At 36.1% G+C, this 57671-nt stretch carries 46 protein-coding genes (2 of these 46 running past the window's edge); 20 read left to right on the forward strand and 26 right to left on the reverse strand.

Features of this window, described 5'->3' with window-relative positions:
* The 3 genes from C1638_RS06445 to era all read right to left on the reverse strand — a co-directional run.
* Window positions 1–1982, reverse strand: partial view of a S9 family peptidase gene (locus C1638_RS06445; RefSeq protein ID WP_109619350.1) — the 5' portion only. The gene continues 421 nt to the left of window position 1, outside the view; the window shows 1982 of its 2403 coding nt (coding positions 1–1982); it begins with the start codon at window positions 1980–1982; the stop codon falls past the left edge of the window.
* 153 nt (window positions 1983–2135) lie between these two features.
* Window positions 2136–2564 (reverse strand): DoxX family protein, encoded by a 429-nt coding sequence (locus C1638_RS06450; protein WP_076355661.1) that lies wholly within the window; start codon window positions 2562–2564, stop codon window positions 2136–2138.
* A 67-nt stretch (window positions 2565–2631) separates the two neighbouring features.
* Window positions 2632–3507, reverse strand: coding sequence for a GTPase Era (gene era, locus C1638_RS06455; RefSeq protein ID WP_076355663.1), 876 nt, complete (start codon window positions 3505–3507; stop codon window positions 2632–2634).
* A gap of 247 nt (window positions 3508–3754) precedes the next feature.
* Here era and C1638_RS06460 point away from each other — a divergent pair, with 247 nt between their 5' ends.
* Both C1638_RS06460 and C1638_RS06465 read left to right on the forward strand, forming a co-directional pair.
* A complete protein-coding gene (locus C1638_RS06460) occupies window positions 3755–4318 on the forward strand; it encodes a Crp/Fnr family transcriptional regulator (protein WP_109619352.1) in 564 nt (187 codons plus the stop codon).
* 69 nt (window positions 4319–4387) lie between these two features.
* Window positions 4388–4717, forward strand: a complete 330-nt coding sequence (locus C1638_RS06465) for a DMT family transporter (RefSeq protein ID WP_109619354.1) — start codon at window positions 4388–4390, stop codon at window positions 4715–4717.
* A 93-nt stretch (window positions 4718–4810) separates the two neighbouring features.
* Here the strand turns inward: C1638_RS06465 and C1638_RS06470 are convergent, their stop codons facing one another.
* The 6 genes from C1638_RS06470 to C1638_RS06495 all read right to left on the reverse strand — a co-directional run bounded on the left by C1638_RS06470 (window position 4811) and on the right by C1638_RS06495 (window position 10837).
* Window positions 4811–5578 carry a class I SAM-dependent methyltransferase gene (locus C1638_RS06470; RefSeq protein WP_076355669.1) on the reverse strand — a complete coding sequence of 256 codons (768 nt, stop codon included), beginning with the start codon at window positions 5576–5578 and terminating at the stop codon, window positions 4811–4813.
* Window positions 5578–6387, reverse strand: coding sequence for a type I methionyl aminopeptidase (map, locus tag C1638_RS06475; RefSeq protein ID WP_076355671.1), 810 nt, complete (start codon window positions 6385–6387; stop codon window positions 5578–5580). Before map ends, C1638_RS06470 begins: the two co-directional genes overlap by 1 nt.
* Before the next feature lie 84 nt (window positions 6388–6471).
* The gene (locus C1638_RS06480; protein WP_076355673.1) at window positions 6472–6903 is read right to left on the reverse strand and encodes a BT0820 family HAD-type phosphatase; all 432 of its coding nucleotides are present in this window, start codon (window positions 6901–6903) and stop codon (window positions 6472–6474) included.
* 99 nt (window positions 6904–7002) lie between these two features.
* On the reverse strand, window positions 7003–7980 hold the full coding sequence (locus tag C1638_RS06485; protein WP_109619356.1) for an acyl-ACP desaturase: 978 nt from the start codon (window positions 7978–7980) through the stop codon (window positions 7003–7005).
* A 150-nt stretch (window positions 7981–8130) separates the two neighbouring features.
* Window positions 8131–9672: a 2,3-bisphosphoglycerate-independent phosphoglycerate mutase gene (gpmI, locus tag C1638_RS06490; RefSeq protein WP_109619358.1), complete on the reverse strand. Its 1542-nt coding sequence runs from the start codon at window positions 9670–9672 to the stop codon at window positions 8131–8133.
* Window positions 9673–9895: 223 nt separating this feature from the next.
* Window positions 9896–10837, reverse strand: a complete 942-nt coding sequence (locus C1638_RS06495; protein WP_109619360.1) for a DUF2268 domain-containing putative Zn-dependent protease — start codon at window positions 10835–10837, stop codon at window positions 9896–9898.
* A 152-nt stretch (window positions 10838–10989) separates the two neighbouring features.
* Between C1638_RS06495 and C1638_RS06500 the strand changes: the two genes are divergently transcribed.
* Complete coding sequence (locus C1638_RS06500) at window positions 10990–11313, forward strand: translation initiation factor (protein WP_109619361.1); 324 nt, start codon at window positions 10990–10992, stop codon at window positions 11311–11313.
* Between the two features lie 2 nt (window positions 11314–11315).
* Here the strand turns inward: C1638_RS06500 and C1638_RS06505 are convergent, their stop codons facing one another.
* The 3 genes from C1638_RS06505 to C1638_RS06515 all read right to left on the reverse strand — a co-directional run bounded on the left by C1638_RS06505 (window position 11316) and on the right by C1638_RS06515 (window position 16561).
* Entirely contained in the window at window positions 11316–12215 is a 900-nt protein-coding gene (locus C1638_RS06505) for a leucine-rich repeat domain-containing protein (RefSeq protein ID WP_109619363.1), read from the reverse strand.
* A gap of 57 nt (window positions 12216–12272) precedes the next feature.
* A complete protein-coding gene (locus C1638_RS06510) occupies window positions 12273–14426 on the reverse strand; it encodes an alkaline phosphatase PhoX (protein WP_109619365.1) in 2154 nt (717 codons plus the stop codon).
* A 299-nt stretch (window positions 14427–14725) separates the two neighbouring features.
* Complete coding sequence (locus C1638_RS06515; protein WP_109619367.1) at window positions 14726–16561, reverse strand: cytochrome-c peroxidase; 1836 nt, start codon at window positions 16559–16561, stop codon at window positions 14726–14728.
* Window positions 16562–16885: 324 nt separating this feature from the next.
* On the opposite strand from C1638_RS06515, the gene C1638_RS06520 reads away from it, so the two are divergent.
* The gene (locus C1638_RS06520) at window positions 16886–17740 is read left to right on the forward strand and encodes a nucleoside phosphorylase (RefSeq protein ID WP_047098389.1); all 855 of its coding nucleotides are present in this window, start codon (window positions 16886–16888) and stop codon (window positions 17738–17740) included.
* Window positions 17741–17902: 162 nt separating this feature from the next.
* Here C1638_RS06520 and C1638_RS06525 read toward each other — a convergent pair whose 3' ends face one another.
* Both C1638_RS06525 and C1638_RS06530 read right to left on the reverse strand, forming a co-directional pair.
* The gene (locus C1638_RS06525) at window positions 17903–18670 is read right to left on the reverse strand and encodes a Rossmann-fold NAD(P)-binding domain-containing protein (RefSeq protein ID WP_109619370.1); all 768 of its coding nucleotides are present in this window, start codon (window positions 18668–18670) and stop codon (window positions 17903–17905) included.
* A complete protein-coding gene (locus C1638_RS06530; protein WP_109619372.1) occupies window positions 18667–19095 on the reverse strand; it encodes a MarR family winged helix-turn-helix transcriptional regulator in 429 nt (142 codons plus the stop codon). Before C1638_RS06530 ends, C1638_RS06525 begins: the two co-directional genes overlap by 4 nt.
* 223 nt (window positions 19096–19318) lie before the next feature.
* Between C1638_RS06530 and C1638_RS06535 the strand changes: the two genes are divergently transcribed.
* Together C1638_RS06535 and C1638_RS06540 are read left to right on the forward strand one after the other, a co-directional pair.
* On the forward strand, window positions 19319–19567 hold the full coding sequence (locus C1638_RS06535; RefSeq protein ID WP_109619374.1) for a hypothetical protein: 249 nt from the start codon (window positions 19319–19321) through the stop codon (window positions 19565–19567).
* A 14-nt stretch (window positions 19568–19581) separates the two neighbouring features.
* On the forward strand, window positions 19582–20328 hold the full coding sequence (locus C1638_RS06540) for a DUF3667 domain-containing protein (protein ID WP_109619376.1): 747 nt from the start codon (window positions 19582–19584) through the stop codon (window positions 20326–20328).
* 120 nt (window positions 20329–20448) lie between these two features.
* On the opposite strand, the gene C1638_RS06545 is transcribed toward C1638_RS06540, so the two are convergent.
* Both C1638_RS06545 and C1638_RS06550 read right to left on the reverse strand, forming a co-directional pair.
* Window positions 20449–21729, reverse strand: a complete 1281-nt coding sequence (locus C1638_RS06545) for a phage tail-like protein (protein WP_109619377.1) — start codon at window positions 21727–21729, stop codon at window positions 20449–20451.
* A 253-nt stretch (window positions 21730–21982) separates the two neighbouring features.
* Entirely contained in the window at window positions 21983–22540 is a 558-nt protein-coding gene (locus C1638_RS06550; RefSeq protein WP_109619379.1) for a DNA-3-methyladenine glycosylase I, read from the reverse strand.
* 137 nt (window positions 22541–22677) lie between these two features.
* Here C1638_RS06550 and C1638_RS06555 point away from each other — a divergent pair, with 137 nt between their 5' ends.
* Window positions 22678–22977 carry a hypothetical protein gene (locus C1638_RS06555; RefSeq protein WP_109619381.1) on the forward strand — a complete coding sequence of 100 codons (300 nt, stop codon included), beginning with the start codon at window positions 22678–22680 and terminating at the stop codon, window positions 22975–22977.
* 120 nt (window positions 22978–23097) lie between these two features.
* A complete protein-coding gene (locus C1638_RS06560; protein ID WP_076355701.1) occupies window positions 23098–23907 on the forward strand; it encodes an enoyl-ACP reductase FabI in 810 nt (269 codons plus the stop codon).
* 84 nt (window positions 23908–23991) lie between these two features.
* On the opposite strand, the gene C1638_RS06565 is transcribed toward C1638_RS06560, so the two are convergent.
* Genes C1638_RS06565 through C1638_RS06580 form a run of 4 tightly spaced genes read right to left on the reverse strand, consistent with a single transcriptional unit; the run spans window position 23992 to window position 31155 of the window.
* On the reverse strand, window positions 23992–25431 hold the full coding sequence (locus C1638_RS06565; RefSeq protein ID WP_109619382.1) for a glycoside hydrolase family 30 protein: 1440 nt from the start codon (window positions 25429–25431) through the stop codon (window positions 23992–23994).
* Window positions 25432–25440: 9 nt separating this feature from the next.
* Window positions 25441–26865, reverse strand: coding sequence for a glycoside hydrolase family 30 protein (locus C1638_RS06570; protein ID WP_109619384.1), 1425 nt, complete (start codon window positions 26863–26865; stop codon window positions 25441–25443).
* Window positions 26866–26867: 2 nt separating this feature from the next.
* On the reverse strand, window positions 26868–28307 hold the full coding sequence (locus C1638_RS06575; protein ID WP_109619386.1) for a RagB/SusD family nutrient uptake outer membrane protein: 1440 nt from the start codon (window positions 28305–28307) through the stop codon (window positions 26868–26870).
* A gap of 10 nt (window positions 28308–28317) precedes the next feature.
* On the reverse strand, window positions 28318–31155 hold the full coding sequence (locus C1638_RS06580; protein ID WP_109619387.1) for a SusC/RagA family TonB-linked outer membrane protein: 2838 nt from the start codon (window positions 31153–31155) through the stop codon (window positions 28318–28320).
* 177 nt (window positions 31156–31332) lie between these two features.
* On the opposite strand from C1638_RS06580, the gene C1638_RS06585 reads away from it, so the two are divergent.
* The 8 genes from C1638_RS06585 (at window position 31333) to C1638_RS06620 (ending at window position 43807) form a co-directional block, all read left to right on the forward strand.
* The gene (locus C1638_RS06585) at window positions 31333–32526 is read left to right on the forward strand and encodes an MFS transporter (RefSeq protein WP_109619389.1); all 1194 of its coding nucleotides are present in this window, start codon (window positions 31333–31335) and stop codon (window positions 32524–32526) included.
* Between the two features lie 16 nt (window positions 32527–32542).
* Window positions 32543–33331, forward strand: a complete 789-nt coding sequence (locus C1638_RS06590; protein ID WP_109619391.1) for an NUDIX hydrolase — start codon at window positions 32543–32545, stop codon at window positions 33329–33331.
* 128 nt (window positions 33332–33459) lie between these two features.
* The gene (locus C1638_RS06595; RefSeq protein WP_109619393.1) at window positions 33460–34638 is read left to right on the forward strand and encodes an acyl-CoA dehydrogenase family protein; all 1179 of its coding nucleotides are present in this window, start codon (window positions 33460–33462) and stop codon (window positions 34636–34638) included.
* 163 nt (window positions 34639–34801) lie between these two features.
* Window positions 34802–36757 (forward strand): T9SS type A sorting domain-containing protein, encoded by a 1956-nt coding sequence (locus C1638_RS06600; RefSeq protein ID WP_109619395.1) that lies wholly within the window; start codon window positions 34802–34804, stop codon window positions 36755–36757.
* A gap of 353 nt (window positions 36758–37110) precedes the next feature.
* Window positions 37111–39903 (forward strand): TonB-dependent receptor plug domain-containing protein, encoded by a 2793-nt coding sequence (locus C1638_RS06605; protein ID WP_109619397.1) that lies wholly within the window; start codon window positions 37111–37113, stop codon window positions 39901–39903.
* Window positions 39904–39924: 21 nt separating this feature from the next.
* Entirely contained in the window at window positions 39925–41139 is a 1215-nt protein-coding gene (locus C1638_RS06610) for a DUF4876 domain-containing protein (protein ID WP_109619399.1), read from the forward strand.
* A 2-nt stretch (window positions 41140–41141) separates the two neighbouring features.
* Window positions 41142–42656: a DUF6850 family outer membrane beta-barrel protein gene (locus C1638_RS06615; protein ID WP_109619401.1), complete on the forward strand. Its 1515-nt coding sequence runs from the start codon at window positions 41142–41144 to the stop codon at window positions 42654–42656.
* Between the two features lie 14 nt (window positions 42657–42670).
* Window positions 42671–43807, forward strand: a complete 1137-nt coding sequence (locus tag C1638_RS06620; protein WP_109619403.1) for a cytochrome-c peroxidase — start codon at window positions 42671–42673, stop codon at window positions 43805–43807.
* Between the two features lie 62 nt (window positions 43808–43869).
* Here C1638_RS06620 and C1638_RS06625 read toward each other — a convergent pair whose 3' ends face one another.
* The 6 genes from C1638_RS06625 to C1638_RS06650 form a co-directional block, all read right to left on the reverse strand.
* Complete coding sequence (locus tag C1638_RS06625; protein WP_109619405.1) at window positions 43870–46233, reverse strand: patatin-like phospholipase family protein; 2364 nt, start codon at window positions 46231–46233, stop codon at window positions 43870–43872.
* A gap of 179 nt (window positions 46234–46412) precedes the next feature.
* Window positions 46413–49100, reverse strand: coding sequence for a PD-(D/E)XK nuclease family protein (locus C1638_RS06630; protein ID WP_109619407.1), 2688 nt, complete (start codon window positions 49098–49100; stop codon window positions 46413–46415).
* Window positions 49097–49633 carry a DUF922 domain-containing protein gene (locus C1638_RS06635; RefSeq protein WP_109619409.1) on the reverse strand — a complete coding sequence of 179 codons (537 nt, stop codon included), beginning with the start codon at window positions 49631–49633 and terminating at the stop codon, window positions 49097–49099. Before C1638_RS06635 ends, C1638_RS06630 begins: the two co-directional genes overlap by 4 nt.
* Entirely contained in the window at window positions 49633–50037 is a 405-nt protein-coding gene (locus tag C1638_RS06640; RefSeq protein ID WP_109619411.1) for a hypothetical protein, read from the reverse strand. Before C1638_RS06640 ends, C1638_RS06635 begins: the two co-directional genes overlap by 1 nt.
* Before the next feature lie 62 nt (window positions 50038–50099).
* Window positions 50100–50735 (reverse strand): 16S rRNA (guanine(527)-N(7))-methyltransferase RsmG, encoded by a 636-nt coding sequence (gene rsmG, locus C1638_RS06645; RefSeq protein WP_109619413.1) that lies wholly within the window; start codon window positions 50733–50735, stop codon window positions 50100–50102.
* A 96-nt stretch (window positions 50736–50831) separates the two neighbouring features.
* Window positions 50832–52169, reverse strand: a complete 1338-nt coding sequence (locus C1638_RS06650) for a M20/M25/M40 family metallo-hydrolase (protein WP_109619415.1) — start codon at window positions 52167–52169, stop codon at window positions 50832–50834.
* 273 nt (window positions 52170–52442) lie between these two features.
* Between C1638_RS06650 and C1638_RS06655 the strand changes: the two genes are divergently transcribed.
* The 4 genes from C1638_RS06655 to C1638_RS06670 form a co-directional block, all read left to right on the forward strand.
* Window positions 52443–53636: a pyridoxal phosphate-dependent aminotransferase gene (locus C1638_RS06655; RefSeq protein ID WP_109619417.1), complete on the forward strand. Its 1194-nt coding sequence runs from the start codon at window positions 52443–52445 to the stop codon at window positions 53634–53636.
* A 35-nt stretch (window positions 53637–53671) separates the two neighbouring features.
* Window positions 53672–56611 (forward strand): M16 family metallopeptidase, encoded by a 2940-nt coding sequence (locus tag C1638_RS06660; protein WP_109619419.1) that lies wholly within the window; start codon window positions 53672–53674, stop codon window positions 56609–56611.
* A 147-nt stretch (window positions 56612–56758) separates the two neighbouring features.
* Window positions 56759–57391, forward strand: coding sequence for a peroxiredoxin (locus tag C1638_RS06665; RefSeq protein ID WP_076355735.1), 633 nt, complete (start codon window positions 56759–56761; stop codon window positions 57389–57391).
* A gap of 94 nt (window positions 57392–57485) precedes the next feature.
* Window positions 57486–57671, forward strand: the 5' portion of a protein-coding gene (locus tag C1638_RS06670) for a thioredoxin family protein (RefSeq protein ID WP_076355737.1). 123 nt of this gene lie beyond the right edge of the window; the window shows 186 of its 309 coding nt (coding positions 1–186); it begins with the start codon at window positions 57486–57488; the stop codon falls past the right edge of the window.

Here is a 57671-nt window from a genome sequence, read left to right on the forward strand (position 1 = left end):
TTCTTTTTATCAATATATCCCAATTGATCTACCGCATTGATGGCAGCATCTGCATTGGCAACCAACTGAGTAATAAAGGTATCATTGGGTTCTGTTTTTCCTTCTCCAATGATTGGGAAAGCAGCATGATCTAGCACAGCATACCCTTTAGTAGTCCAGTATACAAAAGATCCGTAAGTCGGAAATGTAAAATCATTATCATTTTGGGTACTTTGGCCTGCTGTATTTTTATCTTTATACTCTCTCGGATAAGCCCAGATTAAAAGGGGAAGCTTTTCTTTTTTAGCCTTTCTGTCGTAATTTGCTGGCAGATAAAGAATTCCACTCAGGGTAACACCATCATTCCTTTTGTAAGTAATCACTTCTTTGTAAATATCCTTGATGCTTTCAAAAGGATTTGCAAAATAAGTTACAGCTTCTGTTTTATTGGATTTAATATTCTTTTTAAAATAGTTTGGATACTGGTTTGAAGCCTCCTGAGTTGTCAAAATCTCTCCTTTTGACGGATTCAGAATATCAACAATATTTTCCTTTGCATTCTTGATGTTCGACGTATACAGTCTTTTCTTTTTCAGTGATTTAACATCCATTTCATCAATGAAAGGATGTTGTCCGTCTTTTGTAAATCCGTCACCTATCAGATAGGTCTTCCCACCTTTCATATCAATAACCGATTTTCCGTATTGATTTTTTACCTTGTTAAATTTACCCGGATCACTATAAACATCCTGAACATTTCTGTCATCAATTACCTTTGATTCTCTGTTATTAAGGTCAATCAGGAATGATTTTGTGTTTCTGGTGTCATACCATTCTTCAGAAACTACAGCGTAATGATCATTGGTCCAATTAATATCTTCATATCTCTGTTTCATTTTGAAGAAAGATTTTGGAGCCGCTGCAAACGGAGCTTCCCACGTAAAGATTTCATCTCGGTATTCGGCAGCCTTATGTTGATTTCCTCCATCAAGTGCTTCAGTATACACTAGAGTTGCCGGAGCATCGCTTCTCCAATTCATATCTCTTTTTCCTGTTCTTACTGATGAAAAGCCCTTTGGCATAATCTCATTAAGCGGAACTTCGTTTACCACTTTCACAACATTTCCTTTCGTATCATATACAGTTGATGTTGAGGGAAATCTGTTCAGTGGAACAATATAGGAGAATGGTTTTTTGATTGTAGTTGTCAATAAGTAGTTACCATCCGGAGAAAAGCTTAACCCTGAATACATATCTTTATCCATAAGCTTCTTCAGGTTTCCGTTCAGATCTACGTTATAAACTTCAGAAGATACAAGAACCTCAAAGTTCTTCTCATCCTGTGGATTTTTTAAAAGATCCTGATATGTTCTATTTTGTGAAACTTTTCCATCTGCTGTAGAAACAATAGGTCCTGTTGGAAGATCTTTACTTGAATCAATCAAGGCAGGCCTGTTCTGAGGAAGGGTTCTTATCAATAAACTTTGTGAATCATTATACCAGATGTACGGATATCCTAAGTTCGCGTTCAGAACATCTTGTGTAATCTTTTTTGCAGTGGCAGTTTGCATGTCTATCATCCACAACTCTACTCCTTTATCGGTCGTATTGGTAAAGGCCAGTTTTTTTTCGTCCGGTGAAAATAAAAGATGTGCAATTTTAGCTTCTGATGGTAGATTTCTTACCTGAGTCTCATTTTTATCTCCGATCTTTCTTATTTTAAGATTATTAAAATAAGTAACCGTACTGGCAATATTAGTAACCGGATTGATCCTTAGTCCTCCCAGTTTCATTTCCTGTTGGTTAAGATCATTCAGAGTTTTATAAGCCGGTCTGTAGGTAAATACAACCCAGTCTTTCTTACTGTTCATCAGAACGGCAGGTGGTCTTTCATAATCTGCAAGTTTCAGAATTTCTGCAGAAGGCTTTTGGTAGGTAATATTCTCCTGTGCATCATAAAAATTGAGAAATGCCAGAAGGCAAATTGTCAGCTTTATCTTCATATAGATTCATTTTCCACGAATGTAGTGATTTTTGAATAATTACCAACATATCAAATCACGTATAACATCTGAAAACAAAGACAATTTCAAATATAACTCCAATAAAAAAAGAGCATCAATTGATGCTCTTTTATATTATATTCAGTAAGTTTATTACCAGTCTGAAGCTCTTTTTCTTCTTTCAATCATATGATCTACAGAAACCTTTCCGGCTCCAATAATCATCAGGAGAAGATAAACAGAAAGATAAATAAGACTCATTTCTCTTTTTTCAAAAGGGTCTGCCCCATGAACTACAAATCCTGCAATGACCATCGTAAAGATCAAAAAACCTAAGGAAATCCTTGTAAAAAGTCCTAATATCAGTAAAATTGAACAAGCAAATTCAGCAATTACTGTAAGAATCAACGAAATCTGTGGACCCAATCCCATAAAATCGAAAAATTCAATTTTACCGCCCGCCAATAACATTTGGAGCTTTGGATATCCATGAGAAAGCATTGCAAAACCTACAAACACTCTCACTGCCAATAAAATAATATCTTTAGGTATTGAGCTTGAATTTGAATTATTATAGTTCATTTACTAAAAAATTTAGACTAAGTTAATAAAAATCTTTTAATACAACGGAATCTACAGTGTTTTTAGTCTATCTGTACCCGAAATTTTTCAAGTCTCGGTCATTCTTTCTCCAATCTTTTTTCACCTTTACGAATAAATTCAGGTGAATTTTTTTGGAAAAGAATTTTTCAAGATCTAACCTCGCATCTGTCCCTACTTTCTTGATAGCCTCACCCTTATGTCCAATAATAATTCCTTTCTGAGTATCTCTTTCTACATAGATAATAGAATCTATAAAGATAATGCCCTCTTTTTCCTTAAACTGCTCGGTAACTACTTCTACAGAATATGGAATTTCCTTGTCATAATTTAAAAGAATTTTCTCACGGATAGCCTCATTTACGAAGAACCTTTCCGGTTTGTCAGTATACTGATCCTTATCATAGTAAGGAGGGTTTTCAGGTAATAAAGACTTTAATTTAGGTAGGATAATTTCTGTATTAAAGGCATTCAGGGCAGAAATTGGAAGAATTTCAGCTTTAGGAATCCTGTTGTGCCAGTCTTCTACCAATTTTTCAAGACCAGCCTGATCTGTTTGGTCTACTTTGTTTAATAAAAGAAGTACAGGAACAGGAATTTTATTTAATTTATCAATTAAGAACTCTGATGGTTCAGCTTTATCAGTTACATCTACAATAAACAGGAATACATCAGCATCCTGTAGGGAATCCTTTACAAAATCCATCATTTTTTCCTGCAATCCGTATTTAGGATCCAATACTCCGGGAGTATCAGAAAATACGATTTGAAGATCCTCTTCATTATAAATACCAAAAATTCTGTGACGGGTTGTCTGGGCTTTCTGCGTTACAATCGCCAACTTCTCTCCCATCAATTGGTTAAGTAGTGTAGATTTTCCGGCATTCGGCTTTCCAACTATATTTACAAATCCAGCTTTGTGCATAAAAATAATATTACGAACTGCAAAGTTACTAAAACAAAATTGGTCTTTACGGTTAATCTCAATATTTAAAAGAAAAAAGAGAGTTATATAATTTTATAGTACGCCTGAATTCTCTTTCTTTGGAGTGGTAAATTGAAAACCCGGCGAGATAGCTCACCCTATTACTTAATATAACCATAAAAAATATCAGATTATTTTGTATCACATTACTTAAAACTGATACTTTTGAATATTAGAATTCATATTTATGAATATAGACCAGATTCTTGATCAAATTTATATACTTCCTGAGGCTTCCAAAAATAGCTTAAAAGAATATATCACAGAAGTTTCTCATCCAAAAGGATATTGCCTGATGGAGGCAGATAAGGTGATACCACACCTTTATTTTATCCGTAAAGGAATTGCGCGTGCTTATTCTTCAACGTCCGACAATGATATTACATTCTGGTTCGGAAGCGAAGGCCAATGTGTACTTTCTATGAAAAGTTATGTGGAAGACAAACCTGGCTATGAAAGCATTGAGCTGCTGGAAGATTGTGATTTATACAGACTGGAAACAGAGAACCTCAGAACATTGTTCAACGAGGATATTCATATTGCCAACTGGGGCAGAAAACTTGCGGAAGCTGAAATGATAAAGTCAGAAGAACTCATTATCTCAAGGCAATTTAAAACATCATTGGAACGATATAAGGATATTATCCTGTATCAACCAGATTTATTAAAGAGGGTTCAGCTTGGTCACATTGCCTCTTACCTTGGGATTACGCAGGTGAGCTTAAGCAGAATTCGGGCAGAGATAAAATAGTATTTTTTAACAATTGTAAAATTTTTTCTGCTCATAAATTCTGAAATTTGCAGTAGAAAAATTTACAAAATGAATTGGATCATATTAGTTATCGCAGGATTATTTGAAGTTGCCTTCGCTTCATGTTTAGGAAAGGCAAAGGAGACATCAGGAACAGAGATGTATCTTTGGTACACAGGTTTTCTGATAACGATGACTATAAGCATGCTTTTGCTTATCAAAGCTACTCATACATTACCTATCGGTACGGCTTATGCTGTATGGACAGGAATTGGAGCGGTAGGAACCGTCTTAATGGGAATCTTCTTCTTTAAGGATCCTGTAAGTTTCTGGAGAGTATTTTTTATCGTAACCTTAATTGGTTCAGTAATCGGATTAAAAGCAGTTTCTTCTCACTAAAAGACAGAAACTCTAAAAATAATTTCTATCTAGTTTAAATATAAAACCGCCTTCGTGATGAAGACGGTTTTATTTTTTCAGCGTATTGCTTTATTATTTCTTGAAAACTACAGGAAGAATCTCATTGCTTCTCAACCCATATTTTTTTATTTCTTCTTCTGAAAATTTCTGCGAGTAGAAATTAGGTTCTGTTTCAAAACCGGCTTTTCTTAAACGGTCGAAATAATCCATTCCGTACCAACGAACATGATCGTATTGGCCGAAATGTTTCTGACGCTCCTTTGGGTCTTTTATGGTAAAATCTTCGTAGGTTTTCTCCAATGAATTTCTCATCGGAACCTGAAGAATCCCCCATCCGCCGGGTTTCATTACTCTGTATAGTTCACTGATTGCCTTTGCATCATCTTCAATATGTTCCAGAACGTGGTTACAGAAAACAATATCAAAGCTTTCATTTTCGAAAGGAAGATCCAAAATATCAGCTTTCACATCTACAATTGGAGAATATAAATCAGCAGAAATATAGTTCAGGTTGCTCATTCTCTTGAATTTCCTAAGAAATTCCTGTTCGGGAGCAATATGCAGAACTTTATAGCTTTTAATAAAGAAATCAGTTTCATTTTGAAGATATAGCCACATCTGGCGGTGTCTTTCCAGACTTAAGGTTCCGGGAGAAAGGGCATTTTCCCTTTGCTTTCCATATCCATAAGGCAGAAATTTCCTGTATGATCTTCCATCAATAGGATCATAAAATGTATCTCCTTTAAAAAACTGATAAATAAGCGGTCTTGCCCAGATGCTCATTTTAATCAGCATCGGACGTGGAATTTTATTCAGTAAAAGCTTAGTTATCTTCTTCATTAAAAATCCAGTTGGAAAGGCTTTTCTTCGTCACTTACAATTCCTAAGGCTTCGTATACATAGTCAAATGTTGAAAGCAATACCGGTTTACCGTTGATTACTGCTACATCATGCTCAAAGTGAGCAGAAGGCAGATCATCCAAAGTAGTTACTGTCCAGCCATCACTATGGAATTTCACTTTTTCAGTACCAAGGTTAATCATAGGCTCGATCGCAATTGCTAAACCGTCCTTGATAACTTTTCCGCTTCCTTGTTTACCATAATTAGGTACTTGTGGATCTTCATGCATTTTTCTTCCTAAACCATGTCCTACAAGCTCTCTTACTACTCCGTATCCTTCTTTTTCACAATGTGCCTGGATAGCATGGGAAATATCTCCTATTCTTTTTCCTCTGATACATTGCTCAATCCCTTTGTAAAGAGATTCTTTGGCAACCTGTAATAATTTTTTCACCTCCGGTTTTACTTCACCAATCTCGAAAGTATAAGCGTGGTCACCTACAAATCCGTTAAGAATAACGCCACAGTCTACAGAAAGAACGTCTCCTTCTTTTACGACCTCGTTGTTTGGGAAACCATGAACTACCTGCTCATTTGGAGAAATACACAGAGAGTTTGGAAAACCTCCATATCCTAAGAAAGCAGGCTCAGCACCATGATCTTTTATAAAATCATGAGCAAGTTTATCCAAATATAATGTGGTAATTCCCGGTTTTATTTCTTTTGCCAACATTCCCAATGTTTTAGAAACCAATCGGGCACTCTCCTTCATCAGACGCAATTCGTCTATTGTTTTTAATTGAATCATTGTATTAATTTACCAATGTATTAATATATCAGTGTAACAATATTGATTGATGAATTGGTACACTGCTAGATTGTTATATTTTTATTACCAGAAAAGACCTTTTTTCTTTTCTTTTTTAAGTTTTGAATAGGCAAGAACTTCTTTTCCTTCTACACGGAATTCTATTCTTTCCTGAATAATATTGTAGATTTCTCCCCATCCTGGAAATCCACCAATGTTTCTGTCATCGATGAACCAGTCTGCATCCAATTTTCTGGATTGATTGGCAGGATCAAAAACTTCTCCCTCAAAACTTGAGTTTACCGCATAAAATTCTATCCCATTCTTTTTGCAGAATTCTACTGCTTCATCTAACGTTTTACCGTGTCTGTATGTCCAAAGAATAAGTCTGAAGCCTTCTGCCTGAAGCCTTTTTAATGTTTCAAAGGCGAAAATTTTCGGTTTACCAATTGCCGGATAAGCATCATCCACAACAGTTCCGTCAAAGTCAACAGCAATCTTTTTATTATTTAACATTTTGTTCTTTTTTTAGCTTTGCAAAGATAAGAAATAAAAAAGAGTGCCAAAAAGAAAGGCACTCAATACTTTTATAATTTAAATAATAATATGGTTCTACTAGCTCTTTACCCAGTTAAACTGGAACTGAAGATCAGGTGTTGAAACTCTGTCTGTGATCTTCTGTAGTCTTGAAGGAAGCTTCATCAGGTATTCCTGAGCTTTTTCCGCTTTTTCTGAAAGGCCTTTTACGTGTTCAATCTTCCATTCATCCAGAAGATCTTTCATAATATTAATATAATCCTGACCGGTGTATACCATACATCTTTGTGCAGCATCTGAGAAATGCCCCCAAAGTTCTCCAGCTTTCTGTCCTGATTGTCTCATCAGGTGAGCCGGCATTACGATCTTCTTACGCATCATATCTTCAAACGCAAGGATCATTTCTGATGGGTCTATTTCAAGGATTTTAGCTACGAAATGTTTGTAAGCTTTTGCGTGTCTTGCTTCATCTGCTGCAATTACTCCGCACATTTTTGCTAATTTTCCGTTTCCACATTGTTTTGCCAATGTTCCTACTCTTCTGTGAGAGATATTGGTTGCAGTTTCCTGGAAACTTGTATAAATGAAGTTTCTGTATGGGTCCATGCTTGTACCAAGGTCGAAGCCATCATTGATCAGATACTGAGTTGTGATTTCAACTTCTCTCATGTTTACTCTTCCACACAGATATAGATACTTGTTTAATAAATCTCCATGTCTGTTTTCTTCAGCTGTCCAGGCTCTCACCCAGTTTGCCCAGCCTACTTTTTGTTCCTGATTTACTCCGTCCACTCCCATTAGCCAAGACTCATAAGATGGTAGAGCTTCTTCAGTAATACAGTCACCGATTAATGTTACAAACAAATCATACGGCATCTCACGGGCAAAAGTCTGAATCTCTTCTAAATCATGTTTAAAATCATCGCTTGAAGGATCTGGCAGGTAATCAGAAGGCTGCCATATCTTTTCAATTGGCGTTAAAAATTTATCAAGAAAAGAACCTACTTCCTTTTCCAATATTCCCATTACTTCTTTCCTAACAAGCTTTTGATACATTTTACTATTCAGTTTTTAATTAACAAAGATATGATTTATTTATTATTTAACGCATAATAAAGTATGCAAGTCATACCTTATCTGACATAAATCATGAAAAAATGCCGATATATGATTATAACGGCATTTTTTTGACATTATTATTGAATTTTAGCTAACTAAAATATCTCCAGTCATGGCATTTGGTATTTCTACTCCCATTACCTTTAGGATTGTAGGCGCTACATCACCCAGTTTTCCTGGCTTTAAGCTCCATGTTTTATCTTTATCCATTACAATAAAAGGAACCAGATTGGTTGAATGCTGTGTATTAGGAGTACCGTCCGGATTTAGCATGACATCAGAGTTTCCGTGGTCAGCCAAAATAAATACTGCATATCCGTTTTCATAGGCGGCAGTTGCTACTTTTTCGATGCATTGATCTACAGTTTCTGCTGCTTTTACCGCTGCTTCAAAAACACCTGTATGGCCTACCATATCTGTATTGGCAAAGTTCAGGCAGACAAAATCAGCTGTCCCTTGCTCCAATTCTGGTACAATGGCGTTTGTGATATCATATGCTGACATTTCCGGTTTTAAATCATAGGTAGGAACATCCTTAGGACTTGGACATAAAAGTCTTTTTTCTCCTTTGAATTCTTCCTCTCTTCCTCCTGAAAAGAAGAAAGTAACGTGTGGATATTTTTCTGTTTCAGCAATTCTGATCTGAGTTCTGTTATTTTTTTCAAGAACTTCACCCATAGTTTCCTCTAAAACATTTTCGTCGAAAACAACCTGAACATTCTGGTAGGTCTTATCATAGTTAGTCAACGTAACATAATAAAGGTTTAACTTCTTCATAGAATATTCCGGAAAATCCTTTTGAGAAAGAACTTCTGTGATCTCTCTACCTCTGTCTGTACGGAAGTTGAAGCTGATCACTACATCATTATCTATGATTTTTGCTACTGGAACAATATTTCCGGTTTCAGTGGTGTTAACCAAAATAATTGGTTTAAGGAACTCGTCTGTTACATTATTTTCGTAAGAATCTTTAATGGCAGCTAACGCGTCTGTTGTTTCAAATCCTACTCCCTCTACAAGGGCATCGTAGGCTAATTTCACACGCTCCCATCTTTTATCTCTGTCCATTGCGAAGTATCTTCCTACCACAGTTGCCAGTTTTCCTGTGGTGGCTTCCATATGGTTTTGAAGTTCTTCAATAAACCCTAATCCTGAATGGGGATCGCAATCTCTTCCGTCTGTAAATGCATGTACAAAGACATTATCATTTAAGCCAAACTCCTTTGCAGCAGTTAATAATCCTTTTAGGTGATTGATATGTGAGTGTACTCCTCCATTGGATACCAATCCGATGAAATGTACTTTTTTATTTTCTTTTTTAGCGTATTCAAAAGCATCCTGAATGACTTTCTCCTGACCAAGGGTTCCGTTTTCAACGGCCATGTTCAGTTTTACCAGATTTTGGTAAACTACTCTTCCGGCTCCAAGGTTCATGTGTCCTACTTCAGAATTCCCCATCTGCCCTAAAGGAAGTCCAACAGCCAAACCACTTGCTTCAAGTGTGGTGTGTGGAAATTTTTTGTAACAGCTGTCTATGAATGGTGTGTTTGCTTTGTCTATGGCAGAAACGTCTGGGTTTGTTCCCAATCCCCATCCGTCAAGAATTGCTAATATTGCTTTTTTTGACATTTTGTAAAACTTTAGTATACAAATTTACCTAATTTCCGATGAATAGAAGAATTCGGAGTCTTTAATTTCACATATTACTCATAATCAATTTTATAGATCTTTACAAAATAAAATACTTGATTGTATGATCTTGTATTTTGAGTGGTTCTGATGATAATCTATAGAATAACTTTAATTTATTTTCTCGCTGATTAAACAGATTGAGCAGATCTTATATAATCACTTATAATTGATCTTTAAAAAAGTCATCAAATTTCATATTATTCTTCGCTGCATACTCTTTGACGTACTGATCTAAAAAGCCACTTTCCTTTAAGAACATTAAAGGGTCCGTGATATTTAGAATATTATGGATCGCTTTATGCTTATCGGTCTGTTTATTAAAATAAGCTTCTGTTATTTTATATCCCATCCAATATCCAAGGTCATTAGGACGGTCATCTTTTTTACTTGTTCCGTAAAGCCAGTCTGTAGAATCAGCCGTTTTTAGTGCGGTCACAAATTCTTTATATAATTTATCTGAATGAGCCTCACCGTACTGATAATAAGGTGTACTGGTATTAATCGTCTCTCCAGAAATCAGCTCACTGATAAAATCTGCGCTGCCCTCCTTTATAGCATATTTTAGTAAAATATCCTTTCCTTTATTATCCTGTTGATAATGAATTAATTCATGGGCAATAAGTGATACAATACCATCCAGATTATTCAATTTCTCTGTTCCGATGATAATTCCGTCTTTAGAAATTGTTCCGCCCGAATTGAATCTTCCATATACAAAATATACCGGTGGAAATTTAGCTTCAGGGTGCCAATACTTTAATGCTGTATAAATAGCTCTGATTCTTTTTTCCTTTTGATTGATGCCAGCCAGAACATTACGACTCTTAAGATAGTCTTCCTTTTTCTTTTTCACCATTGTATATAATGAATCGGCATTGATAATTCTGTTGTTCGTAAAGCCTTTTACTCCGGCAGAACCATTTTGCATATACTCTACAAATGGATTTTGCTTTGAGGTTTCCATTTTATCAAATGCTTTCCAGAAATTATGGGTATCTTTTGTTTCAAAGACAGCATTTAAAGGATCTCCGGAAAACCCGGTTTGGGCATTTGTTATTCCAAAAGTGAGAAGCAAAACAGCAAGAGCATGATTGATTTTCATATGAGTTTTTAAGGTTATAATAAGGCCCAAAAATATAAAAAACTTCAATATCTTTTCCTAAAAAGAACCTACAAACCTCATCTTTGAAAAACCATCCAAATTTCACAAAGATTTCCCTCTATAAATTCATAAAATCTTTTTAATTTTGCCTCATGGATTTACGTGACCAACTGAAGAATCTTTTTCCTGCACATGAAGAGCAGGATTTCGAAATGCCTGAAGATGAATTCAAGCAAAAGGATGCCTTGGTATGCAAGTTTGAGAAAAAAGGCAGAAATGGAAAGCCTGTAACCATTATTGAAGGATGGGAAGGCAGTGAGGATGAGCTTAAAAAGATCTCTAAGAAAATAAAAACCACCTTAGGAATAGGCGGTTCTGAGAAGGATGGAACGATTATCATTCAAGGGGACAACCGTGATAAAATAATGACTATCCTTAAAGATATGGGCTATAAAACCAAACGTGTTGGCGGATAGGTTTAGAAATAAACCTGGGTTTCCGGCAGTAAGGTTTTAAGTTTTTCAATTTTAGATTTTTCTATAGGATTTCCTGTAAGAATCAAGGTTTTAAGCTTTTTAAGCTGACTGATTTCTACAGGAATTTCTTTTAGATTATTGTTGGCTAAATTCATGCTTACCATCTTCTTCAGTCCCTTTATTCGGGATGAAATTTCTGTGATATTATTACCACTTACATTCAAAAATTCAAGTTCCTGAGCTTTAAAAAGATTTTCAGGAAGTTTAACTATTGCATTTTGCTGCAGTTCAAGATACTTTATATTTTTAGGAAAAGAAAGATTTCCCATATCATTAATTTGATTATCAGCAAGGTTTAGGAATTTCAGATTTTTGATCTGATCAAGTCTATCGGCAATGAAGCTGATCTGGTTCCCCTGAAGGTTGATTTCTTCCAAAGCTGGAATTTCCATAAGAGCTTCGGGAAAAACATTCAGGTTATTGGCATCAAAATGAACAACTTTTAGCTTCTGAAGCTTTGCAACATTGGGGTTAATGCTTGTCAAGCTGTTAAGATTCATTGAGAATGTGGTGAGTTTCCCAAGTTTACTTATTTCATCGGGAATGTACTTAATGCTGTTTTCATTCACATTTAAAATCTCAAGCTCTTTTAATGCAAATAGCTCCTGATCCATTTTCTCCAGTTTATTGGCCATGATATTTAAAAAGAAAATAGAGTCCAATTTTACAAGCTGAGGCGGAAGATTGAACAATCCTTTTTCTCTAAAGCTCATGCTGTAAACCGTTTTTTTACTTTTCAGAGCATCATCAATATTGGTGAATGTAGGATATTTAACAGGATCAATCTGAGCATGAACCTGAGAAAGTGACAAGATGGAAATAAGTAGGACTAGCTTTTTCATAAACAGAAAATGTCTGCCGACAACAAAAGTTAGCGGCAGACAGGAATTATTAATAATTTACTTCTTTAAAAGTTTTACCGTTTTTTGGAAACCTCCCTCTGCTTCAATATTTAAAATTAAAACACGAGAACCCTCCAACTGCTGTGTAAAATCAAGGTCTAATCCCTTATTTGTTCCGTTGAATTTCTTCGTGTAAACAATTTTACCATCCATACTGTAAGCGGTTACTGAAATATCTTTCAGACCTTTTGGTGAATTGATTTTCACAATACCTGAAGTAGGATTTGGTGCTACGGTTACTGTATTTTCAGTGTTTTTGGTTTCGATGGTGCCTAAACCTCCTTCGATTCCTAAGTTTTCTTTAAGTGCAATAACAATGGTTGCAGACTTTCCTCTATAATCAATTGCATTTCCTGTTGCATCAACGTCTGTAGAGATTGTAGAATCCGGATGCTGGATTGAGAAGAATCCGAATTTATGATCTGGTGTAAAAGTTAATCCTGTAGGCTCAGATCCTGCCGGCATAGAAGCAAATAATCTTACTTTTGGATTGGCCTGTGTATGATCCGGAGCAATTACCCAGATGTAGTTTTTACCACCATCCTGAAGTACCCAAAGGTTTCCAAGTTCATCGAATGTAAGGTTGTCATTTCCGTCTCCCCAAGCTTCAGACTTTGTTCCCTGAGGGGTATCGAATGAATATACTGTAGATCCGCCGCCTACAAAAGTTTCTACCTGTGAAGCTGTAGTTCCATTATCCTGTAAACGATATACTCTGTCTAATCCTTTTGCTGTAAAATAGATTCTTCCATCTAACGGGCTGATATCTACGTCTTCTACTCCATTAAATTTAGTTCCTCCCAAAGAAAAGGCAAGGTTTGCTGTATTGTTTTGGTCTGCCTGCTCTTTATTAGGAACCTGAACCCATGTTGCTGTGGTACCTATCGGATCACCTGCTGCAGTTAATCCCTGATCTAATTTCAGTACATAAAGGTTTCCTGAAGAAAGGTTATTCGGAGTATCCATTACATATTTGTACACCATATGAGTTCCACCATCTTCACCGTAGTATGCTGTAGTTCCGGCATTGTTAATCACTACGTTTTCATGGTTCATGATTCCCATCTGCCAAAGTTTTCCTTTGGAACCGTTTGCATTTTTAGAGACTACCTGTGCTGTTGCAGGGTCAATTTCTACAAGCCATCCATAATCCTTATAACCGTCTCCGTTTATGTCATTGGATGTAACAGATTCTTCTGCCGTAATTACAGTTCCCCAAGGAGTAACTCCTCCTGAACAGTTTCTGATTGTCTGTACCAAGCTAGGATCTGAAAAACTTACCGCTCTTGATTTTGTTAGCTGCCAAAGTTTTGTAGCTGCATTATAGTTAACCTCAGCCATCGTAACACCACCCGGATTTGTTTCATGGTTTACAGAAAGGAATCCATTTGTACTGCTTCCTGATCTGGCCACATAAGCTGTAAAGTCATTTTGTCCTCCTACTAATCCACCACCTTCAGTATAGCTATCCCCTTCTTTTAAAATTAGCTGATACTTATGCCCTGAAGGAATGATAAGTTTATTGGTTTGTGCGGTTGGAACAATAGATGTAAAACAGCTGATATGTGTTCCGTTACATACTACAGGAGTTGTTGTATTGGTTGTTGTTTTTAGATAAGCATCAATTCTAAGGTCAGAACTTGTAACACTTCTGTTATGCAATTCAACAGAAATTCTGTTGACACCGTTTACAAACTTTGATTTTGGAATAGAGAAAATGTTATATACACTCTCAGCAGCACCATCAATGATTGTACTGGAGAAAGTATTGAACGTAATAGTTCCGGCAGGCATATTATCTCTTACCACTTCTTCTCCGTTAAGGTAAACTACAATACCGTCATCCCTCATTACCCCAAGCTCTACATTGTCTGAAAGCGTTGCCAGATCTACCGTAATATCTTTAGCAAAATAAGCTGTAGTAAGGCCTGAAGCAATGGTAGTAGTTACAGGATCTCCATATCCCAAAGGTCCGTTTCCAACCGCCCAGGTTGAAATATCATACGTTTTAGACTTCCAGTCGTTGGGCTGTGCCTGGTTGTTGTCTTTATAGCTCCAAGATGCATTCTTATTAAAGATAAAAGTCTGCGCCTGAATGGTAGTACCAGCAAGTAAAGCCAACATCCCAATTGTTAGTAGTTTTTTCTTCATTTTAATTTTGATTTATTAGACGTTGCAAAACTATTTTTAAAAGGCTTTCTTTCTGTTAATAGGACTTTAAATATAATTGGGAGAATATTAATTAATTCGAAACCTAATGTTAAGGAGATTAATTTTTTGTTAATTCTAAATCGAGTGATTATTGTCAATGAAAAAGAGGTTTGAATATTTATGGATTATAAGAATACTTTCTTTTGATACCATAAAATTTCAAACCTCCAGCTTATATAAAAAGTCTACAAATTCTATTGAAGTCTTTGGAATACCAACATTGCATTCCAGATTGTTCCCTATTTTGCTTTTGCTCTGCTCACATCTGTAAGGGCATTCAAAAAGGCAATGATCTGATTAATTTCTGTTTGGGTAAGATTCAATTTATCCGGAGCAAGCGTCTGGTTTTTCATCTTTAATCCCAATCCTTCTCCTCCACCTTCATTATAGAAGTCAAGAACCTCCTCCAGGGTATTGAAAGCTCCGTTATGAAAGTAAGGTTTTGTAAGGGCAATATTTCTAACCGTAACCGTTTTGAATGAATAATCGTAGATCCAAGACTTTTCCTTTTTCACAGGGCTATTCCCTCTCCCAAGATCCTGATCAAGCTCAACAGGAAGCTGCTTGATTGGTTTTGTAGTCACCCCCAGAACTTCAGATTCATTTTCATTAAAGAACGGCGGAACCAATCCTGAGAAATGAGGTGCAAAGTGACAGGTTGCACAACTTGCTTTTCCCATAAACAAATTGAATCCTTTTTTCACATCATCTGAAACATCCTTTTCATTCCTCATAAAACGGTCGAAATCACTATCAAAAGAATACAAAGAAGCCACATAAGAACTTAGGGCTTTTGAAAAATTCTCTTTATTGATCTTTCCATCCTTAAAGGCAGCACGAAATGCTTTCTTATATTCAGGTTTAGTTTTTAGCTTTTGAATGATACTTTCATAACTTGTATTGAATTCGTCTTCATTATAAATTACATGTTCTGCCTGTTGTTCAAGGTAAAAAGCACGAAGATCATAGAAGAATCTCTTGGCAAAAACAGCATTATATAACGATGGTGAATTTCTCAGCACTGTTTTCCCCTCTACATTGCTCTGTGACCTGGCTTTAAGATCTGTAAAAGCATTTTCCGGAAGATGGCAGGTAGCACAACTCATTTTTCCGTTACCACTTAAATTCCCGTCATAGAAAATTGACTTCCCAAGATTACGAAGATCCGGATTATCTTCTGATGATTTCAATAAGGTATAAAAATAGGGATCTAAAAAATCACTGCTGAAAAGGTTTTTATTATTGACATTCCAACCAGAGAATTCTTTAAGGTCATCAGGTCTTCCATCCCATTTTCCCAATTCTTCGTACAAAGGTTGAATATATTTTTTATAAAATTCAATTCGGTCAAAGGTTTCAAAATCCTTATTTCTTGAAAGATAGTTTAGTGCTTCCGTTAGCATCTGATTGGCCTTTTCAGTATTATAATTTTTAAAATAGGGATCGTCATTGATATATTTTTGAATTCCCAAAAGCGCATGGCTTGCTTCTTCTGAAATATTCAGGGAACCCGGTGTATCAAAACCTGTTACACCTAAACTATAAATTCTGATAAGTTCTATACGCAAGGGTAATGTTTTATTATTCCCTTTGCTCAATCCATTTTTTATGGTACTCAGATAAAAGCTGGAATAGCTGTTGTATAAAAAGTCTGTAATTGTTTTAATTTTTTCCTTTTCATCTCCGGCTTCCTCCGAAAATATCAATTCATCCAAAACCTGTAATCCTTCCGGGGGAAGTGTGTATGCAGATGTGCCTGCAGCTTCAATATGGAATAAGGGTGCAGCATTCACATGTGTCTTTGTAAACTCAGGATAATGGTAGGCAATATAGAATTCTATTTCCTTAAATGAGTTTCTTGTACTGCTGAGGGATTTTTGTAGTTCTTCAAGAGAAATACGGTCTTCTGAGAATTGATGAACATCGGATTTCAATTGTTCAAGTTTACCCTTAAAATCGGATAAACCTTTATTTACAAATGTATTCTCACTTTTTTCTCCTTTATAAATCGGGTTAAAGGACATTACTGCAAATCCTATAAAAAAGATAACTACAAGCAGTGGATAAGATCTCATTAATTTTTAGCGGCAAAGCTATTCATTACATGTTATCTCAGTTTTAATAGCAGATTAAATAATGTTTATATTTCTGGTACAATATTTTTTACTAATTTTAAACCCCGAAATCAAATTCATTATTCTTAAAGAGGTCGGTTTATTCTAAAGTACCGTCAAAATAATGGGAAGAGGTTATTGGGAGAGGATATTTTAATTAAATTCAAAACATCAAAACGAATATAAATATAGGAGTATGAAAACAAAACTATTGTTTGCTATTACATATAGCTGCTCCTAATAAAGAAGCAATTTTCATTAATTAAAAACAAAAAAATATAAATTATGCTAAACAAACTTGCTGCTTCAGAACTTGTTCTGAATGAAGACGGAAGTGTATACCACTTGAATCTTTTACCTGAAGATATTGCTGATAAAATCATCCTTGTGGGTGATCCGGACAGAGTGGCAAAGGTTTCAAAATATTTTGATACTGTAGAGATCAAAAAAAACAAAAGAGAATTCTATACGCACACAGGAACACTTCGTGGCGAAAGAATTACGGTAATGTCTACAGGTATCGGAACTGAAAACATCGATATCGTAATGAACGAGCTTGATGCCCTTGTAAACATCGATCTTCAAAACAAAGAGTTTAAAACTGAGCACAAAGCCCTTGAATTATTCCGTATGGGAACATGTGGCAGTGTGAATCCTGATGTACAGGTTGACAATATGCTTGTTACCCAAAACGTAGTAGGTTTAGACGGATTGATGCACTTCTACCAGGATTACAACTTCGAGAATGAGTTTTCTAAGAACTTTTTAGAGAAATTCCCTTACGAAAAAATCAAGCCAATGCTTTATTTTTCAGACTGGGCAGAAGAAATGGGTGAATATTACAAGGATGCCAAATACCACGGAAATACGGCTACTTTCCCAGGGTTCTATGCTCCACAGGGAAGACAGCTTCGTCTAAAGGCTGTGGATGATAAATTCCTTGAAACGTTAAATGATCTTGGAATTACCAACTTTGAAATGGAAACTTCTGCTATTTATGCCCTTTCAAAATTATTAGGTCACAAAGCGATTACCGTAAACAACGTAATTGCCAACAGAAGACGTGGAGAATTCTCTGCAGATCACCACGCATCTGAAAAGAACCTGATCACTTGGGTACTTGACAGAATTATTAAATAGATATTGGATTAATTTCCCTATTAAAATACAAGCCTTCGAATTAATTTTCGGAGGCTTTTTTTGTAGGTTTGGGCTAAAGCCAATGGATTTTTGATTTTATTAAATGAACGGGTTAAAGCCCATTTCTATTGAATATTTTTCTCTCGTGGATTATTCAGGTTTTTATTTATGAAATTCACGAGGATCAGAATATTGAAAAACATAATCCAGTTCTGAAATTAATTTAGAAGACAGGATTATTTTTCCTTTCAATTCTGGGGTTTTCTCCGCTGTATCCTGAATATTTTTCTGTGCATGAATCACTTCTGATTTTGTAGGGTGAATAGGAGCTGCTACGTTATACAATCTGGCTTCTGCACCTATTTCCATCATTTTTAGGAGGATTCCGATAATATCAGCATAATGAATGTGATTCACGGCAAAATCCGGATTGCTCACCTTATAATTTTTCAAAAGCCTGTTATCTCCCATCAATCCACTTAATCTTAAAATATTGGTCTGTGGATACTTATTTCTAACCATCCTTTCTCCAGAAACCTTTTCCCAAGGCAGATCTTCTTCTGTAAACGCCTGTGACAGGTCTGGATAAACGCCAGTGGAACTCATTAAAAAGACTTGACCTTTGTAATCTCCAATAAAAGAAGACAAATTCTGAATTCTATTATATAAAGAGCTTACACAACAGCTTTTTTCTGAAATAGGAATCGTAATGATTATGGCATCCATCTTTTTTATCTCATCCCATTGTGGAATTGGATCTTTCAATTGATAATCTGCAAAACTTGCCACTACGGCATTAAATCCTTGTGCATTTAATTCATCAGCCTTATCCTGTGTGGTTACAGTAGAATAAATTGTATACTTATCAGACATGGAAGCAGCAATTCTCGCTCCCAGCCATCCGTACCCTATGATTCCTATTTTCTTCATATTTTAGAGGTAGATTGTGTTGATAATATTTCGTCCAGGGCAGACTTTAATTGTTTCTTCTTTTCTTCTTCAAGGTGAAAGCACTTTTGAACCGCCTCCGGAATATGCTGGGCTTTATCTTTAAGAAGTTTTCCATTATCTGTAAGGTTAATAAGCACTACCCTTTCATCATCCCTACTTCGTGTTCTACGTAGAAGTCCATTCTTTTCCATACGCTTCAGCAAAGGAGTAAGTGTTCCGTTGTCCAGATGAAGATGCTCACCTATCTTTCCTATATTCATTTCTCCGTTTTCCCATAATACCAGCATAACCAGATATTGAGGGTACGTTAATAATATTTCATCCAGATAGGGTTTATACAAGCCGGTCATATACCTTGAAACAGCATAGGTTTTAAAACATAAATGCTCCGAAAGCGTAATCATAAGTTCTTTTTTAATTCAACAAAAATACTTAATTTATTTTGTGCACAATATTTTTGTTTAAAATATTAAATTCAAACTATGAAATTGATCAAAACAGGAATTGTATTATAGAAAACTTGACTACACTTTAGGGTATATTTCATAATATTCTTACGTTTTTATACTGGAGTATGTTTTATGGTTTACCTTTTTTATTAATTTAGCAAAAAACTAACTATTAAACATGAAAAGCACAAAGCTCTCTGACTTATCCATTGATGAGTTGACTCAAGAAGAAAAAAAACGTTCTGCAATTCACATTTCTTTTTCTATTCTTATAGGAATAATGGTGGGTGCAGCCATTTATGTAACTACCAAGAAAGGTTTCAGTGCTATAAGTACCCTTCCACTAGCTTTTATCCCAATATATCTGATGATAAGAAATAGCTGGCAAAGCGTGCGTAAAGAAATTCTGGCAAGAAATTCCAACTAAGAAATCTTTACAATATGTACGATAAATGTTTAAACTGCAGCCAGCCGGTCTCTACAAAATTTTGTAGCAGTTGTGGCCAAAAATCCAGTACGCATAGGTATTCTTTAAAGCATTTTATAGAGCATGATTTCATACATGGCGTATGGCATGTGGATAAAGGTATTTTGTTTACTGTAAAAGAATTATTCACAAGGCCCGGAAACAGTGTAAGAGAGTATATTCTGGGGAAAAGGGCTAATTATTTTAACTTCATTACCCTCTTGCTCTTAACAGCTACTGTATCAGCGGTACTTTCGCATTATTCTACCATAGAATACAGTTCTTTGGTTTCTGAAGAGGGGAAAGCCTCTGTGGATTCTTTTGAAAATCTGGTAACATCCTATCTTAAGTTTTTTCTTTTACTTTCTATACCTTTCAATTCTTTTTTCAGTTATATATGGTTTAGAAAGGCTGAATTTAACTATTCCGAACACCTTGTACTCAACTCCTATAAATCGGCGGCTGAAATGATTGCATCCATAGTACTTACTGTCATTGCATTATTTTTTAATAGCACCCCTACTGTTGTCAGTATTTATTTTACAGTATTCTGCATATTTAGTCTTGGATATGGAATATGGTTTTATTCTCAGTTTTTCTCTCAATCTGGATATTCCAAAGGATCTTTAATTTTCAGAAGTTTCATGATCCCTGTTTCATTTATGCTCTTCCAGTGTATTGTGGGTCTTATTTGGGGATTTGTTGTATTAATGCTAAAATAATACTAAGCTTAAAAAAAAAAGACCGTTTTTTTATTTACTACCTTAAATTTCATATAAAAAAGGCTTCCGTTTTGGAAGCCTTAACACCATATCAACTATAATAAAACTTATTATTATCACTTAAAATTCATTAATCATTACATAAAAATGACCAGAGTATAAACTGCTTGCACTTCCTGAAATATTGGTAAGATTAACAGTAATACCGGAAGTTGAAGTCATTCTTGGATTAGATATTGAAAAGGTTGAGTTCCCTGCAAAATCGCCAGCTGGAGAGACAACAACAACCGCTCTTGTAGAACCCGGTTGAGATCCTGCAGGAATAGCAATTTCCAATGTTGTAGATTTTCCGGGAGGCAAGTTATTAATCGATACACCCGGCCATACTTCAAAAGTAATCTGGCTTTTCTGTAGACTCCCTTTCTCCCCAAGTTTATACTGCCCGTTTACATCCAGTTTTGCAGAAGTATTCGGAGTTCCTGTTCCAATCCCTACGTTTGCAGTAGTATTCCCTAAAACAATGGCATTAGCCTGCGAGGTAGTTGCTCCATATCCGATTGCAGTAGAATATTGTCCCAAGGCATTAGCTCCAGAGCCTACGGCAGTAGAGTTTTCGTTATTGGTAACAGCATTATAACCTAAAGCCGTTTCACTATTTGTATTTGTCTTTGCATTATACCCCAGTGCTATAGATTGAAATCCTCCTGCTGAAGCATTATTTCCAATCGCAGTCGATTCATTTTTACTAGTCTGGGCATTGTATCCAATTGCTATGGACTTAAAAGCACCTGCTGTTGATTTATTTCCTATTGCGAGGGCCTCATTAGCAGAAACTACCGCAGCACTACCGATAGAAATTCCCTGAAATGCAGAACTTGAACTTCCAATGGCAATTCCGTTCTGACCGGCATTAGCGCCTAACCCAAAGCTTACTGAGTTATCTACCCCCAATCTACCTGCTGTTGTAGAATTTACCTTAAAAATAAGGTCATCCATGGTATTTGTTCCCAGAGAAAGACTTGTATTTGTTCCGTTATAATTACCACTGTTGGTACCCATTGTATTCCAACCCGTTCCATTATCATTGGTATTAATATTTTTACCAGTATTGTCAGAAAGTTTATTCCATTTAGATTCAAACCAATAGTAAAAACCTGCATCCTGTAAGCTTCCGCTCCCATTATTCCAAATAATAAGCCCATCTGCAGGAGATGGCACTGTAACATTATCTGTCGTTGAGTTTAAAGCAATGCTTGGAAGAAGTACCCCTTTATCTTTTGAGCTTACATGAAGCATTGCTGAACGATCAGGACTAGGTAAACCAATCCCAATCTGAGCATGAACAAAAATAGTAAACAGTAAAAAGAGAAGATTGAATATTAATTTATATTTCCTTGGCATCACCTATGTTTTTCGGAGTGCAAAGATACGAATTTTCAATAAATCAGCAATTATTTTATCAAATTCATAATTAAAAACACACTACTGTGATTAAAACACTAATTACTCACCATACATTGAAAATTATTTAACTTCAATAAGTTACATAATCCTTTATTCATTAGCTTTTAAAGAAATATTCCATTTAACCGCAGAAATACACAATTATATAATTAATAAAAAACATCACCATAAATTGAATAAAAAGCATCAATTATTCTCTTGTAAAACAAGTTTCAATATGATCATTGATCATACCAGTGGCTTGCATATGTGCGTAAACAACCGTGGAACCAACAAACTTAAATCCTCTTTTCTTCAAATCCTTGGAAATAGCATCGGAAACTTCTGTAGTTGCCGGTACTTCTGATAATGCCTTAGGTCTGTTATCAATAGGTTTTCCCCCTATAAAACCCCAGATATATTGAGAAAAGCTACCGAATTCCGCCTGCACCTCCATAAATTTCTGTGCATTGGTGATTGCAGCCAGTATTTTAAGTTTGTTTCTTATAATACCTGCATTGTTCATCAACTCTTCTATCTTTATATCAGAATAAACAGCCATTTTTCTATAATCAAAATGATCGAAAGCTTTTCTAAAGTTTTCTCTTTTGGAAAGAATGGTATACCAGCTCAATCCGGCCTGAAAGCTTTCAAGGATAAGGAATTCGAATATCGTTTCGTCATCATATACAGGCTTCCCCCACTCTTCATCATGGTATTTTCTATACAGATCATCTTTTTCGCACCATCCACAACGTATTTTTTCCATAGTCATCATATTTGTAATATAAAGATAGTCTTGATTTAGAAAAATATAACAAAAGATTATGAAAAGTTTAACAAAGCTATCAGATTTTAGGAATGGTTATTGTTAATTTAATGATACCAAACAAAATTTATAGTATTATGAACAATTCAGATTATAACAAAGCGGAAAATGCAGTAAATAATGTAGAAAATTCTTTACAGAATGCAGCAGACAAAACCAAATGGAAAATCAATGAATTGGCAGATAAAGCCAAGGATTACCTTAATGAAAAGCGAAATAATGATGAAGAGGCAAGTCAGGAGGATTGGCTAGAGAGGGTAAAAGCTAATGTATCGGATGCCTGGGAAGGTGTTAAGGATAAAGCAGATGAGGCTTGGGAAAAAACCAAGGATGCAGCAGAGGATGTAAAGGCAGAATGGAACAAGAAAACCAATTAAAATTTCAGTCATATAAATATTTTCAAGAAAATGGAGTCTTATAATTGATAAGGCTCCATTTTTATTATGTCATAACCACAATTATTGCTACATTTGTATTTCAATAAACATTAAAAAATTATGTCATACGGTTTACTTAAAGGCAAGAAGGGAATTATTTTTGGAGCCCTTAACGAACATTCTATCGCATGGAAAGTTGCTGAAAGATGTCATGAGGAAGGTGCAGAGTTTATCTTATCTAATGCTCCTATCGCTATGAGAATGGGAGAATTAAATGCTTTAGCTGAAAAGACAGGGTCTGAGGTAATAGCTGCTGATGCAACTTCTATGGAAGATCTTGAGAAACTTTTTGATGCTGCTGTTGCAAAATTTGGTAAAATAGACTTTATTTTACACTCTATAGGAATGTCCGTCAATGTAAGAAAAGGGAAACACTATACAGATATGAACTACGACTGGCTAGAAAAAGGCTGGGATATTTCTTCTGTATCTTTCCACAAAGTAATGCGTCTGGCTTGGGAAAAAGACTGTATGAATGAATGGGGAAGCATCCTTGCTCTTACTTACATTGCAGCTCAGAGAACTTTCCCTGACTACAATGATATGTCTGACAACAAAGCATATCTTGAAAGCATTGCAAGAACTTTTGGATACTATTGGGGAGAAAGAAAAGTACGTGTAAACACTATTTCCCAGTCTCCTACTCCTACTACAGCAGGAAGCGGTGTAAAAGGTTTCGGAGGATTCCTTGGTTATGCTGAAGAGATGTCTCCACTAGGAAATGCTACAGCTTTAGACTGTGCTAACTACTGTGTAAGCATGTTCTCTGATCTTACCAAAATGGTAACTATGCAGAATCTATTCCACGATGGTGGTTTCAGTAATTCTGGAGTTACTCAGAAAGTAATCAACAGATATGATGTGGAATAATTAATTTCAGATCATTCGTTATAAAATTGAATCGGCGGCCTCAAAGAGGTCGCCGATTCTGTTTAAAATAATATTAATATGATGTTATAAAATTACGGTTTGTATAGAATGAGCAGGTGCATTCAACTTTGCAGCCATTCCTTCAATCCAAAGATTCGTTTCAATATCATTATCTGAATCGTTCATGATAACAGTAACCAATTGTCCGTTTTCATTCATGAAAGCAGAAGATGTAAGGGCAGCTCTGTTGGAAGAGCTTCCTATCCTTTGTGCATTAGGTTTGATATATTTTGAAACATGTCCAATGTAGTAATATTCATAAGTATAAAATACCTCTCCTGTTTTGGTATCCGCAATAATTGGAGCAAAACAGAAGTTTCCTTTATGATTTGGACCTCCGGTTTCATCTAACAGGATGTTCCAGTCTGTCCATAAGGCATTCCCTTTATTGAAATCGTTCAGCATATTCTTGCTATACAGTTCTCCTAGGCTTACATCATAGATTTTATCCATTTTGAATTGCTCTTTACACCCTTCAGTGAATGCCAGAAATTTATCCGGAAAGGCTCTGTGCGTTTCTGCAAGGTTATCAAAAAGCTGGGTTTTGTTGTTCCATGTTTCATACCAGTGATAACCGATTCCGTGAGCATATTTTGAAGTTTCAGGATCGCTTAGCGTTGTTGTTGCTCTTTGGTAAATTAGATCTCTGTTGTGATCCCAGATCATCACTTTTTTATCTTTGTAACCATTTTTCCAAAGGGTTGGTCCTAGGTTATTCTTCAGAAACTCTCCCTCTTCTTCAGCCGTGTAGATACAAGATTCCCAGGATTGTGTTGCCATAGGCTCATTCTGAACAGTTAATCCCCAAACATTAATTCCTCTTTTTTCATATTCTTTGATGAATTTAATGTAATAATCTGCCCAAGTCTGATAATATTCATTTTCCAGTCTTCCGCCTTTGTATAAACTTTTATTAGATTTCATCCAGGCTGGTGGGCTCCACGGTGAGAAATAGAAAGTGAAATTATTCCCGATTGCTTTTTGAGCTTCTTTAATCATAGGAATTTTATACTTTTCATCGTGGGCAAGGTTGAATGTTTTCAGGGCAGTGTCGTTATCCTCCACATAGGTATAAGAATCGCTGGAGAAGTCACAGGAATTCATATTGGTACGAACAACAGTGTATCCTAATCCATTTTTTCCAAAATAGGCATCCAGAATTTCTTTTTGCTTATTCTTCGGCATTTTGTAGAATGTTTCTGCTGATGCATCTGTAATAGCCCCACCAATTCCTATCAGCTTTTGATATTTAAAATCAGGAGCTACAAAAATACAGGCTTCTGTTTCTTTTGGCTGTCCAAATTTCTCAAACTTTACAGGACCTTTATCTGCCATTCTTTCATCAACCTTAGAATTGGTAAGAATTACCTTAGCTGTTTTTCCTTCATGTTTTTTCCAATAATTCTGGGCATTGGCATTCACGGCAATACCTACTACAAAACAACTTACGATTAGTTTTCTCATGATTTTAATTTAAAAAATATATGTGGCTGCTGAACTTCCGGAAATGGTTACAGCAGCGGTTTTCCCTGCAAATTTAATATTAAAATTTTCATCTGCTTTATTATCGTTCTGAACAATTACAACTGTTTTCCCTGAAGGAGTTTTAAAAGCTGCCGTTGATAAATATTTTGTCTGTGTTGAAGCAATACGCTGAGAGCCTGCAGGAACAAATTTAGAAGCATGAGCTATGATATAGTAAGCAACATTTCTGGTAAAGTTTTCACTATCAGAAACGGTAATAGCTCCCTTACATTCCGTACAACCGCCATCTGTATGAGGTGCGTATTTTGGATCGTTGGCAAGGTTCCATTCCAAGGCAGTTTTGCTCCAGTTTCTCATAGAACCGATGATTACATTTCTTGTGTGCCAGTTCAGATCTTCGTTAAAAGTTCCCTTCGAACCTGTCCATTGTTCTGTAAAATATAGGTTTTTATCAGGAAAAGCGTCATGAACTGTGCTTAATGCTGAAATATCACCTTCATATAAGTGAAAGGCAGATCCGTCTACATATTGATAAGCTTCAGGATCTTTCAGGATATCAAGAGCATATTCAGGTTTGTTGCAATTGTGATCATATACAACAATTTTAGTTTTGATATTGTTTGCTTTAAAAATCGGGCCTAAATGACCTTTGACGAAATCTCTCTGCTGATCAGACGGCATATAAAGGCTTGGATTATTTCCGGGGTGCAAAGGTTCGTTTTGAGGAGTGATCGCATCAATAGCAATCCCCTCTTTCTTCATTCCCTGAATATACTTTACAAAATAATTGGCATAGGTTCCATAAAATTCAGGTTTTAAACTTCCTCCTTTTGATTTTCCGTTATCTTTCATCCAAACCGGAGCTGACCAAGGTGCAGCAATGATTTTAATATGAGGATTGATAGCCAGTATTTCTTTCAACATCGATATTAAGGCTTTGTCTTTTGCCAAACTAAACTTCGAAAGAGAAGCATCAGTCTGCCCTTCAGGCAAATCATCATAGGAAAACACTTCACCATCAAGGTCTGAAGCCCCTATGCTTAATCTTAAATAACTGATCGAAATAGAATTTTTATCGTTACCAAAAAGTTCATTAAGCAACGCTTTTCTTTTTGACGGAGACAAACGATTGATTACCTCAACACTTCCACCCGTCAATGTATAACCGAAACCGTCAACATATTGAAACTTCTGGGTATCATCAATTTCAATATTCTGAAAGTTATTGGTATTATTTATAAATCTGACGGAAGTCTGAGCTTGTAATTTTATACTTTCGTCGCCTTTTGTAAGCCAATACTGGATTTCATTTCCTTTATTGGAAGTAACAGATGTACACGATAAAGGAAAAAGTGCCACACCACTAAGTAGTGCGGCACCTCTAAAGAAACTATATAAGTTGTGAAACTTCATGTTTAGTAACCTGGGTTTTGGGTTAGGTTTTGATTATTATCTCTTTGTCCTTGCGGAATAGGCCACAACAGCCTGTTTGGATTAAGATTACCTGCATAAGGAAGTATATTCCCATTACCATCTCTCTGCTGGGAAAGAATGGAAATAGCAGTACCTGTCCTTTTTAGATCAAACCAACGAACTCCTTCAAATGCAAGTTCTAGTTTTCTTTCTTTAAGCACTTTACCAATTCCGTCTGTTTCAGAGGAAATGGAAACGGGAGCAAGCCCCACTCTTGATCTGATTTGATTCACATATCCGGCTGCTCCAGTGAAATCACCAGTTCTTACGGCTGCCTCTGCCTGCAATAAAATGATGTCTGCATAACGAAGAATATAGAAATTTTGGGTTCCGTCTGTTTTTCTCATTTTATACATGAAAGGGTAGTTATTACTTGGCCAGTAATTATCAGACCAGGCTACCGGAGAGAATTTAACGGAAGCATTTTTTCTCTGAATATCTCCTTCATCATCAAATGTCTTGACTATATCGTTGGAAGGAACATTAAATTTTTTCCAGTCTGTCCCAAAAAACATCGAGGTTCCCCAAGCCCATACACTTCCTGCATTACCATTGGCTTCAAAGATAGATTCTGCATTTGCTTCGTGATTTCCGTCAAAAAGATTATCATAAACAGGTAGCAGACTTATGCCTGAAATATTGGATGCATATTGTTTTACTTTGGCCCAGTCCGGATTGGGTTTTGATGCATTAGCTTTAGCCAGAAGTCCATAAGCAAGGTTTTTATTGGCTCTGTATTTTTCACTTCCTGCAGGTGCATTAGCCACGGCATTTTCAAGATCAGCAAGAATCATATCATATGCTTCCTGAGCTGATTTTCTTGCGGGATAAACCTGGCTATATACCTCATCAAAGTTATCTGCATTTACTCCTATTACAGCTTTGGTTACCAAAGGAATATCTCCCCATAGCTGTACAGCATGAAAATAATACATTGCTCTCATGATGGATGCCTCAGCTTTCATTTCAGTTTTTCTGGCTGATGTAAGTGCGGGATCATTAATTTCATCTACATAATTAAGGATCATATTACAATCATTGATGAAGCCGTATAAATATTTCCAGTCTCTTTCTACATTGGAATTAGTCGCAATAATACGATATTCATCCTGCTGAAAATTTTGTATGTTATCGGCTCCTGCATAGGAAACATCCGTCTGTGCGTCACCATTCATGAAATAATCCAACTGCCAGTATTCGTTTCCGAATGCAGAGTAAATGGTATTCATTCTGTTTTCTGCATCAGCTGCTGTCTTCAAAGGGTTTGTAACAGAAACCCCCTGCTCGGTAATAGGCTCAGTATCCAAAAAATCATTACAGGAAACCGCAGTCAAAAGAACTGATGCTCCAAATAGGTAATATATTGCTTTATTGATTTTCATTGTAAATAGTTTAAAAATTAGCTTTTAACCCGATAATAAAGGTTCTAACCTGTGGATAAGTACCATAATCTATTCCGAAAACAGCTCTCTCTGCACCTGTAGTACCATTGTTAGGACTGAATGCATTCACTTCTGGGTCCATTCCTGAATAATTGGTAATCGTGAAAAGGTTTTGTCCAGTCACATATACATTCAGTTTGCTTACCCCTTTGAAAGGACTCATGAAATTGTATCCTAATGTTACTGCTTTCAGTTTCAGATAAGAACCATCTTCTACAAAACGATCAGAAATAAACTGTGCAGAAGCAGAGTTCGCTCTTGGTACATCTGTAATTTGTCCGGCTGTAGTCCACCGGTTTAATACTGCTGTAGATTGATTTTTATAATCATTCATCATTTCCAGATCAAATCTGGTTGCATTAAATATATCATTTCCTACTGATCCTGTAATAAGCATATCCAGATACCAGTTTTTATATTTGAAATTATTGCTGAAACCAAAGGTAAAGTCGGGGTTAGGGTTTCCAATATATCCTCTGTCTTCAGGTTTCAACTCTGTATAAGAAACTACTTTTCCGCTTGCATTTACATACATCATATCTCCATTATTAGGATTTACTCCGGAAGTTTTATATCCGTAGAACATTCCTAAAGGCTGTCCTTCTTCAAATCGAACCAAGGTTCCCATTCCTTCAATATTGGCAGCAGGAATTGTTCTAAGTTCTTTATTAAGATGGGTTATTTTATTATTTGTAAATGAGATATTAAATGAAGTATTCCATGTGAAATCTTCATTTTTAATATTCATTGTATTTAAAGACAATTCCAATCCTTTATTTTCAAGGGAACCTATATTTCTGTAAATTCTAAGTTTCTGAGGACCTAAATCAAATGGTGTAATCAAATTATCCGTCTTTCTTTGATAGGCATCAATACTGAATCTGATACGGTTAGTAAGCAGTCCTAAATCTAAACCAACGTTACTATCTGTTGTGGTTTCCCAAGCCAAATCTCCACTGTCATACTGGGAGACTGTATAAACAGGAACTCCATTGGTCCAAAATGGATTGTAAAGATTAAAGTGAGAATAAGCAGGAATTGCAGATGCATTACCGGTTTTTCCCCAGCCTCCTCTTAATTTCAACTCACTAATTACCTTACTGTCTGCTAAAAAATTTTCTTTGGAAATCAACCAAGAAGCAGAAACTCCCGGAAAGAATCCCCATTTATTGCCAGAGGCCAAAGCTGAGTTTCCATTTTGTCTGAAAACCCCCATTACGGTATATTTACCGTTAAGCGTATAAAGCGCTCTTCCGAAAAATGAAACTTGTCTCAGGATTTCTTTACGGATATCATAGCTTTGATTTTTTGCCAGATCATAACTAAAATTAAAAGTATCATTAGGAAAATTATCACCCCCATAATACTTGCTCTGAAAGTTCCTTTCATTAATCTGAACACCTCCAAGCAAGGAGAAATCATGGATGGATCTCTTCAGGGTATAATTCAATGTATTTTCAAAATTATATTCTTGGAACTGGGTGAATTCCTGAGAACCTATTCCAAACTTTGATCTTCCGTAACTTGTCTGATATCCGTCTGTAAACTTAGTATTTCTGGAATCTATCATATCAAAAGAAACAGAGGGTTTCCAAGTAAGATCTTTTAGAAGTCTCACTTCAAGCCCTAAATTACTTAAAAATCTCTGAGTAAGGGTTTTATCCTTTCTAGATTGATAAGCTACAGGGTTTTCCCATGATGATTGATAAGGGTTGGGGCCATACTGCCCAGGTTTATAACCATCTTTTATGGCTCCTGTAGCCGGATCATATATTTCCGGATCTGAAGGATTCATTATGACCTGATTTCCGTATACAGGAAGAAAAGTAGGGGTATTAAATGCACTTAATACAACACCTCCTCTTGCAGTACTTAGATTATCATTCGTATTCGTAAGATTGGTAATAAAATAGTTCACGGTTGAATTTAACTTTAACCATGGTAAGATAACGGCATCCAGATTAACTTTTGCCGATGTCCTTTGAAATCTTGAAGGCTTTATAATTCCGTCAATATCCTGATAACCCAATGCAGCGTAAGCTTTAACATTTTCATTGCCAAAGGCATAATTTACGTTATAGTTTTGATCAAAACCTGTTTGAAAAACTTCTTTTGTCCAATCTGTATTAATACCTACATAACGAGGATTGTTTGCTGTGGAAAGATAATCTCCGCCACCATTCAGCTTGATATCTCCCAGCAATGATCTATACTGATCCTGATTAAGAACATCAATATTTTTCATGATTTTAGAAAATCCCCAATACGCATTAAAATTCAGCTGAGGTTTTCCGATCTTTCCTCTTTTGGTAGTAATGATCACAACTCCGGAAGAACCATTGATTCCATAAATTGCTGTAGAGGATGCATCTTTTAGAATCGTCATATCGAGAATGTCATCGGTATTGATCCCGCTTATGTCATTGGTCTGTATACCATCCACCACATACAAAGGGCTTACAGATGATGAAATAGAGTTATTACCTCTGATTTTAACCTCTATCCCTGCTCCTGGCTTTCCAGAAGCCTGGGTAACATTCACTCCTGCAGCCTGCCCTTGCAATGCTTGTCCTACACTGTAAATAGGCCTATTATCAAAGGCATCTGCTTTTACAGTAGAAACAGCACTTGTAAGATTCTGCTTTTTAACCCCTCCATACCCTATCATTACAATTTCTTCTATTTTGTTTTCTTTAGAAACCGTGTCCTTCTTGGTCTGGGCACTGAAGTTGGCCGTAAAATAGAGGACGGCAATCACTCCTAGGCTTCTCGATATTCTTACATTCATATACAGCTATTTGTTTTAATTCTCAAATTGAGACAATAAAAATATATTATTTTTCATTTAATTAACATTAGATTCACAAATATTTTAATTTTTCGTTTATTATTGAGGGTTAAAAGCCATATCTTAGCACCTATAATTCATAAAAAGTTATAAAAATTCATAAAGCTAATCCCCGAAATGACCGCCAAGATCTCCCATATCTCACTTCCATTAAAATTGACTTTCCTTATTTTCTCAATGGTTTTAAACTGTATGGGTCTTATTATTCTACAGCTTTCCGAAGCCAATATTTCCTATGGAGAGCTAGGATTTTTGGAATCTTTTAAGGATCTTCCCATTGCTTTTATCTCTCTTTTTGCTGTGGGGTTCATCAATAAAACCGGTGCAAAAAAGGCATTGATCTCTGCATTAGCTATTGTTGGGTTGTGTTCTTGTCTTCTCCCGTTCATAGCAGATTTTTGGTTTTACAAATTATGGTTCGCCATCATCGGAGCCTGCTTTGCTATTGGTAAAATTTGTGTATTTGGGATCATCAGGAATAATATTTCGGATGAAAAATCACTGGCAAAAACAATGAATAGCGTGGAAGCCTCTTTTATGATAGGAATCTTTCTGGTGAACACCGGTTTTGGATGGCTGATTTCAAGCCAATATTCCGAGTTCTGGAAATTTGGATTTCTATTGATCGCTGTTTTATCTGCTGTAACCATTTTTCTGATCTCGAAGATAGAAATAACGGAGTCTAAACCTTTGGAAAATAAAAGTATCTTCACCGAACTCTCCGGATTTACGACCCCTGTTGTAGCTTTATTTCTGGGTGTCGTTTTCTTTATTGTATTTGTGGAGCAAGGTTTCAACTCATGGTTGCCCTCTTTTTATAAAAATCATTTGAAAGTGAATTCATTTTTTGCTCTTCAGGCTACTTCTTTCCTTTCTCTTTTTTCATATGCCGGGAGAACCATCACAGCCAATGTTATTCGCAGGTTTTCATTATCGGGTTACTATATTTCATGCGTATCTTTAATTATTGCCTTGCTGCTTATTATTTTAGGAATTCAGTACTTTGGTTCTGAAGATTCAAGGCTGATCCTTTTCTTATTTCCGGTAATAGGGCTATTTTTATCACCACTCTACCCTGTCATCAATTCAAAAATGATTGCACAGGTAGATAAGGAAAAGGTAAATTTGTTCACTTCTCTTATTGTTATTTTCTCTTCTCTGGGGAGTTCTGTAAGCTCTATTATCATGGCTGTACTCTTCGGGAAGCAACTCTTAAACTTTTATCCACTATATATTTTATTTTCTGTAATTCTTCTTTTTGTGATTAGTTTGATGTATTTTAACGTCTCAAAAAGATTATATAGAAAATAGTTTTATTTTTACAACCATGAAAATTAAAGACACAAAGAACAAAGAAACACTTCGGGAACTTATTGACACAAAAGATTTCGTTGCTCACATCTCTGTTGACTGTACTATATTCGGCTTTCACAATAATATTTTGAAAGTATTGTTATTAAAGTATCATGATCTGGACCTGTGGTCACTTCCGGGAGGTTTTGTTTTTAATGATGAAGATCTGCGGGAAGCTGCAGAGAGAGTACTCTATGAAAGAACGCATCTTCAGAATTTATTTTTAAAGCAGTTTCATACGTTTGGAAGAATTGACCGTACCGAAAATAATGTACATCAAATCCTGCTTAAAAATAAGGGTATAGAAGTACCGGAAGATCACTGGATTTTTCAAAGGTTTATTACCGTGGGCTACTGCAGTCTTATTGATTTTTCAATAACAGATACGTTTCCGGATGCTTTCAATGAAAGCTGTGAATGGTTCGAAGTCAGCAAGTTGCCCAAGATGGCATTCGATCATGACAGAATTATAGAAACCGGTTTAGAATATCTGAGAATGAATATCAATACTGAAGTGGCGGCCAGTAATCTTCTCCCTGAGAAATTTACAATGAAAGATCTTCAAGCGCTTTATGAAACTATTTTAGGGCAAAAATTCAGAAGAAATAACTTCCAGAGAAAAATTTTAAGCCTGAATATTCTGGACAGACTTGAAAAGCTATATGATGGTTCGGCTAACAAGGCTCCGTACTTGTATAAATTTAAAAGTGAAGTTCACAATGCGACTAACCAATACCCTATCTCCAATGATGAGGAGGTCTAAAATATGAAATTTATCTCTTAAACAGAGAAAACCTGAATTATCTCTTTGAAAACCAGTGTTAATATAAGTTTTCAAAAAAATTTCTCAAACACCACGAAAAATGTTATTTTTAACAAAATCAAAAAATCATGTCATATTATCCTCTTACAAGCATCCCTGATTATTATGGAATTGATGCTTTACTTACTGAAGAACACAAACTGATCCGCCAATCTGTAAGAGACTGGGTTGAAAGTTTTGTAATGCCGCAGATTGATCAGGCAGCCCAAAATCATACAGATCTTCCGGGCTTAATGAGAGAATTGGGGAAAATTGGAGCATTAGGCCCTTATATTCCTGTTGAATATGGCGGTTCCGGATTAGATCAGATTTCTTATGGTCTTATCATGCAGGAATTGGAAAGAGGAGATTCTGCAGTACGTTCTGCTGCTTCTGTACAAAGTTCTTTGGTGATGTTCCCAATTAATGAGTTTGGATCTGAGGAACAGAAAAAGAAATATCTTCCGAAGCTTGCTGCAGGAGAAATGATTGGGTCTTTTGGGTTAACTGAGCCGAACCACGGTTCTGATCCAAGTTCTATGGAAACTTACTTTAAGGATATGGGAGACCACTATCTTTTAAATGGTGCTAAAATGTGGATTACAAACTCTCCTCTTTGCGATATTGCAGTAGTATGGGCAAAGAATGAGGAAGGAAAAATACAAGGATTGATTGTTGAAAGAGGAATGGAAGGCTTCACTACTCCGGAAACACACAATAAATGGAGCTTAAGAGCTTCCAAAACAGGAGAATTGGTATTCAACGATGTAAAGGTTCCGAAAGAAAACCTACTTCCTGGAGTAACAGGATTAAAAGGACCTTTATCTTGTCTGAATTCTGCAAGATATGGAATTTCATGGGGAGTAATTGGTGCCGCTATTGATTGCCACTGTACTGCTGTTCAATACTCTAAGGAGAGAAAGCAATTTGGAAAAGCAATTGGTTCTTTTCAGCTTCAACAGAAAAAACTGGCTGAATTCTTAACAGAGATTACAAAAGCTCAGTTATTATGTCTTCAGTTAGGAAATCTTAAAAATGCACATAAAGCTACACCTGCTCAAATTTCAATGGCGAAACGTAACAACGTAAAAATGGCGATTGATATTGCAAGAGAATCAAGACAGATTCTTGGAGGAATGGGAATCATGGGTGAATTCCCGATGATGAGACATGCTGCCAATTTAGAATCCGTAATTACCTATGAAGGAACTCACGATGTTCACTTATTAATTACCGGTTTGGATATTACAGGAATTAATGCTTTTTAATTAAAGCTAAAAAATAGAGTAAAAGAGTCTGATCAATGAGATCAGGCTCTTTTATTTTACTCACATTTCAGAGAATTGATATTCAATGAATAGCTATTGATGTCTTAATATTTTTGTGGATTTGATAAAACTATTACCTTAATACCACTTAAAAGACAACGATATGAAAAAAATCACTACTTTTCTATTAGGCCTTACCGCTCCATTCTATTTTGCCCAGCAAGCTGGTGACGTGGTAAGCGCTGAACAAAAACTGGATTTAACTCCGCAGGATGTTATTAATTTTATTGCCAATAATCTTGGTGAACAGAATGCTCCTGACTTTGCAAGTTATCTCAATAGCTTCAATGTAGGTTTAAAAGGTTACAAAATTACCTATTACACCAAAAATGAAAATAATGTCCTTGTAAAAGCTACCGGACTTCTCATGTATCCTAATGTAGGCTATAAACTCTCCACAGTTGTATCGGATCACGGAACTACTGACAGCAGACAGAATGTTCCTTCTAATTTTAAAGGAGCTTTAACTGCCGGATTTGTGGTTGAACTTTCTTATGTTCTCAATGGTTATATTTTGATGGCCCCTGACTATGTAGGGATGGGAACAGGAGACGGTGTTCATCCTTATGTAGACTATGCTACCGAAGCCGGAGCAACCATAGATTTTGTAACGGCAGCTAATAAAGTATTGGCACAATTGGGTATAAAACGTTATGATGAATATTTTTTGGCCGGATATTCCCAAGGAGCACATGCAGCAATGTCTACCCTAAAAAGATTAAGCATTTCCAACCCTACCAATCTGAAATTTAAGTATGCTTACATGGGAGACGGACCTTACGACTTCTCCGGAGTTACCTTGAATAAAGGAGTTTTAGAAAAAGACTTTTATCCGTTTACTTCATTTCTTGCCAATGTTCTTCATACCTGCAACAATACAGGATTCAAAACTTACAATACGGATATTTCAGAGGTAATTTCTGCGGAATACCTCGATAAATATAACTATCATGTAGTTCAGGATAACGGAGGTTTATTATGGGGCCCCGTAATCTGGAAGAAACTTTTCACCAATAATTTCATCAATGATGTCACCAATAATCAGAACAATAAGCTTCGACTGTGTATGAAGCCTAAGGATGTGTACGATTGGTACAACAAAACTCCGATGACCTTGGGCCATTCCACCGTTGATTTAGCCATCCCGCCTGAAAACACTTCCAAAACCATTGATGTACAAAGAGGGTATTATGCCTGGTGGGATTTGAATAAATACAAACTGGATTCTTTTTATTGGGGACCCATAGGCCATGTTGGCGGAATTCTTCCATTTACATTAGCGTCCAATGCGAAATTCAATACACTAAGAAGCGGAGGTCTTCTTAACCAATGGGCAATAGCAGGATCTATTTTTGGTAAGCAAGCAGCAAACAATACTGATCAGGAAACCCCTTCTCTATACTCTTCTCAGATCAAGCCTCAACTGGGAAATATGGAACTTCTAGAAATCACAGATTTTAATAAAGAAAAAGCAGTCAGCAGGTCCACAGCAAACCGTAGCCTGTCCTCTTTAGAAGATGGTGTTTATCTTCTAAAAGTATCGGAAAACAATGAAAGTAAAATGATTCCGTATATTAAAAACACCCCAAAGGAAGTTGCAGAAAATGAGATTGTACAATCAGAAAGCACTGCTCTTTTGAAATTAAAGGTCAATCAGGATGAGCTTTCTTCCATCAATATCTTTGATGAAAACAAGTCTCTGGTTAAAACTGTATCTAAGGATCAGTATCAGGAAAACGGCGGAATCAGCCTGCAAAATCTGGCCTCCCAAAAGTATACGTTTGAAGTAGTAACTTCTTACTATAATCTACAGTTCAGCAAGTCTATTGGAAAACCATCGGAAAACAATGCTGATATCTTTACACAAAACCGACAAATAAAAGCCAGAGCTAATAATGACATCAAAAACATCAGTATCTACAATATTTCCGGAGCTTTAATTCTTCAGCAGGAAGTGAATGCTCTCCAATTTGAATCAAGAGGTTTGGAATCCGGAGTTTATGTAGTACAGGTTACTCTTTCCAATGGAAAAACAATCAATAAAAAAGTTAAACTATAACATCTAATCCATATTCTATAATATCATTTCAAGTTAATTTTGGCACTCCAGCAATGGGGTGCTTTTTATTTTTAAAATCCATTTCAATTTTTAATATCTCAACGGTGTAGGTCCTTATTTTTTCGCAAAACACAAATAACTCTAAAAAAAATAATTGGAAATATTATTTAAAACACATAATTGAAGTAAGTAATTATCCCTATTACAGAGTATTCACAGACATTTCCCAAGTATTCCTTTCAATAAAAGTTAAAAGTTGTTAAATGATTTTTGTCACTTATTTTAAATTATTCTAAATAAGATTAGTAAACTTATAAAGAGGCTCCTAACTTTGCCGAAAGAATAATGTCCCGATGGTAAATGACCTCATATCTCCTATTAAATTTCAAATTTTCTCTTTCTTATTTTTTTTCGTTACAGCTACAACAGCCAATGCACAGGAACAACATGTTGCTATTTTAATCGAAGTAAAAAGTATTGATTTTAAACCAGTTAAAGATTCTGAGATAAAAATTGAATCAGATCAAAATAAATATTCAGCAACCACCAATGACAAAGGAATTTCAACAATAACCCTTATCCCAGGAAACTATAAGATTGAAATTCGTAAGAATGGAACCCTTGGTTATACCAATAGAATATCCGTTACAAAGCCGGAAACATTTGCCATTTCATTTACAGAAAAGATCAACAAGATTGAAGAAGTTGTCATTACCGCAAAAGAAGGAAAAGGCCTTACCTCATCATCCATTATCAGTCAGCGTGCCATGCAGCACTTGCAACCATCCAGTTTTACTGACCTTTTGGAGTTGCTTCCCGGTGGAAGATCTACGGATCCTGTCCTGAATCAGGTCAATAAAATACAACTCCGCGAAACAGGCAATCCGGGGACTGATTATAACACTTCAGCCATGGGAACTACCTTTCTGGTAGATGGAGCTCCGTTAAATTCCGGTTCCAACCTTCAATATACCTATGATTTCTTAGACAAAACCAATAACGGACTTAAAAGAAGACTTAATATTACCAGCGGTGTAGACATGCGAAGCATTTCCACAGACCAGATTGAACGCGTGGAAGTCCTGCGTGGAATTCCCTCTGTGATCTACGGAAACCTAACTTCAGGAATTGTAAAGATCACCAACAGATCAGGATACACAAAATGGAGAGCAAGATTCAAGGCAGATGGCTACAGTAAGCTTTTTGCTCTTAGCAAAGGATTTGAAAACAAGGAACATAACCTGAAAATAAATGCAGGAATTGACTACCTGAATGCAAAATCAGATCCAAGGGACCGATTGGAAAATTATAAAAGAATTACAGCTAATCTCTCTTTAATAAAAGAAAAGAAGCACACCACAGGAACTTCCAGATGGCAGACCAACCTTAGTTATACCACATCTCTGGATGGATCAAAGACTGATCCGGATGTAGACCTATCTGATCTGAATTCTTATGAAGTCAACAATCATTTACTGAGCCTATCCAATACTTTTACCTATACAAAAAATCAACCTGTTTTTTATAGATCAACAGAAGTTCAGGCAACTGTTAATCAAAGATTTGATAAGATTAAGCAGACCAAGTTCATCCAGTTGGAAAATGCAATGGCTTTTCCTTTGTCAAGAACAGAAGGAGAATACGATGGCTATTACCCGGAAGCCCGCTATATTTCCAACTATACAGTAGATGGGAAGCCACTTGATGTATTTGTAAAAATGATCAACAACTTCCAATTGGATCTGAAACCTTTTAAAAATGAATTCAATACAGGTTTTGACTGGCAGCTCAGTAAAAATTGGGGGGATGGACAATTATTTGATGTTTATAAACCCATAGATCCTAAATCTACATTCAGACCCCGCGCCTATCGTGATATTCCTGCCTATGTTACCTCTGCTTTATTTCTGGAGTCTATCAGTACTTTTGAACCGGGAAGACATAAACTGACTTTGGCATTGGGACTGAGAGGAAATCTAATGATGAACCTACCCTCTCATTTCAAAATGAACGGAAAGGTTTATCCGGATCCCAGAGCAAATTTCCAATGGGAATTGCCGTCTTTTAACTGGATGCAAAAAAAGGCTCAGATTGCCCTTACACTAGGATATGGAAAGCAAAGTTTATTTCCTGACCTCAGTTTGCTATACCCAGAACTGATTTACAAAGATATTCAGCAGCTGAATTATTTCCATAATAATCCAAATTACAGAAGAGTCAATTACAAAACGATTATCTATAACCCACAGAACCCTGGAATAGAGCCTGCAACGAATGAAAAGTTTGAAGCAAGAATCGATTTTAGTCTGGGAGCACACCAGCTATCTGTAACTGCTTTTAAGGAAAATATGCATAATGCTTTCCGTTCTATGAATGAATATGCACAGTATCAGTATAAGAAATATGATACTTCAGCTCTTAATCATGAGACCATAACCACTCCACCGGATGTGAGCACCCTTCCGTATCAGACTATCAATGAAAACTTCACGTATACCACCCAAAGGAACGGTAGTAAGATTGATAAAGAAGGAATTGAATTTCAGTATTCTTCCAACAGAATTCCTGTCATCAATACGAGATTTACTCTGAATGGAGCGTGGTTCCGCACAAAATATGGGAACAGCTTCCCTGTCTACAGAGGTCGTGATCTTACCATTAACGGAAGACCTTACCCCTATCTCGGATTGTATGAAGGAATGGAACCTAGCTCGGTAAATGAAGTTCTGAATACGAATTTGATGCTGGATACCTACATTCCAAAGCTTGATCTGATATTTTCATCTTCCATCCAGTTCTCGTGGTATTCTATGAGAAAACTGGATCCTATGAACGGAATACCGAGCCATTATGTAAACCAGGATGGTGTTATTCTTCCCTTTGATCCTGATGCGGCAAGAGGAACAATTCTGGAAAACTTAATTATTGCGCAAAACGATGCCCGCTACAACGCCACAAGAAGACCTTTGGAAACCAATCTCAACTTTAAGGTAACCAAAAGTTTCAGACATAAGACTGTGGTAGTATCCATGTTTGCCAACAGGCTTTTCAGTTATTACGCGCCTTATAGCATTAATGGTATCACTATCAATAGAAAAGGAGCCTACGATCCTTATTTCGGGATGGAGATCAACTTCAATTTATAACAATTTCAATTTAATAAAGTTATGTTAAAACATTTATTTAGAACACTATTACTATTGTGTGCTGTAATCAGCTTTGCAGCCTGTTCTTCGGACTCAGATTCTCCGGAGGCACAAACATCGTTAAAACTGGAACTGAAAGTAGTTCCTGAAGATATTCAGGTTAAAGAATATAAAAACCTTACTGTAAGCTTCAAGGAGCTTAATACCGGATTTACTACTACTCAGGAATTAAAAAATTCCAATACTCTAAAGGTAACCCTACCATCCGGAACCTATAATGTTACTGTGGAGGGAAGCATTATCTATAATGACAATTCAGTACCTACAGAAGCCAAAGTAGGCGGTGTACAAACCGGAATGGTAGTTAATGGAAACGAAATCAGCAAAACAATTACTATTGCCATGAAAGCCGGAAGTGGAGATCTGATTTTAGAGGAAGTATTTTTTACAGGAACAAAAACTCCCCAAGGAGCTATGTATTTTGGTGACCAGTATTTTAAAATCACCAATAACACAGATCAGACTTTATATGCTGACGGAATGCTATTGATCCAATCCAGCTTTATGACCAATGAGAAGCAGGATTATAGCCCAAATATTATGGGAACAACATTCTCTGCCGGTGCTATCATCAAAATTCCGGGGACAGGAACTACTTACCCTGTATTACCGGGAGAATCTATTGTTATTGCAGAAGATGCCATTAATCACAAGGAATTCAACCCTGCTTCGGTTAATCTTTCTCAAGCTAATTTCCAGATCTTTAAGGAAGATTCTGATGATATCGATAACCCTGCAGTACCAAAAATGGTAAACGTTTTTGAAAAAATGGTTATTCATACTCAGGGATACTATGCTTATGCCCTAGCCCGTATGCCAAAAGGAATGAGCCATGAAGTCATGGTAGCTCAAAATACTTACACCTATACTTACAATCTTACCTTTGGAGGAGATGTTTATCCGATGGATGGAATTGCTGTTAAAATTCCTAATGAATGGATCACAGATGTAGTGAATCTTAGTGTACAGGATTCTTTCCAGTGGGTGGTAACTTCTCCGTCATTGGATATGGGATGGACGTCTGTCTCAGCATTTGATGGAGATAAAAACCGTTTTGGAAAAGCAGTTCGTAGAAAAGTAATAGGAAAAACAATGGATGGTAAAAACATCTTAAAGGATACCAATAATTCTACTGTAGACTTTGAACATGGTGTAAAACCGTCATTATTTAATTAAAAATGAAGAATTTTCTGTCCATACCCATTCTGTTTATATCCTTGTTCAGCATTCAAACAAATGCTCAGATCAATGATACAATTGCCGAAAAAATCCATGAAGAATACAGTTCTGAAAGAGTTTTTAAAAGCAGAATTAATGTAAATCCTGCCAGCAATATAGATGCAAGAAAATACAGCATTACAGCTTTTAATATTTTTACAGAAATCAACAATACCCCATCTGAAATACAGCAAAAAGGCAAAGGTAAAAACCTATGGGGAGCGGAAGCCCGCACTCTACAAAAGCTGGATCACCAAACAACAGTATGGGGAAATGCATCTTATTCGCAAGGAAAGAATAAACAGGTAGTATGGAATGAAAATGCCGATTATGAACTTATCTACCCCTACGTAGCTGCTGACAGCGTAGGGGGTGATATGAAATTTGAAAACTATGCCTTTTCAGGAGGATATTCAAAGCAGATCAACACCTATACCATCGGGATTACCGGAAGCTATAAGGCAAGCCTAAGCTACCGTGATACAGACCCAAGACCCAAGAATACAACAGCCAATTTTTCACTGGCTTTGGGAATCAATAAAATGATATTCAAGAAGTTTAAAGTTGGGGTTTATTTCGATGCTGAAAAGTACACTCAGAAGCATTATCTGAGTTTTGTGAGCAATCAGGGGTTTCCTACAATCTATAACATGAGCGGATTGGGAAATTATAATGAATTACTCTCCGGAAAGCTTCGTCAGGCTTACTATGAGGGATGGTCTTATGGAGGTGGCTTACAGATATTTGAACCCAATAACAGAAACTGGTACCTTAGTATTGGTCTGAAAAAATTCAATCTGGATAAACTTCTGACAGAGTATGCAGATCTTAATGCCTCAAAAATAGATGAACAGCAAGTCAGTTTTTCATTAGGAAAGTTCTTTGAAACCGATAAACTCCTCTGGGGGCTTTCTGTAGATGGAAACAGTACGGAAAGAAAGGGAACAGAAAATCTATTTCTCAATGATAATTCCAGAAATTATATTCAGATAGGTAGTGTAGAAAAATACAGTCATAAAACGAACAACATCCTCCTTAAAGGGCTGTTGCAAATGGGAAATAAAAGTACAAAATCCTCTATCATGCCCTATTTTGGATGGGGACAGGATAAAGAAAAATACACCAATCCCCTATCAATAATTGATTTAAGTAAACTAGTATATGGCGCAGACTATCAATGGTTCAAAACATTTAAAAGCAATCTGGCTATTTCGGTATCATTAGGTGTTTCGGTAACAGATATTTATCAGAAAAACGGAATATTCAATAACTCCGGAAAACCTGCTATTAATCAGATGTTGCAAGAAAATTACGCTTACCAGTCTTCTAATTTCTGGCAGTCAAAACTGGATATTAATTTCCACTTCAACGTTCCTGTGATAAAAAACGCATATGTAGGAAGCAAGATCATTTACAGCAACTTCAATAATGGTAACAATGTATTATTTGCCGCCACTATAGGAAGTATTTTTTAAATTAAAGAAATATCATGAAATTTTCAACTCTTAAACTCGTAATGCTGATTGGCCTGCTCTCCTTTTTCTTCATGCAGCATACCGTACAGAAATATAGTACAGACTATGGTGAAGTTGCAGAACAATACAAAAAGTCTGTACAACTATGGCCTTCTCCATCAGTAGATCCGGATGTTAAATGGAAAGAATTTGAAGCAATAGAACAGGATTCCAATTATTATGATACTCAGGAGCTTCCCGAAGTAATGTTGGGAAAAAAACTATTCTTTGATCCTAAGCTATCAGCATCCAGCCAAATATCATGCAGCAGTTGTCATAACCCTGAACTGGGATGGAGCGACGGACAGGAAGTTGCTCTGGGCAATGATCACTTGCAGGGAAAAAGAAATACGCAATCCCTTTTTAATATTGCGGAAAGAAAATCTTTTTTTTGGGACGGAAGAGCAAAAACACTGGAAGAACAGCTCGTAGGGCCTATCTCTGCTCACAACGAAATGAATATGAAGCCGGAAAAGCTTGCCGGGAAACTTTCCAAGGTTAAAGAATATAAAGTGCTTTTTAAGGAGGTTTATCAAACCAACAAAATTACATTTGACAAAATAGCCCGAGCTCTGGCAACCTTTCAAAAAACCCTTAAAAGCCAGCCTAGCAAGCTGGATAAGTTCATAAAGGGAGATCATAAGGCCATGAGCGACAAGGAAATCTATGGAATGCACCTGTTTAGAACAAAAGCGCGATGCATGAACTGCCACTACGGAAAGTATATGACAGATGAGTCTTTCCATAATATCGGACTTACCTATTACAAGCGTGAGTATGAAGATCTTGGCCTGTTTACCATTACAAAAAATCCGAATGATGTAGGAAAATTCAAGACCCCGTCTTTAAGGGATCTGGAATATACTGCCCCATGGATGCACAATGGATTGATGGATGATCTGCATGGCGTGGTAAGCCTATACAACAGCGGAATGCAAATGATTAATCCTACACCGGAAGAAAAAAAGGCAGACCCCAACTTCCCTGTAACCGACCATCTGATGAAACCTTTAAACCTTAATGAACAGGAATTAGATGCTGTTGTTTCATTTTTAAAATGTATTTCAGGAAGCTATTACAAAATGCCGAGACCCGAAATACCCAGGAAATAAAAAAGATTCCATAAAGTATAAAAAAAGAACCTTATCCAAATGAATAAGGTTCTTTTTTTGTTTTAAAACTTAAATCCTATACTGAAATAGATTCTTGAGAAATCAAGCTGGTTATTTCGGGATATATTAAGGTTAATAGGTCCTAAAAGTGATTCGTAGCCTAAATTCACTCCATAGCCAAACATGTCATAGCTGTCATTAAAAGGAGAAAACTCATCACTCACCTTACCATAAGTAAAGGATGGACTTAGGTATAGTTTTTTCATAATTCTGTACTGGAGAGACAACCCTACTTTAGCTACAGAGGTCATTGGTAATTCTTTTTGACGAAGACCGTTAAATTCAGGGTTTAAAAGGTCAGAATTATATTCACTGCCTCCCAGGTTATATTTTTGGTTTAGAAAAAGATAAGGCACCTTATCTTCTCTCTGCGCGCCAAAACTTGCTCCTAAAAATACATTGGCTTTAGCAGCAAGCCTCCTTGTAATTGGATAGGCAAAATTCTCGTTCAGGGTAAATGAAACCAAATTCTTAGGCTCGTAGTAATAAGAGTCCTTAGGATTCAATAAAGGGTATAATAAAGGCTGTACTGTTTCAAGGTCATACAATTCATATTTGTTTCCATAGTAGAATCTTGTACTAACCTGAAGATGATTTCCTCGTGTAAAGAAGTATCTTTTATTCAGATTATTCTGCTCAAATTTCAAAAATGTATTGAAATTACTGTGATTGTAGAGTTTTTTGCTATAATTATCAAATTTTGCCTGATCTACTTTATCCAGTAAACTGTACATCCTTTCAGTACTGAATTCTGTTCCAAAAGAAATAACGGCATTAGGGCTGATATTATAATTTAAGGCAATTTTTCCCGTTATGTTTCGGTACATGTGATTGGGGAATCTTGTATTATAATCCTCATCAAGACTAAATACCCTGAACGTTAAATCATTACTTTTAAGGTGAACAATCTTGGCTTCAAGATCCAGCCACCAATGATCACCGCTTCCCAAGAACCGCTGATAAGCCAATCGAGCCTTAAAACGCTCTGAAACATCTACTGTTGCAAGAAACCTTGATCGGTTGGCAAGAATGTTTCTGTAAGTATAGTTGACGATAATTCCTACGGACTGTTCAGTATCATAATGAAGCGCCAGTTTAAAGGCTCCTTTTTTTATCTTTTTAACAAAAATATTCATGATAAGGCCATCTCCTGCATTCGTATAAGTATAGTACACTTTCTCATACTGACGCATCCCGAAAACCCTGTCTATTGCCTCATTCACAGTTTTTACATCGTAATATTTTCCCTCTGACAATCTTAGTTCTTTTTTAATAACATCTATTTCAACAGGATCAGTAAGCGGGGTACCATTTTCTTCGTTAAACGTAAGTTTTATGGTGGGCAGCTTTACCTCTTCAATCATTTCATGTTCATACGTAATCCCTGCTTTTCGTTGAGCTTCTGCCAGTGCTACAAACTCAGGAAGATGTTTTCTAGCCTCTGTTTCTCCTATTTTAATAATTCTTCTGAATCTGGCAAAGTCTTTTGTTGTAATATCTCCCAAAGGATCTACAAAATCTACCAGAACATTAGAAAGTGCTTTCTGATGCTTAAAATCTTCTACAGAACGAATTGCATGCGTCTGATAGATCATTTTCATCGGATTTTCAATTTCTTTTTTGGTAAAAAGTCTGAAACCAGTATATCCTCCGATCACAAAGTCAGCACCCATCTGACGGACTTCATTGGCAGGATAATTACGATCCAATCCCCCATCTACCAATAGCTTTCCATCAATATAAACCGGAGCAAAAGCAGCAGGTATTGCTAATGTAGAACGAATGGCTAACGGCAACGATCCTTTTTTCTGCATAATCAGGCCTCCATTTTCAATATCTGAAGAGGTAAGTTCCACCGGAATACGTAGCTGGCTAAAATCGTTGATATGTTTTGCATTAAATGTAAGGGTATTCAAAACTTCCCCCATATATTGTCCCTCAATGTAGGAACTCGGAAGTGTCGGAATTCCTTTTACTACCGGAAACTCAAGAATATATTTATCATATTCGTCCTTTTCACTGATATTAACCTTGCTATAAGGAATTTTATTGCTTAGAATTCTGTTCCAGTCTACCTTATAAATGGTTTTCTTTAGCTGATCTGCATTGTAACCCATTGCATATAATCCACCAAGAATCCCTCCCATACTGGTTCCTGTAATATAGTCAACCTTAATTCCCAGAGAATCAATCATCTTCAAAATACCGATATGAGCAAATCCTTTTGCTCCACCTCCACTGAGTGCCAATCCAAACTTGGTATCCTTGGTGATATTTTGTAATCTGACATTCAGGGAATCGTTTATTTGCTGGGATTGAAGTGATAAAGAAAAAACGATTGTAAAAAATATCAGGAGCTTTTTCATGTGAATGCCAATTTTTATAAGGTAAATGTGAAAAATTTTGCAGTAAATATACAATTATACCACAAAAATCAAGAAAAAAACAACACCAGCGTCACTCTCAAAAGAAAGCTTAAAGAATAATTAAAATATCTGTTTAAACTCTATTAAGAAAACAATAACAGGAATATATTTTTGCTTAATTAATAAGATTTTATACTCTCTACAAAATTGACATCAGGGTTTAGGATCTCGAGAATAAGGCTTTTCACAGACTTCATGGCATCATCAATATCTCCTTTATCAAACTGTAAGGATACCATTCCTTTTTTAGCCTCAGCAAAGCTCCATATTCCTGTTTCAATCGGGAATCCCCAAAACTCAGGGAGATGTTGTACCACATAATGATAAATACAAAGCTGAAGCGCCTGTTTTCTATCACTATTGTGGAAATAATCTGCCACATTATTCTCATCAATCTTTACATTGAGATTTTTAATTTTGGCCGTTTTATAGTCAATGATCCTTAGCGTCCCATTTAACTTATCGATCCTGTCAATGAATCCAAGGAATGAAATTTTGTCATTTCCATCAAGATAAAATTCTACATTTTCAAACCTTCTTTCAATGTCTATGATCTCTAATTTATTTCCCTGCTGTACCAATTCAAGATCATGGTTGAGAACATTTTCAATTACCTTTTTGGCAATAGCCTTATGGATGTAATTCATCCCCTTTTCGTAGAATTCCGGTTGATGCTTAAGCTTCTCAATCGCTATTTCTATGTACCTATCTATCGCTTTAACTGAATCTTTTAAATCACTTTCTTTTAAAACCTTACCCTTAAGAACCTCATACACTTCTTGAAGTGAATAATGCACTAGATTTCCATAGTTTTTCACAGACAGTTCCTCCTCAATTTCATCCGACTCTGAAGTATTTAAAATCTTGGATAAGTAGAAATCTATCGGGTTATAAAGATAACTTGTAAGGTGAGAAGCGGATACCTTTTCTTTCCATTTTTGAAGACGTTCCTGGACAATTTCAGTCTTGAGAATTTCTATTGGTTTGGTAGCAATTGGCTCAGAAGAATTTTCAATAATTAAATGTTCAATCTCATGTGAGCTCTCCATTTCAATCTGCGTAATAAACCTGCTCTTCTCTCCGGTATTAACCCCGGAACTTAGAGCATTATACAACAAGTGAACATTTTTAGCATCCTGAATCAGCCTGTAAAAGTGATAGGCGTAAATGCTGTCATTTTCCAGAAATGTATGAAGATCAAAGAATCTTCTGATATCGAAAGGAATATAAGTATTCTGTGAGTTTCCCAATGGCAGTTTCCCTTCATTAACGGAAAGCAAAATTACATTTTCAAAATTCAGAAGACGTGTTTCCAGCAATCCCATGATCTGTAATCCCCTTAATGGCTCTCCCTGAAAATCTATACTCTCAGAATTAATATGCTGATTGATCAGAATTTCCAAGGTTTCCATCTTGATCGATATATTATATGGGGTCAGTTGGTTCTTAATAATCCTGAACGCATTTTCAAAATGGGAAACATTTTCATACTGAATATCATCAATTTCCAGCCATTTTACTTTCTGACAAAAATCTATAAGCACATCCAGATAAATATGGGTACTTGTGGCCTTTTGAAGAAGTCCGAAATAAGACAAACTACCCAACAGTTCCTGTAAAAGCTTTCTGGAGATATAAACAATATTCCGCTCTTCTATCTTGGTCTTAAAGTCATTGATAATCTGCTCATCTTCAGCAGATTTAGGAAGCTCCTCCAGAATTGGAAATATATCTCTGTAATAATAAGACGATTTATTTTTCTCCAGCTGCTTTTGCAGATAGAAAAGTCGTTTCACGGCATTTGAAAAAGAAAGATTCTTCAATGGAAAACCCATTGTAATATTCAGGTTGTCAACACCATGCATTACATCCAGACTCGCAGGAAGAAGATTTTCATCCAGCAATACTACCGCCGTATTGGAATAGGTTTTATTATTGATTTCCTTAAAGATCTCCGGCAAAACCTTAGTCTGCGTCACATTTCCGGAAACCTCATATACCTTGATCTTTTTGGGTTGGTTAAAATCATCTTCAATCCATTGAAAAGCTCTGTTATCATCAAATTCTTTCCATGTTTTATGATTTCTGAGGAATTTTCCGGCTTCTTGTCTTTCATCATCAAAATAATAACGGTCTGCCTGAAAGAAGCATTGTGCTTTATTCCATTGTAAAAGGCTTCTTACCAATTTCTCTTCAACCGGCGTAAAGGCATTAAATCCGCAGAAAACAAATTGCTCTGAGGTATTCTTTGCAAAATCTATGATACTCGCTTTAGCAGCCTCGTGGATCATTCCTGAGGTAGCCCAGTTCTTTTCTTTCAGCCTTTCTTTTAATGTTGGAAGAAAAACATTCATGTTCTGCCAGAAATTAAGAAACTTCTTTCTCGGAACATCATCATCCTCTCCTAAATCCTGCGCCCATTCTTTAATCCTTTCCTCATCAAACATATACTGTAGAACCGCCTGATCATTATCTGAAAACTTCAGAATATCATCCCAGTCTTTCTGTAAAGTGGGAAACCATTTCAGGAATTCTGCAAAATCATCATTGGGAATAAGATTCAAGCTTCGGTACACATCAAACGAAAAAAGCCAGAGTGGAATTCCCTGGATAACCTGCTTGTCGGCAATGGTATTAATCAGCTCTTCTACTGTAAAAAAATTGGGAAGAAATCCCGAATAATTACTTTCCTCAAGAATCTGTCTTATAAATACAATGGGACGCTTTCCCGGCAGAACAATGTTGAACGCGGAAAGGTCCGAGTTTTGGCCCAACAGTTCGTGTATAATTTTATTGAGGAATTTCAAGGGGTCTGATAGCTTTTAAGGTTTTCGAGTTCTTCAGAAATGAAGGTATTATATTCTGCCTGTTTTTCCTTGTTCATCCCATGACGAGTCTCCTTATCATAGGAAATCTGAAAGTTTTTATAGCCGTTGGATATCTCGGTATAAACTGCTTTAAATAATCTATTATAATCGCCGGAGGTTCTTACTTTTTCAGAAACAATTTTTCTGAATTTTCTTACAAAAAGCTCTGCAATATCAAAGTGCTTTTGCTCGTGCAGCAAGATATAATCATTTATTTTTTTAGCGTCTTTCCAAGACTTGTCTTCGTTGAATATAGTTTTTATTTCTATTTTAACAGGTGACTTTGGATTGGTAGATTTTACTACAGAATATTCCCAACCACAATTGGTATACGCTGCCACATCCGGATTATTCTTTCTATTGATTGGGCTTTTAAAATTATCCCAAATCAATTTTTGGTCTTCCTGCCAGTAAATTTTCTGCCCAAAGATCATATTGGCAGTCAGTAAACAAAATGCAAAAGTTAATTTCATTATTTTACCACAATGGTTTTGGTGATCCAGTTATTTCCACCATTCCAGAATTTGAAGATATACTTCCCTTCCTGCTGGGGTCGGAAATTAATCTGATTAGCTCCCGTAAAGCTCTGTTGGGTACAAGGGCCGCCAGTAATATACTTGTAGGCAGTAATAGACCTCCCAAACGGGCTATCATGAATATAATCATATCCATAGAATCCCTGACACTGAGAAGAATATCTGGAATATGTCTTGATACTCTGTACCGCAAAAACATCCATGGTATCATTTACAATTTTTACACTGTCTATTTTGATTTTATCAATAGATTCAATGGTCTCGTAATCATCATCATTACAAGACACTGTAAGTAAGCCAAACAATAGTACTGAAAAACCAATATTTAAAAGTTTTTTCATAACCTTTAATTTTGCGATTATTAATAAATATTTAGCAAAAATTATTCCTTAATTAAACAAAATTAAGAATTAAAATTACCTTTTGACAAATAAACAACTTTTTTAGTATCAAAAAATTCTTCGTCAAAATAATTTTTAAGATTGAAAATTTCACATCTAAGTCCGGCAAGCTCTTCTGCAAGGTCACCGCCCTTTAAATATAAAATTCCATTATGTTTAGGATTAAACTGTTCTTTTTCAAACTTTCCTTTTAGCCATCTTAAAAATTCCGGCATTTGGGTCACTGCTCTGCTGACTATAAAGTGGAATTTTTCTTTTAATTTTTCTGCTCTCCCATGGATACCCGTTACATTTTTCAATCCTACCCCCTCAGCAACAGCATTTACCACATTGATTTTCTTTCCGATGGAATCAATAAGCGTAAATTCTGACTCAGGAAATAAAATGGCCAATGGAATTCCCGGAAAGCCTCCTCCCGTACCAATATCTAGTACTTTAGTTCCCGGTGCAAATTCCATTACTTTTGCGACTCCCAAAGAGTGTAGAATATGCTTTTCATACAACGACTCCATATCTTTTCTGGAAATTACGTTGATCTTTTCATTCCATTCATTGTACAGTTCTTCCAGTTTTGCAAACTGTGTTAGCTGTGTTTCTGTAAGATCCGGAAAATATTTTAATAGTAACGATGTAGACATTTGAATTATTATAATCTACAAAAATAAGTTTTATTTCTTTTGTAGTCAAATCTACTTTTCCGAATCTGCCTTAGTTCCCACTTACTCATCACAATATTATTTTGCAATACCCGGAATTACAGGAACATTCAAATTTCCTGATTGACTGACTGTTTGTACTGCAAAAATATAATTATCCTTTGAAAATGGTATTTTGGCTGAAAGCTCTGTTGTAAATATTTTCTTTTGCCACACAGGGCTGTCCGTTTCCCGTATCAAAACAAAATATCCTGCCGGTGTTCCTGATTTTGGTTTCTGCCAGTGAAGCGTTGTAAAATTAGTAAGTTCTTTAACTTCCATTTCTACCCGCTCAGGTTTCGAGGTAGATTTAGCAAGACTTGCCAGTACGGCAACATTTGCAGCAACATTCTTTTTCAGATATTTAAAATCTATAAATTCTGGCAGATCACCATATTGTTTGTTATTTTCTATCCGTATGTCCTGATGCTGATGATCATAGTTTTCATAATATTCTGTAAGTCTTACTGATGGAAATCCATTAATAACAAAACTTGTATGATCTCCTCCACGTAAAAACCGGTCATTTCTGTAGATCATTTTTACATTAAGCTTCTTTACATATTGTGCTGTAATCTCTTGGATGTATCGGGCAAGCTGCCTGGATTCACTATCGTTTTCAAGCCCCAGATTTCTAATGGAAAGTGCTTTTTTATCCATCTCCATGTATGGCAACCCTTCACTGAATACCCGAAGCGTACGAGTATTAATTTCTCCCGTCTCGCTAGCTTTTGGATTACCAATCATATCATTATTCAGAACCGCCTCCAACTGTAAATTTTCTTTTTTAATTTTCTCTGCAAGAAGTCTGGAACCCAGCAGCGATTGTTCTTCCCCGGAGAAAGCCACAAAAATTATAGAAGCAGGAAATGAGGACTTGCTTAGTATTCTTGCAGCTTCTATCACAGCACTCACACCACTGCCATCATCGTTGGCACCGGGAGCTATTGAAGTTCTGTTCATGACATCCGTCACTCTTGAGTCAAGATGTCCTCCAATCAGAAAAACTCTTTTATCATTAGGGTCTGTACCTTTCAGGAAAGCAATGGCATTGCCTAGGTTCACCGTCTTATCAATACGTTTTCCATCCGGTTGCAGATCTTCCTGTTGAAGATACACCTCCATTCTTCCACCTGAATTTTTCGCATAGTTTTTAAATTGTTGGATAACCCAGTTTCTCGCTGCTCCAATTCCTTGTTTAGGGTCATCTGTTGCGCTTAAAGTATGCCTCGTCTGGAAACTCACAAGTTTACCGATATACGACTTTAATGAATCTTCATTTACCTGTGAAACGTATTTTTTCACTTCATCATCTTTTAAACGTCCTTGAGAAAAGACCGTACAGGAAATTAACAATAGAAAAACGGAATATTTCATAAAATAGATCTTAGATAATTTAAAGATACAAAACCTTGAGTTTTGGAAGCATTTTTTTGTTTTTTTATTAGTTATATTGAAAGTTGAAAGCACAAAAAAACCTATTAAAAAGACATTACATGGCTTAAATCCCCTCAAATTCATGAATAGAAAGTTATATTATTTCCAAATAGAGTGATTTGACTAAAACCTGACAAATATCTTTAAAGCAACCCTATTTTTATTACTTCTACAACACGTTTTTATTCTATATTTGTTAAAATTCAAAAATACATGGACAAACTTTCAGATAGAGTAAAAAGACTAGGTTACTCACAGACTTTTGTAATGTCTAATAAAGCCAGAGAAATGAAAGCTAACGGGATAGATGTTATCAGCTTAACTCTTGGTGAACCGGATTTTGATGTTCCGGATAATATCAAACAGGCAGCCTTTGATGCCATCAATCAAAACTATAGCCACTACTCTCCTGTTCCGGGATTTCTTGAACTTCGTGAGGCTATTGCTTACAAATTAAAAAGAGACAACAATTTAGAATATAAACCAACACAAATCTGTGTTTCCAATGGTGCTAAACAGGCTATTTTAAATGTTCTGGCAGCCATTATCAATGATGGAGATGAAGTATTACTTCCTGCTCCTTATTGGGTAAGCTACGATGAAATGGTAAAAATGATGGGTGGGGCTTCTGTAATGCTTCCAACATCTTACATTACTGATTTCAAAGTTACAGCAGAACAGATTGAGCTGGCAATTACTGATAAGACCAAGGCTATTCTTTTCAGCTCGCCATGTAACCCGTCCGGAGGATATTACACTTATGATGAGCTAAAGTCTATCGCGAAAGTGATTGCTAAATACCCTCACGTTACGATCATTTCAGATGAGATCTATGAATTCATCAATTATGAAACAAAAACCACTTCTATTGCCCAATTTCCGGAAGTGTATGAACAGACTGCAGTAATCAACGGAATGTCAAAAGCCTTTGCAATGACGGGATGGAGAATCGGATATTCAGCTTGTCCTGAATGGCTGGCAAAAGCTTGTGAAAAAGTACAGGGACAAATGACAAGTGGTGCTAATACAATGGCACAAAGAGCTTCTATTACAGCCTTAAAGACGGACCCTTCCGAGTACAAATACATGATTGACGCTTTTAAAAAGAGAAGAGATCTTGTATATGAGCTCATTAAGGAAATTCCTGGTTTTAAAGTATTGCTTCCAAAAGCGGCTTTCTATTTCTTCCCGGATATTTCTTATTACATCGGAAAAACATTAAACGGAACAGAAATTAAAAATTCTGATGACTTTGCTATGTTCCTTTTAGAAAATGCTCGTGTCGGATGTGTAGGAGGTTTTTCATTCGGAAGTCCAGAGTGTATCAGGTTCTCTTATGCTGCCTCCGAAGAAGATTTAAGAGAAGCAATGAAACGAATTAAAGATTTGTTAGACCAATTCAATTAAGAATTTTAAAAATAATAAAACATATTTCAATTACAATGAATCTGTTAAAAAAACTAACAATCGTTTCAAGCATTGCTGCGGCAAGTTTTGCAGGTCATGCTTTCGGACAGGATTTCCAATGGAAAGAAGCTACTGCCAACGGCTATAAGTACAGGTATGTTACCAACGACCCTACTTCAGCAAGATATTATACTTTAAAAAATGGTTTAACTGTTATTTTGAGTCCTACTAATAAGGAACCAAGAATTCAAACCTATATTGCTACAAAGGCAGGAAGTAAAACAGATCCCGCAGACCATACAGGCCTTGCCCACTATCTGGAGCACATGCTTTTCAAAGGAACCAATCAGTTTGGATCTAAGGACTGGGCAAAGGAAAAACCTCTTTTAGACCAGATTGATGCTCTTTACGAGAAATACAATCAAACAAAAGATGAAGCTAAAAGAAAGGAAATCTATAAAGAAATCGACAGGGTTTCCGGAGAGGCTGCCAAGTATGCTATTGCCAATGAATATGACAAAATGATGGCCGGTATGGGCGCTGATGGTACCAATGCTTTCACTTCTTTTGAGCAAACGGTATACACAGAGGATGTTCCCTCTAACGTTATTGATAAATTTCTGGCTGTACAGGGAGAAAGATTCAGAGAACCGGTTCTTAGACTTTTCCATACGGAGCTTGAAGCGGTATATGAAGAAAAAAACAGATCACTTGATGATGACGGAGATAAGGTTTTTGATATGATGTTTGCGAACCTTTTCCCTAATAATAATTACGGAAAGCAAACTACCATCGGAACCATTGAGCACTTGAAAAACCCTTCTCTGCATGCCATCAGAGAATATTATAACAATTACTATGTTCCCAACAATATGGGAATCATCATGTCCGGAGACTTTAATCCTGATGAAGTAATTACCAAGATTGACAAGGCTTTCTCTTACATGAAATCCAAGCCTGTTCCTGAATACAAAATCGGACAGGAAAAAGCGATAGCTTCTCCGGTAATCAAGGAAGTTGTAGGGCCTGACGCAGAAAGTGTAATGCTTGGCTTCAGATTCCCAGGAGCTTCAACAAAGGATGCAAGATTATTAAATTTTGTAGGAAGCATGCTTACCAACGGTCAGGCAGGGCTAATTGACCTTGATCTTGTAAAGAAACAAAAGTTACTGGGTGCTTTCGCTTTCCCTTATGCTCTAAAAGATTATTCAGTTTTATTATTACAGGGAAAACCTACTGAAGGACAGTCTTTAGATGAAGTAAAAAATCTTCTTATTCAGGAAATTGACAAATTAAAAAAGGGTGAATTCTCTGATGATTTGATTCAATCCATCGTAAACAATGAAAAGAAGAACATCATTCAGAAAGATGAAAAATATTCTTCAAGAGCAAGTCTTTTGATGGATGAATTCACTTCAGAAGTTGATCACAAAGCAAACCTGGAATATCTTGAAGAGATCTCCAAGCTGACTAAAAAGGATATCATGGACTTTGCAGCCAAATATCTTCAAAATAATAATTATGTAGCAGTTTACAAGAAAAAAGGTGAAGACAAGAGTATTGTAAAGGTAGACAAACCTACCATCACTCCGGTTTCTGTAAACAGAGAAGACCAGTCTCCTTTCCTTAAGAAAATTGACGAAATGCCGGAAAAAGCCATCGCTCCGGTTTGGCTGAACTATGATAAGGATATCGCCAAAAATAAACTGGGTGATGTAGATGTACTTTCTGTAAAAAATACAGATAATGCTTTATTCAGAATGTACTATCACTTTGATTCCGGAAAATGGAACAATAAAATGCTTCCATTGGCTGCAGAATATCTTCAGTACCTTGGAACGAATGATAAGTCTTCTGAAGCCATCAGTAGAGAATTCTACAAATTGGCATCAAGCTTTAATGTAAGTGCCGGAAATGAAGAAACGTCTGTATCGATAGAAGGCCTTAATGAAAACTTTGACAAGTCCATTGCACTATTTGAGGATCTGATCAAAAACTGTAAAGCAGACCAAACTGCGCTAGATGCTTACAAAGCCCGATTGAAGAAAGCCAGAGCTAATGCCAAGCAAAACAAAGCAACGATTATGGCCGGACTGAGAAGCTATGCACAATATGGTGCACAGAATCCATTCAATAATGTATTGAGTGATGCTGAGCTTGATGCATTAAAGGCTGAAGACCTTATTAACATTCTTCATGACCTTTTCAACTTTAAACATAAGGTATTATACTACGGACCAAAATCAGGAGATGAAACAGTAGCTTCCCTGAAGCCTATTCATAAACTTCCTGCAAGCCTTAAGGAGCTTCCTAAGACCAAAACGTTTGTTCAGATCCCAACGGATAAAAATAAAGTGCTATTCGCTCATTATGATATGGTACAGGCCGAAGTATTCTGGGTAAGAAATTCAGATCAGTACAATCCTACCCTTACCCCTACTGTAAGCTTATTCAATAACTACTTTGGAGGAGGAATGGGATCTATTGTATTCCAGACCATCAGAGAATCTAAGGCTTTAGCCTATTCTACTTACTCTTATTTTGCTCTTCCAAGCAAGAAATCGGATAAAGATATGGTGATGGCTTATGTAGGAACTCAGGCAGATAAATTCAACGAGTCTACTACGGCAATGAATGAACTTCTGACAACACTTCCAAAGTCTGAGCAATTGTTTGAAACCGCAAAAAGCGGATTGAAAAAATCTATTGCTTCTGAAAGAATTTCTCAGGACGGTATTATCTTCTCTTATCTAAAGGCCCAAAGACTTGGAAATAACTTTGATATGAGAAAGAATGTTTATGAACAGGCACCAAAATTGTCTTTCGCTGACATTAATGCTTTCCATGACAAGGAAATGAAAAATAAGAATTATACCTACTGTCTTGTCGCAGCACAAGATAAAGTAAATGAAGCCGATATGCAGAAATTAGGCGAGGTAAAAAAACTCAATCTAACAGAAGTATTTGGTTACTAAAATCAACAAAAGGTCCTGATTTCAGGGCCTTTTTATTTAACAACATGTCAAAAACAATTATAGATTTTATTTATCGATATTCGTTTGTTCGATAGATAAAACTTTTCTATATTTGCATTAGAAATTTAAATATAAAAACAGAAAATTATGTCTTTAGTAGGAAAAAAATTCCCGAATTTAACAATCGACGCAATGTCTGAAATGGGTGACGATTTAAAAATCAACATCCTTGAAGAAGCAACAAAAAACCAACAGAAAGTACTTTTATTCTGGTACCCTAAAGATTTCACTTTTGTATGCCCTACTGAGCTTCACGCTTTCCAGGAGGCTTTAGGTGAATTCGAAAAAAGAAACACTAAAGTAATCGGTGCATCTTGTGATACGAACGAAGTACACTTCGCATGGTTGAACACTCCGAAGGATAACGGTGGTATTGAAGGGGTAACTTACCCACTTTTAGCTGATACTCACAGACAATTAGCAAACACTTTAGGAATCGTAGATCAAGATTTCGAATATAACGAGGAAGGAGAAGAAGTTTTCACAGGTTCTAACGTAACTTACAGAGCAACTTACCTTATCGACGAAACTGGAAAAATTTTCCACGAAGCGGTAAACGATATGCCTCTAGGAAGAAACGTAAAAGAATTCTTAAGATTAATCGACGCTTACACTCACGTTCAAAAACATGGTGAAGTATGTCCTGCAAACTGGGAAGAAGGTAAAGATGCTATGAAAGCTGACAGAACTTCTACAGCAGAATACTTAGCTAAGAACTAATTCAATTTAATAATTTAACAATGTAATAATGCACAAGTGTAGTAATACATTCATTATTACATTGTTAATTTTTAATTCCTAAAATTTAACACTCATGTACACAGAATTAACAGAAGATACATTACAGAATATTGTAAATGACAACGAAAAAGTAGTTGTTCAATATGGCGCAACATGGTGCGGAAACTGCAGAATCATGAAGCCAAAATTCAAAAAATTAGCATCTGAGAATGACGCAATTCCTTTCTTATATGTAGATGCTGAAAAACTTCCCGAAAGC

It is taken from the genome of Chryseobacterium oncorhynchi (assembly GCF_002899895.1).
In the GTDB taxonomy this organism is placed as follows: Bacteria; Bacteroidota; Bacteroidia; order Flavobacteriales; family Weeksellaceae; genus Chryseobacterium; species Chryseobacterium oncorhynchi.

What these genes read in the sequence shown, in the direction of transcription:
- C1638_RS06450 (WP_076355661.1), bottom strand. Translation starts at nt 2,564, where the DNA reads ATGAACTATAATAATTCAAATTCAAGCTCAATACCTAAAGATATTATT.
- era (WP_076355663.1), bottom strand. Translation starts at nt 3,507, where the DNA reads ATGCACAAAGCTGGATTTGTAAATATAGTTGGAAAGCCGAATGCCGGA.
- C1638_RS06460 (WP_109619352.1), top strand. Translation starts at nt 3,755, where the DNA reads ATGAATATAGACCAGATTCTTGATCAAATTTATATACTTCCTGAGGCT.
- C1638_RS06465 (WP_109619354.1), top strand. Translation starts at nt 4,388, where the DNA reads ATGAATTGGATCATATTAGTTATCGCAGGATTATTTGAAGTTGCCTTC.
- C1638_RS06470 (WP_076355669.1), bottom strand. Translation starts at nt 5,578, where the DNA reads ATGAAGAAGATAACTAAGCTTTTACTGAATAAAATTCCACGTCCGATG.
- map (WP_076355671.1), bottom strand. Translation starts at nt 6,387, where the DNA reads ATGATTCAATTAAAAACAATAGACGAATTGCGTCTGATGAAGGAGAGT.
- C1638_RS06480 (WP_076355673.1), bottom strand. Translation starts at nt 6,903, where the DNA reads ATGTTAAATAATAAAAAGATTGCTGTTGACTTTGACGGAACTGTTGTG.
- C1638_RS06485 (WP_109619356.1), bottom strand. Translation starts at nt 7,980, where the DNA reads ATGTATCAAAAGCTTGTTAGGAAAGAAGTAATGGGAATATTGGAAAAG.
- gpmI (WP_109619358.1), bottom strand. Translation starts at nt 9,672, where the DNA reads ATGTCAAAAAAAGCAATATTAGCAATTCTTGACGGATGGGGATTGGGA.
- C1638_RS06495 (WP_109619360.1), bottom strand. Translation starts at nt 10,837, where the DNA reads ATGAAAATCAATCATGCTCTTGCTGTTTTGCTTCTCACTTTTGGAATA.
- C1638_RS06500 (WP_109619361.1), top strand. Translation starts at nt 10,990, where the DNA reads ATGGATTTACGTGACCAACTGAAGAATCTTTTTCCTGCACATGAAGAG.
- C1638_RS06505 (WP_109619363.1), bottom strand. Translation starts at nt 12,215, where the DNA reads ATGAAAAAGCTAGTCCTACTTATTTCCATCTTGTCACTTTCTCAGGTT.
- C1638_RS06510 (WP_109619365.1), bottom strand. Translation starts at nt 14,426, where the DNA reads ATGAAGAAAAAACTACTAACAATTGGGATGTTGGCTTTACTTGCTGGT.
- C1638_RS06515 (WP_109619367.1), bottom strand. Translation starts at nt 16,561, where the DNA reads ATGAGATCTTATCCACTGCTTGTAGTTATCTTTTTTATAGGATTTGCA.
- C1638_RS06520 (WP_047098389.1), top strand. Translation starts at nt 16,886, where the DNA reads ATGCTAAACAAACTTGCTGCTTCAGAACTTGTTCTGAATGAAGACGGA.
- C1638_RS06525 (WP_109619370.1), bottom strand. Translation starts at nt 18,670, where the DNA reads ATGAAGAAAATAGGAATCATAGGGTACGGATGGCTGGGAGCGAGAATT.
- C1638_RS06530 (WP_109619372.1), bottom strand. Translation starts at nt 19,095, where the DNA reads ATGATTACGCTTTCGGAGCATTTATGTTTTAAAACCTATGCTGTTTCA.
- C1638_RS06535 (WP_109619374.1), top strand. Translation starts at nt 19,319, where the DNA reads ATGAAAAGCACAAAGCTCTCTGACTTATCCATTGATGAGTTGACTCAA.
- C1638_RS06540 (WP_109619376.1), top strand. Translation starts at nt 19,582, where the DNA reads ATGTACGATAAATGTTTAAACTGCAGCCAGCCGGTCTCTACAAAATTT.
- C1638_RS06545 (WP_109619377.1), bottom strand. Translation starts at nt 21,729, where the DNA reads ATGCCAAGGAAATATAAATTAATATTCAATCTTCTCTTTTTACTGTTT.
- C1638_RS06550 (WP_109619379.1), bottom strand. Translation starts at nt 22,540, where the DNA reads ATGGAAAAAATACGTTGTGGATGGTGCGAAAAAGATGATCTGTATAGA.
- C1638_RS06555 (WP_109619381.1), top strand. Translation starts at nt 22,678, where the DNA reads ATGAACAATTCAGATTATAACAAAGCGGAAAATGCAGTAAATAATGTA.
- C1638_RS06560 (WP_076355701.1), top strand. Translation starts at nt 23,098, where the DNA reads ATGTCATACGGTTTACTTAAAGGCAAGAAGGGAATTATTTTTGGAGCC.
- C1638_RS06565 (WP_109619382.1), bottom strand. Translation starts at nt 25,431, where the DNA reads ATGAGAAAACTAATCGTAAGTTGTTTTGTAGTAGGTATTGCCGTGAAT.
- C1638_RS06570 (WP_109619384.1), bottom strand. Translation starts at nt 26,865, where the DNA reads ATGAAGTTTCACAACTTATATAGTTTCTTTAGAGGTGCCGCACTACTT.
- C1638_RS06575 (WP_109619386.1), bottom strand. Translation starts at nt 28,307, where the DNA reads ATGAAAATCAATAAAGCAATATATTACCTATTTGGAGCATCAGTTCTT.
- C1638_RS06580 (WP_109619387.1), bottom strand. Translation starts at nt 31,155, where the DNA reads ATGAATGTAAGAATATCGAGAAGCCTAGGAGTGATTGCCGTCCTCTAT.
- C1638_RS06585 (WP_109619389.1), top strand. Translation starts at nt 31,333, where the DNA reads ATGACCGCCAAGATCTCCCATATCTCACTTCCATTAAAATTGACTTTC.
- C1638_RS06590 (WP_109619391.1), top strand. Translation starts at nt 32,543, where the DNA reads ATGAAAATTAAAGACACAAAGAACAAAGAAACACTTCGGGAACTTATT.
- C1638_RS06595 (WP_109619393.1), top strand. Translation starts at nt 33,460, where the DNA reads ATGTCATATTATCCTCTTACAAGCATCCCTGATTATTATGGAATTGAT.
- C1638_RS06600 (WP_109619395.1), top strand. Translation starts at nt 34,802, where the DNA reads ATGAAAAAAATCACTACTTTTCTATTAGGCCTTACCGCTCCATTCTAT.
- C1638_RS06605 (WP_109619397.1), top strand. Translation starts at nt 37,111, where the DNA reads ATGGTAAATGACCTCATATCTCCTATTAAATTTCAAATTTTCTCTTTC.
- C1638_RS06610 (WP_109619399.1), top strand. Translation starts at nt 39,925, where the DNA reads ATGTTAAAACATTTATTTAGAACACTATTACTATTGTGTGCTGTAATC.
- C1638_RS06615 (WP_109619401.1), top strand. Translation starts at nt 41,142, where the DNA reads ATGAAGAATTTTCTGTCCATACCCATTCTGTTTATATCCTTGTTCAGC.
- C1638_RS06620 (WP_109619403.1), top strand. Translation starts at nt 42,671, where the DNA reads ATGAAATTTTCAACTCTTAAACTCGTAATGCTGATTGGCCTGCTCTCC.
- C1638_RS06625 (WP_109619405.1), bottom strand. Translation starts at nt 46,233, where the DNA reads ATGAAAAAGCTCCTGATATTTTTTACAATCGTTTTTTCTTTATCACTT.
- C1638_RS06635 (WP_109619409.1), bottom strand. Translation starts at nt 49,633, where the DNA reads ATGAAATTAACTTTTGCATTTTGTTTACTGACTGCCAATATGATCTTT.
- C1638_RS06640 (WP_109619411.1), bottom strand. Translation starts at nt 50,037, where the DNA reads ATGAAAAAACTTTTAAATATTGGTTTTTCAGTACTATTGTTTGGCTTA.
- rsmG (WP_109619413.1), bottom strand. Translation starts at nt 50,735, where the DNA reads ATGTCTACATCGTTACTATTAAAATATTTTCCGGATCTTACAGAAACA.
- C1638_RS06650 (WP_109619415.1), bottom strand. Translation starts at nt 52,169, where the DNA reads ATGAAATATTCCGTTTTTCTATTGTTAATTTCCTGTACGGTCTTTTCT.
- C1638_RS06655 (WP_109619417.1), top strand. Translation starts at nt 52,443, where the DNA reads ATGGACAAACTTTCAGATAGAGTAAAAAGACTAGGTTACTCACAGACT.
- C1638_RS06660 (WP_109619419.1), top strand. Translation starts at nt 53,672, where the DNA reads ATGAATCTGTTAAAAAAACTAACAATCGTTTCAAGCATTGCTGCGGCA.
- C1638_RS06665 (WP_076355735.1), top strand. Translation starts at nt 56,759, where the DNA reads ATGTCTTTAGTAGGAAAAAAATTCCCGAATTTAACAATCGACGCAATG.